The following is a 56,572-nucleotide window of genomic DNA, read 5'->3' on the forward strand; positions in this document are numbered from 1 at the left end:
GTGGTCCGGCAGCTGGAGAACGGCGGGACGTCGCTGGAGGAGTCGCTGGCGCTGTGGGAGCGCGGCGAGCAGCTGGCGAAGGTGTGCCAGCGCTGGCTGGACGGCGCCCGGGCCCGGCTGGACGCGGCGCTGGCCGCCGAGGAGGACGGGGCCGCGGACGGGCAGTGACGCGGCTCACAGCGGGCCGGGGAATCGTTGAATCTTCATCCATGTTGAGATGGTGTGACCGGCCGCGGCCGGTCAATCCGACGAACCCCCCTCCCGCATGAGGTGCAGACAAGCATGACCACCGACGCCCTGGTACTCGACGCCGCCGCTCAGGACCTGCTGTTCCGCGAGGCCCGCACCGCGAACACCTTCACCGACGAGCCGGTGACCGAGGAGCAGGTCCAGGCCATCTACGAGCTGGTCAAGTACGGCCCGACCGCCTTCAACCAGCAGCCGCTGCGCGTCGTCCTGGTCCGCTCGACCGAGGGCCGCGAGCGCCTCGTCCAGCACCTGGCGGACGGCAACAAGGCCAAGACCAGCACCGCCCCGCTGGTCGCCATCCTCGCCGCGGACAACGAGTTCCACGAGGAGCTGCCGACCCAGTTCCCGCACTTCCCGCAGGCCAAGGACGTGTTCTTCTCCGAGCGCACCGTCCGCGAGCGCTCCGCCTCGCTGAACGGCGCGCTGCAGGCCGCCTACTTCATCATCGGCGTGCGCGCCGCCGGCCTGGCCGCCGGCCCGATGACCGGCTACGACGCCGAGGGCATCAACAAGGAGTTCTTCGGCGACGGCGAGCACTCGGTGCTGGCCGTGGTCAACATCGGCAAGCCGGGCGACGAGGCGTGGTTCCCGCGCTCGCCGCGCCTGGAGTACGACCAGGTCGTCACCACGGTCTGATCCGCCGTACGCGAGAGGGCCCGCACCGGTTCGTCCGGTGCGGGCCCTCTCCGTATGCGCACGGGGGCGTTCGGGGTCGTACGGGCGCGTCCGCGGGGCGTTCGCGGGGGCGTACGGAGCCCTTCCCCCCAGGGCCGCCCGGGGGGAAGGGCTACTTGAGCGCCTGGGCCAGCTCGGCCAGTTCCTCATAGGAGGCGGTGCCGGTGAGCACGGTGGTCGCGTCGCCGGTCTGCACGGTCAGGGCGCGGGACTTCTCGCCCTGCACCCGCTCCCAGGTGCGCCCGGCGACCTCCGAGGTGCCGTCCGGCTTGCCGCCCGCGATCTTGTCGGCCAGCAGCGCGTCGCGCGGGACGTCGCTCTGCTCGACCGCCGCGTACTGGCCGGACGGCGTGACGAAGCCCAGGTGCCAGGCGTTGCCCTTGCCCTTGCTGATCGCGGCCGGCTGGTAGCCGACCGAGGTGGCCCGCCACTGGTCGGACAGCCCGTCCGGGGAGAGCAGCGGGTACGGCGCGCCGCGCTTCGCGGAGGCCGCCGCCACCTTGTACTCGACCACGTGCACCGGGTCGCTGTTCGCGTCGTGCGGAAGGAACAGGTACCCGATCCAGACCACGGCGCCGACCGCCAGCATCGACAGGACCATGTCCCGTACGGTCTCCCGGCCCCTCATGCGTTTGCTCTCTCCAGCCACCCCCACATGGTGACTCATCCCTACGGCGGTACGGCCACCCGGGGTGCCCGCGTACGGGTGAAGCGGGACGAACCGACCTTGTCGGGCCCCGGGTGGCGACCCGCGCCACAGACAGTCATCTCATAGGCAGATACGATCGCAGGACCCTCACCACGGCGTTCGACCAGGCAGTAGTCGGGCGCTTACTGGCCGTCGCGTACAGAGAGGTAACGACGATGACCACGCAGTACCCGAACCACCTTCCCAGCGCCCTGGAGGTCGCGCCCGAGGCTCCGGACCGGAACCTCGCGCTCGAACTCGTCCGGGTCACCGAGGCGGCCGCCATGGCCGCCGGCCGGTGGGTCGGCCGTGGCGACAAGAACGGCGCGGACGGCGCCGCCGTCAAGGCGATGCGCACCCTCGTCTCGACCGTCTCGATGAACGGCGTGGTCGTCATCGGGGAGGGCGAGAAGGACGAAGCCCCGATGCTCTACAACGGCGAGCGGGTCGGCGACGGCACCGGCGCCGAGTGCGACGTCGCGGTCGACCCGGTCGACGGCACCACGCTCACCGCCAAGGGCATGAACAACGCCGTCGCCGTCCTGGCCGTCGCCGACCGCGGCACCATGTTCGACCCCAGCGCCGTGTTCTACATGGACAAGCTGGTGGCCGGCCCCGAGGCCGCCGAGTTCGTCGACATCACCGCCCCCGCGGCCGTCAACATCCGCCGGGTCGCCAAGGCCAAGGGCAGCGCCGTCGAGGACGTCACCGTCGTCGTCCTCGACCGCCCGCGCCACGACGGCCTGGTCCGGGAGATCCGCGAAGCGGGCGCCCGGATCAAGTTCATCTCCGACGGCGACGTGGCCGGCGCCATCATGGCCGCCCGCGAGGGCACCGGCGTCGACCTGCTGATGGGCATCGGCGGCACCCCCGAGGGCATCATCGCGGCCTGCGCCATGAAGTGCATGGGCGGCGTCATCCAGGGCCGGCTGTGGCCCAAGGACGACGCCGAGCGGCAGAAGGCCCTCGACGCCGGCCACGACCTGGACCGGGTGCTCACCACCGACGACCTGGTCAGCGGCGAGAACGTGTTCTTCGTCGCCACCGGCATCACCGACGGCGAGCTGCTGCGCGGCGTGCACTACCGCCAGGAGACCGCCACCACCAGTTCGCTGGTGATGCGTTCCAAGAGCGGCACGATCCGCGAGATCAACTCCGTCCACAAGCTGTCGAAGCTGCGGGCCTACAGCGCGATCGACTTCGACCGCGCCAACTGACACCGGGCGACCGCACCCGCGGCCTCGGCGGAATCCCCCTCCGCCGAGGCCGCGGCGCGTCCGGCCCGGGGCACACCCGGAGCCCCGTCAGCCCGCTATCCGCCGCTGCCCCGCGACCACCCGGGTCGCCTCGCGCAGCTCCGACTCCCGGCGGCGGCGACGGGCCAGCACCACCCGCCGCTCGGCGGCCGTCAGCCCGCCCCAGACCCCGTACGGCTCCGGCTGCGCCAGCGCGTGCTCGCGGCACTCCAGCAGCACCGGACACCGGGCGCACACCTGCTTCGCCTGCTCCTCGCGCGACAACCGGGCCGCCGTCGGCTCCTTCGAGGGCGCGAAGAACAGCCCCACCTCGTCCCGCCGGCAGGCCGCGCCGGTGTGCCAGGGGCTGTCCTCGCCCGAGGACGCGCCCTGGGCGGCGGTCTGGGGGCCCTGGCCGCCCGGGGGGTGCGGCTGCGGACTGCGCTCCAGCAACTGCGCGGCGGCGACGGGCGAGGTGGTGCGGGACTCGATCGGATGCAGCACGGCCGTACTCCTGACGAGACTCTCGGACACGGGGAAGCTCGCTCCCCTGCCCGGCTGCGAGCCCCCGCTGTCCAACCCCGAGTCGGCCGCTGGGCCGCCTCCGGTGCGCAGCCGTACAAGAAGCGATGTGCGGAAGGAACTACCCCGCCCGCCCGCGATTCATGCACACTGCACGCAATCGACTACGGAGCGCACCTGAGACAACGCGGAACGCCCGGCCGGGAGTTGACCCCCGACCGGGCGTTCGACCGCCAACCCCGGCTACTCGGTGCCGAGTTGCTTGCGCACCCACTCCTTGAGCTTCTTGCCCCGGCGCGGCTTGGCCTCGCAACCGCCGAACACCGCGACTCCCTTGACCCGGACCACCGGCGCGTACGGGTCCGCCGCCGTCTGCTCCTTGACGTCGAATCCGCCGAAGATGCCGACGCCGCCGCCGTGCAGGCTCACGTTCTCCGGCACCCGGATCTCGACGCCGCCGAACAGCGCCGTCACCTCGATCTCCACCTCGGGCGACTCGAACACGGCGTCGGTCAGGTCGATCTCCACCCCGCCGAACGCCGCGAACGCCTTCAGGTGCGACCCCACCCGCCAGCGGCCCTTGCGGGACGAGCCGCCGAAGATCGCCACCATCGACGGCGACTCCTGGCGCGCGGGCGGCAGCGCGGGCGTCACCGCACGCGGCGCCGGGGCCTCCAGCGGCGGCTTCTCGAACGACAGCGGCCGGTGGCCCGGCAGGTCCCTGGTCAGCGGCACCAGATCGCCGAAGGTCTTGGCGGCGTACGCGGCCCCGATCCGGTCCGCGTGCTCGTCCGCGTCCAGCCGGCCCTCGGCGTAGGCGTCCCGCAGCAGTTCCGCGATCCGCTCGCGGTCGGCGTCCGACACCCGCATCTCCGCCTGCGCCACGGGGGCGTGCGGCGGCTGGGTCTTCGGCTCGGGCAGTGGCCGGAGCTGCGGCTGCGGCTCGGGCCGGGTCTCGGGCTTGGTCATCGGTACGGGCGCCGGCACGGACGGCTGCCCCGGATCGTCCTGCGACGGCGAGTTGTCCACGGCGCAAGACTAGTCGCTCGTACGTGCGGCCGAGTGAGCCCGGTCACGCAGGCTGCCCTGTCCGCGAGCGACGCGGGGCCGGGTCCTACCCTTGAGGGTGCTTCGCCGACGCAGCCGGACCACGGAAACCTAAGGACCGCCCCCATGGCTCCCACGCCAGACTTCGAGTACAGCGACCTGCTCCCCCTGGGCGCTGACCCGACCCCGTACCGCAAGCTGACCTCCGAGGGTGTCTCCACCTTCGAGGCCGGCGGTCGCACCTTCCTCCAGGTCGAGCCCGAGGCGCTGCGGCTGCTCACCGCCGAGGCGATGCACGACATCTCGCACTACCTGCGCCCCGCCCACCTCGCCCAGCTGCGCCGCATCCTGGACGACCCGGAGGCCAGCCCGAACGACCGCTTCGTCGCGCTCGACCTGCTGAAGAACGTCAACATCTCGGCCGGCGGCATCCTGCCGATGTGCCAGGACACCGGCACCGCCATCGTCATGGGCAAGCGCGGCCAGAACGTGCTCACCGAGGGCGGCGACGAGTCGGCCATCGCGCGCGGCGTCTTCGACGCGTACACCAAGCTCAACCTGCGCTACTCCCAGATGGCCCCGGTGACCATGTGGGACGAGAAGAACACCGGCAACAACCTGCCGGCCCAGATCGAGCTGTACGCCACCGACGGCGGCGCGTACAAGTTCCTCTTCATGGCCAAGGGCGGCGGCTCCGCCAACAAGTCGTACCTGTACCAGGAGACCAAGGCCATCCTGAACGAGGCGAGCATGCTCTCGTTCCTGGAGCAGAAGATCCGCTCCCTCGGCACCGCCGCCTGCCCGCCGTACCACCTGGCGATCGTGATCGGCGGCACCAGCGCCGAGTTCGCGCTCAAGACCGCCAAGTACGCGTCCGCGCACTACCTGGACAACCTGCCGACCTCCGGCGACGCCAAGACCGGCCACGGCTTCCGCGACCTGGAGCTGGAGGCGAAGGTCACCGAGCTGACCCAGAAGATCGGCATCGGCGCCCAGTTCGGCGGCAAGTACTTCTGCCACGACGTGCGGGTCGTCCGCCTGCCGCGCCACGGCGCCTCGCTGCCGGTCGCCATGGCCGTCTCCTGCTCGGCCGACCGCCAGGCGCTCGGCAAGATCACCGCCGAGGGCGTCTTCCTGGAGCAGCTGGAGACCGACCCGGCCAAGTACCTGCCGGACACCACCGACGAGCACCTGGACGACGACGTCGTGCGCGTCGACCTCGACCAGCCGATGTCCGCGATCCGCGCCGAGCTGTCCAAGTACCCGGTCAAGACCCGGCTCTCGCTCACCGGCACCCTGGTCGTCGCCCGCGACATCGCCCACGCCAAGATCAAGGAGCGCCTGGACGCCGGCGAGGGCATGCCCAAGTACCTCCAGGACCACCCCGTCTACTACGCCGGCCCGGCCAAGACCCCCGAGGGCTACGCCTCCGGCTCCTTCGGCCCCACCACCGCCGGCCGGATGGACTCCTACGTCGACCAGTTCCAGGCCGCCGGCGGCTCCATGGTCATGCTCGCCAAGGGCAACCGCAGCAAGCAGGTCACCGACGCCTGCGCCGCCCACGGCGGCTTCTACCTCGGCTCCATCGGCGGCCCGGCCGCCCGTCTCGCCCAGGACTGCATCAAGAAGGTCGAGGTCCTGGAGTACGCCGAGCTCGGCATGGAGGCCGTCTGGCGCATCGAGGTCGAGGACTTCCCGGCCTTCATCGTGGTCGACGACAAGGGCAACGACTTCTTCCGCGAGACCACCGAGGGCCCGCTGATCACCAGCCTCCGGGTCCGCTCCAAGGAGTGACCACCCCGGTCTCCCCCCGGCCGCCCCGGCCGCGCCCGTCGCGACCGGGGCGGTTCCGCACGGACGCAATGCGGTGGCAGGTGGTACCCAGGACTCGTACCGTGGCGGTACCGAGAACCGGTACGGACATGGAGGCGCGGCGATGGCGATCAGTGCGAGCGAGGCACGCACCCAGCTCTTCCCGTTGATCAAGAAGGTCAATGACGACCACGCCCCGATAAGGATCACCTCCAGGAGCGGGGACGCGGTCCTCATGTCGGCCGAGGACTACGACGCGTGGCAGGAGACGATCTATCTCCTGCGCTCTCCCGCCAACGCCCAGCGGCTCATGGCGGCCGTCGCCCGCGACAAGGCCGGCCACCCCGGCGTCACCAGGACCCTGGAGGAGTTGAAAGCCCTGGCGGGTGAGGTGTGAGGAGTGTCCACTTCGACCCGGACGCCTGGGAGGACTTCCTGTTCCGGCTCGGATCGAACCGGAAGACGGCTCGGCGGATCACCCGCCTGGTCGGCGAGATCCAGCGCGACCCCTTCAGTGGGATCGGAAAGCCCGAGCCGCTGAAGGGCGACCTGGCCGGCTACTGGTCACGCCGGATGGACGACGAACACCGCCTCGTGTACCGGGCCGACGAGAAGGAAGTGATGATCCTCAAGGCCCGCTACCACTACCAGTAGCGACGCACCCCGCCCCGGCCGCGTTGCGCGCGCTCACGCGTCGAAGTCGTACTCCAGGACGTACGAGGCGGCGTCGAGGATCATCTCGTTGAGCTCGACGACCTGGCCGTCGTCGGCGAAGGCGGTGCGGCAGATCAGGATGACCGGGGTGCCCGCCGACAGCTCCAGGCGGGTGGCCTCCTCCGTGCCGGGCATCCGGGACCGGACCTCCTCGCGGAAGTGGACGGGCTTCGCGCCGATCTCGGCCAGCCGGGCGTAGGTGCCGCCCGGGCCGGTGTCCTCGCGGGTGATGGCCGTGCCGGCGACCAGGCCGGCCGGCAGGTAGGAGGTCGACAGCAGCACCGGCTTGCCGTCCAGCACGAAGCGGCGGTGCCGTACGCACATCGACGCGCCCGGATCCACGCCCAGCACCCGGGCGACGTGCTCCGGCGCGCCCCGTTCGGTGACGGACACCTGGTCGACCACCAGCAGGCGGTTGTCGATGTCCGCCGACCATATGGACCGGCCCGAGCCCCACTGCCCCTGCGCCAGCCGCTGGATCCCGCGCCGGCGCAGCGGCCGGAAGTCCCGGACGAAGACCCCCGCGCCCCGGCGCGCCTCGGCGATGCCCTCGCTCTGCAGCACGCCGAGCGCCTGGCGGGCGGTCATCCGGGCCACGCCGTACTCGTCCATGAGGTCGTTCTCGCCCGGCAGCCGGTCGCCCGCGCGGTAGCGGCCGTCGTCGATGGCCGCCTTCAGCGTGTCGGCGATCCGTTGGTACTTGGGCTGTTTGTCGCCACTGCTGCCGGTCATCGCCGCTCCCTCTCCCTCGGACAAATCGTAGGCGCGACCGCGGCCGACGGTAAGCGGCTACGACTGTTGACATCTCTAGAGATATTAGCTTCTCTAGAGATGCTGGGTAGTCGCCGAGCACCACACACACGGACAGCGACCAGGGCGCGGCCCCCCACGCGGAGCCGCACCCGCACCAGAACAGCGAGGAGCAGTGCGGTGAGCACCCGTCAGCGCGACTCCGCGGCCTACCGGCCGCACGTGGGTGAACTCGTCCTCGACCGGAGGACCGGACGCACCGGCATCTACATGGACACCATCGGCGGGGAGCACTACCTGCGCCCCGAGGGCGGCGGCCGCGAATGGACCGCCGAACCCGGACGGGTCTCGCCCGTTCCCGGGCCCCGAGATTCAGCCGAATACGATCTTCCGCGCTAATTGCGGCAAAAAGCACGCAAACAGCAGCATTCTCACCCGCAATCCCCCCGAGTGAATCCGGAATTCCGGAACGCCCCGCGCCCACCGTCGGGCACGTTACGGATATCACCCGTCACCATGAGTGCACCACGGGCGGGATTCGGCCACCAGGCGGGCACCGGTGCCGAATGGAGCACGCCCAAAACCCACAGCACCCCCGCGCCCGGACCGGGACACGGGGGCACGGGGCCTTCGGCCGGAGCGGCTTACGGGTGGCCGGAGATCATGCCTTCCGGCTCGTACCGCTTGCCCGGCCCGCCCGTGGCCGGCGCGACGGGCTCCACCACGTGCGCGGCCTCGTCCCCGAACAGGTCGTTCTCGATCGCCGCCTTCTGCGCGTCGGACGGCGCGGTGTACTCGGTCGTGTTCGAGGACGCGGCCACCGCGCCCTCGACAGCCTCGCCCGCCTCCACAGCGACGGCCGGGGCATCCGTCGTCGCCGCGTTCTCGGGCGCCGACGCCACCGGGGTCTCGCTCTGGTCATTGGCCATCGGGCGGCCGCCTTTCGGTCATCACATGTGTCTCGCCCGACCTCCGTGGCACGGGCGTGCGGACAGTATCGTAGGGTTGATTAAATGTCCGATAAACATCGTGCGGCTTGCGCTGCCGTCCGGCAGAGTCGGGCGTCCGCCTAAGCTGAAGCACCACGGCGGACCGCCGAGCGCCCTTTCACGGAATCGACACCACAGGCCATCGGGGGACTTTCATGGAGTTTCGGGAGACGCCGCAGACCCCTGCGCTGCGCTTCCAAGTCCTCGGTCCGGTCCAGGCCTGGCTCGACGGCAAGCCCCTTTCCCTCGGGTCCCCTCAGCAACAGGCGGTTCTGACCACCCTTCTGCTGCATTCCGGACGCCCGGTCACCACGCAGGACCTGGTCGACGCACTCTGGGGCGAGCGGCACCCGGCCCAGGCGGTGGCGGCACTGCGCACCTACGTCTCCCGCCTGCGCTCCGTCATCGAGCCCCGGCGGGAGGTGCGCCGGCCCTCCGAACTGCTGATCTCGGTCGCCGACGGCTATGCGCTGCGCATCCCCGGCGAGGCCCTCGACCTGACGGTCTTCGAACGGCTCTGCGCCGAGGCCGCGGCCGCCCGGGCCTCGGGCGACAAGCACGAGGCGCACCGGCTGCTGGCGCGGGCGCTGGACCTGTTCAGCGGCCGGCCGCTCACCGGCATCCCCGGCCCCTACGCCGACACCCAGCGGCTGCGGCTCGCCGAACGGCAGGTGGCCGCCGCCGAGGAGCTGTGCGCCGTCGCCCTCGACATCGGCCTGCACGCCGAGATCGTCGGCGAGCTGAACGGTCTGACGGCCGAACACCCGCTGCGCGAGCGCCTGAGCGAGCTGCTGATGCTGGCGCTGTACCGCTGCGGGCGCCAGGCCGAGGCGCTCGGCGTCTACACCGACACCCGCAAGCTGCTGATCGAGGAGCTCGGGGTCGAACCCGGAGCCGGCCTGTCCGCGATGCACGCCCGCATCCTGGCGGCGGACCCGACGCTCGCCCTCCCGGCCGCACCCGCCCCGGCGAGCCGCGAGGACGGTCCGGCCGCTCCCCCGGCGCCCGCCCAACTCCCGGCCGACGTATCGGACTTCAGCGGCCGCACCGACCTGGTGAGCGACCTCTCGACGGTCCTGATGAACGCCACCGGCCAGGCCGTGGTGGTGACTTCGCTGGCCGGCATCGGCGGGGTCGGGAAGACCACCCTCGCCGTCCACGTCGCCCACCGCGTCCGCGGCGAGTTCCCGGACGGGCAGCTGTACGTCGACCTGCGCGGCGCCGGCACCTCGCCGGCCGACCCGGTGGCCGTCCTGGGCGACTTCCTGCACGCGCTCGGCGTCACCGACAGCCCCGACTCGCTCGAACAGCGCGCCGCCCTCTACCGGTCGCTGCTCGCCAGCCGGCGGATGCTCATCCTGCTCGACAACGCGCGCGACGCCGAGCAGATCCGACCGCTGATCCCCGGCGTCTCCGGCTCCGCCGTGCTCGCCACCAGCCGCTCCCGGCTGGCCGGCATCCCGGGTGCGCAGTTGTTCGACGTCGAGGAACTGACCCCGAACGAAGCGCTGGCGCTGTTCTCGGCCATCGTCGGCGAGCAGCGGGTCGCCGCCGAACCGGAGGCGGCCATGCAGGTGGTCACCGCCTGCGGGTTCCTGCCGCTCGCCGTCCGCATCGCCGCCGCCCGGCTGGCCAGCCGCCCGCGCTGGAGCGTCTCCGACCTGGCCAGACGGTTAGCCGACCAGCGGCGGCGACTGGACGAACTCCAGCTCGGCAACCTCGCCGTGGAGACCACCATCGGACTCGGCTACGGGCAGCTCTCCACGGACGAGGCCCGTGCCTTTCGGCTGCTCGCCCTGATCGACTCCCCGGACATCCCGCTGCCGGCCGCCGCGGCGCTGCTCGGCTCGGACGAGTACACCGCCGAGGACCTCGCCGAGGCACTGGTCGAGGCGAACATGCTGGAGTGCTTCACCCCCGGCCGCTACCGCTACCACGACCTGCTCCGGCTCTACGCCCAGCGGCAGAACGAGCGGATCGGGGACACCACGGAGCAGGAGCGGGCGGTGCTGCGCCTGCTCGACCTGCTGATCCCGACCGTCCGCAACGCGGCCCAGGTGATCGAGCCCGACGACCAGCTCCCGGAACCGCTCAACCCCCTGGGCTCGTCCGGCCTGGATCTGCCGACGAGCCGGGACGCCCGGCAGTGGCTGCGGACGGAGATCACCTTCCTGCTCAGCGCCGTCGAGGCGGCCGTGCGAGGACCGGACTTCGTGCTGCGCCCGGCCGTCGACCTGCTGATCGTCCTGAACAGCCTGGTCAGGGATCCCACGCACGGCTCGCGGATGCGCCGGTTCCTCGTGACCGCCGAGCACAACGCCGCCGCCTACGGAGACGCTGCCGCCCTGGCCCGGGTGCACTTCGCCTTCGGCACGCTGCAGTCGATCACCAATGACTTCCAGGGCGCCGAACAGTCGCTCCGCAAGAGCCTGAGCCTCCAGCGCTCCGACGACATGACGATCCTGCGGTCGGCGGCGAGCAACGACCTGGGGATCATCCTCAGCCTGACGAACCGCCCCGCCGAAGCCATCCCGCTCTTCGAGCAGGCCCTCGGCATCAGCCGGGTGGTCCGCGTTCCGATCAACGAGGCCCGGCTGCTCGGCAACATGGCGCGGGCGCAGCTCAAGCTGGGAGACACCGAGACCGCCGTCCGCTCGGTCATCGAGGCGGTGGCGACGGCCCGGATGTCGAGGAACGGCCCCTGCCTCGCCGACACCCTGTACCAGACCGGTGTGGTGCTCGCCTCCACCGACGAGCCGAGGGCGGCGGTGGACTACCTGCGAGAGGCTCACCAGCTGTTCCAGGCCCAGCAGAATCCACTCTGGGAGGGCTACACCCTCGCCCGCCTGGCCTCCGCGCTGCTCGCCGCCGGACAGCACGCCGAGGCGGCCGAGGCGGCCGACGAGTCGCTCGTGATCGCCCAGGAACTGGACTCCGCCTACTGCCAGGGCCTCGCGAACGCCACCCTCGGCGAGGCGCTGCTCGCGCTGGCGCAGCCCGCGCGCGGGCTCGCCTGCCTGCGCGAGGCGCACGCGATCTTCACGCGGCTCGGTGTGCCGGAGGCCTCCCCCGTGGCGGACCTCATCTCCCAACAGCACACCGAGCCTCCCCCATCTTCCCCAGCGCCGTAGGTCTCCGCCCCCCGGCAGAGCCCCCACCCCCGTTGTGCGCGTCGGCGCCCCCGCAGCCCCCCGGCTGCGGGAGCGCCCTCAACGCTTCCCCGGCGCTGGACTCCACTCTGCACTCCGGCGATTGACGTTCGATAAACGCCCGACGGCCCGCCCTCGCCCCGGCGAAACCGCAGGTCATCCGTTCCGCCACGGCGCGCCAGGCGGCGCGCGGAGCCCGCGCGCACCACCCCAGCCCGCACCGTCGTGCTTCCGCAACCCCGTCCACACCGGCCCAAGCATGACGAGTTGGCTGGAAAGGGACCCCATGGCACAGAGATCACGCATATTCTCAGATGCCAGTACACACACGAGTGTCTGCCGGCAACGTGTGGGCCGGCGAGGCAGGACGGGCGCCGGGGCGGACGGCATCCCGCTCCCGTGCGGCCGCGTGCAGCCGGCCGGAGGCCACGGGTGGAAGGGTGCCTCTCAATCGTGACGACCGGACAGATATCCGACTCGTTCCCCGTCGACGAGGACGCGGGAGACGACGAGCCAGACGTGCGGCGGCGCCGGGCGGCGCGTGCCCTGCAAGCCGTCGCCTTCGACACCATCGGCGCCGGGTACAGCGAGGCGTTCCCCGCCAAGGACGGGCAGCTGGCCTGCGGACGGCAGCTGCTGGCCGAGCTCGAACCCGGCGCGCGGGTGCTGGACGTGGGCTGCGGCACCGGGGACCCGACCGTACGGCAGCTGGTCGCGGGCGGGCTGCGGGTGACCGGGATAGACCTCTCGGACGTGATGCTCTCGCTGGCCCGGCAGGCCCGGTTCCCGGGCGAACACCCGCCGGAGTTCCATCGGATCGACCTGTTCGATCTGGCCACCGAGCGCGCCGGGCAGGTCTGGAACGCCCCCGGGCTGGGGCCGCTGGGCAAGGACGGGTTCGCCGCCGTCACCGCGTTCTTCTCGCTGATCCTGCTGCCGCAGGACGAGATCCCGACCGTGCTCGCGCGGCTGCGCGAACTCCTCCGGCCGGGCGGACTGCTGGCGCTCGGTATGGTCGAGGCGGATCTGGATCACGTTCCGCTTCCGTTCCTTGGCAGAGAGCTGCGGATCAGTGGGTATCTGAGGGAGGATCTGGAGCGGGTTCTCGTCACGGCGGGCTTCGCCGTCGAGGAGTGCTCGGGGCATCCGTACGCGCCGGCCAGCACCACGCTGCCGCCGGAGGAACAGCTGTTCCTGTGCTGTCGACGCGTCGGCTGACCCACCGCACGGCAGCAGGGCCCGCCAGCAGGACACCGCAGACCACCACAGAGACCACACCGAATCCAGGACAGGCAGCCCGTGCGCGACCAGCTCAAGACCGAGGCCGGACAGCCGCCTGCCGTCCCGGGCCAGCGCGCCCTGCCCCTGACACCGGCACCGGCACCGGCGCTCCAACCGACCGCGCGCCCGGAGCGCGAGGACGTGGCGGGCCGGCTCGGCTACCTCGACCTGGCCACCCGGCGGATCAACAGCGCGCTCGACCTGTCCGCGACCCTGCGCAACATCGGCCGGGTGCTCGTCCCCACGCTGGCCGACGCCGCCGTGGTCCACCTGCGCGACCCGCTGCCCAACGTCGAACGCGAACCCGGCTTCCCGGACGAGCTGCGGATCCACCACAGCACCGGCACCCGGATCGGACGGCGCGGCCGGCCCAGCGGCGCGGACGACCGGCACCGCTCCCGGTACGGCTCCCGCTCCACCGCCGACACCGGCCCCGCCACCCCGGTGACCCGCGGCGGGGCGCTCGCGCACGCCCTGCTGAGCCGCCGCCCCGCCGAGTCCGCGGTGCTCGGCGCGCCCGGCGCCGAACGCACCGAGGCACTGCTGCGCGAGCTGTACGGCACCCGCGGGCTGGCCCGGCTGGCCGCGGGCACGTCGGTGCTGGCCCTGCCGCTGCGCGGCCGCAAGGCCGTACTCGGCCTGCTGGTGCTGATCCGCCGCCCTCCTGAACGCACCGGCCGGCCCGCCTTCGACGCCGCCGACACCGCGACCGCCGCGCACCTCGCCACCCAGGCGGGGCTCGCGGTGGACACCGCCCTGCGGTACGCCCGCGAGTGGGAGATAGCCAACGAACTCCAGCGCAGCATGCTGCCGTTGCGCCTGCCGCAGCCGCACGGCGTCCGCCTCGCCCAGCGCTACCTGCCGGGCGAGCGCGGCGCGCAGGTCGGCGGCGACTGGTACGACGCCGTGCCACTGCCCGGCAACCGGGTCGCCCTGATCGTCGGCGACGTGATGGGCCACTCGCTCACCTCGGCCGCCATCATGGGCCAACTGCGCACCAGCGCCCAGACCTTGGCCGCCCTCGACCTGCCGCCGCACGAGGTGCTCTACCACCTGGACGAGCAGGCCCAACGGCTCGGCCGCGAACAGCACCTGGCGACCTGCGTGTACGCGGTGTACGACCCGATCGCCAACCGGGTGGTGCTGGCCAACGCCGGGCACGTCCCGCCCGTCCTGGTCCGGCCGGACGGAACCGCCGAGTTGGTGGAGCTGGACTCCGGGGCCCCGATCGGGGTCGGCGGGGTGGACTTCAACTCGGTCGAACTGCCCGCCCCGCCCGGCTCGGCCCTGCTGCTGTTCACCGACGGCCTGGTGGAGACCCGCAGCCGCCCGATCAGCGACGGCCTGGAGGTGCTCCGCGCCCGGATCGCCGCCGCCCGCTGGCAGTCGCCCGAGCAGCTGTGCCAGGAGGCGCTGCGGATCCTGCCGCCCGGCGACCGCGGCGACGACATCGCCCTGCTGGGCGCGTGCTTCGACGGCATCCCGGCCGGGGACGTCGCGCACTGGTACCTCCAGCCGCGCAACGAGACACCCGGCCGGGCCCGCCGGCTGGCCGCCCACACGCTGCGCCGCTGGGGACTCGGCGAGCTCAGCGAGGCGACCGAGCTGATGATCAGCGAGCTGGTGACCAACGCCGTCCAGCACGCGACCCGCCCGGTCACCCTGAGCCTGGTGCGCACCACCCGGCTGCGCTGCGAGGTCGGCGACGACAGCCCGCTGCTGCCGCGGCCGCGCCGTACCGGGGCGGAGGACGAACGCGGTCGCGGCCTGCAGATAGTGGCCCGGTGCGCGGACCGCTGGGGCGCCACCCGGCTGGGCACCGGCAAGGTGGTCTGGTTCGAGCAGCGACTGCCCCAACCGCCCGTCGAGCCACGGCTGCCATAACCGCCCACGGCTGCCGTAACCGCCCGCGGCCGGCCGTCGAACAGCGGCTCGCCCGTCGAGCCGCGGCTGGTGTGACGCACGGGCGCCCGACGGGAGCGGCCCGCCGAGCGCCCTGGTGGTTCAGACCCCGACCGGCTCCTTCGCCGGCTGCTGCTCCAGCCGCGCGATCAGCTGCTCGCCCTCCATGTCGACCCGCGGCACGACCTTCTCCAGCCGCTTCGGGAACCACCAGGCGGCCTTGCCGAACAGCGCCATCGCGGCCGGCACCAGCGCCATCCGCACCACGAAGGCGTCCACCAGCACGCCCACCGCGAGGGCGAAGCCGATCGGCTGCACGATCGGGTCGTGGCCGAAGACGAACGAGCCGAACACCGACACCATGATCAGCGCCGCCGCCGTGACCACCCGGGCGCCGCCGCGCACCCCGGCCACCACGGCGTCCCTCGGCGCCTTCCCGTGGACGTACTGCTCCTTCATCCCGGAGACCAGGAACAGCTCGTAGTCCATCGCCAGCCCGAACAGCACGCCGATCAGCAGGATCGGCACGAAGCTCACCACCGGCCCGACCTTCGGCACGTCGATCAGGCCGTCCAGCCAGCCCCACTGGTAGACCGCGACCACCGCGCCGAGCGAGGCGGTGATGCTGAGCAGGAAGCCGGCCACCGCCTTGAGCGGGACGAGCACCGAGCGGAACGCCAGCGCCAGCAGCACCACCGCGATGCCGACGATCACCGCGAGGAACGGCGGCAGTGCCTGGCCGAGCTTGGTGGAGACGTCGATGTTGGCGGCGGTGGTGCCGGTGACGGCGATGTCCGCGCCGGTCGAGGCCTTGAGCGGCGCGCGCTGGCCGCGGATCTCGTTGACCAGCGTCCTGGTGCCGGCGTCGTCCGGTCCGGTCTGCGGGATGACGGTGAGCAGGGCGGTGCTTCCGGCCTGGTCGACGGCCGGGGGCAGCAGTGTCCGCACGCCCGGCAGGGTCTGCAGCCCGGCCGCCACCCCCTGCACCGCCTGCTCCGGCTGCGGCGCGCCCCCGGCGTCCACGACGACCACCAGCGGCGCGTTGAAGCCAGGCCCGAAGCTCTCGCCGACCAGGTCGTAGGCCTTGCGCGCATCGGTGCCGGCGGCCTGCGAACCGCCGCCCGGCAGGCCGAGCCGGAGGCTGGCGGCGGGCACCGCGAGCAGGCCCAGTCCGGCCAGTCCGACGAGGAGCACGGCCAGCGGGCGGCGGACCACGAAGCGGCCCCAGCGCTCGCCCAGGGTGGTGCGGCCGCCGGTGCGCAGCGCCCGCTTCCAGACCGGCAGCCGGTCGATGGCGCGGCCGGCGAAGCCGAGCAGCGCGGGCAGCAGCGTGATCGCGACCAGGACGGCCACCACGACGGCGCCGGAGGCGGCCAGGCCCATCACGGTCAGGAAGGGGACGCCGGCGACCGCGAGCCCGGCGAGCGCCACGACGACGGTGAGGCCGGCGAAGACGACGGCGCTGCCGGCGGTGGCAGTGGCGCGGGCGGCGGCCTCGTCCGGCTCCAGGCCCTCGTCCAGGTGGCGGCGGTGCCGGGAGAGGATGAACAGCGCGTAGTCGATGCCGACGGCGAGACCGACCATCAGGGCCAGCACCGGCGCGGTGGTGATGATCTCGAACGAGCCGGACAGCGCCATGATCGCGGCCATCGCCACGCCGACCCCGACCAACGCGGTCAGCAGCGGCAGCCCGGCGGCGACCAGCGAGCCGAGGGTGACCACCAGGACCACCCCGGCCACGGCCAGACCGATCGCCTCGCCGCCGTCGACCTGTGCCATCCGGTTGTACGCGTCGCCGCCGAAGGCGACGTCCAGCCCGGCCGCGCGGGCCGGTTCGGCGGCGGCCTTGACGGCCTCGCGCTGCTGGTCGGTGACGTCGGCGAGCTTGTGGTCGAAGGAGACCAGGGCGATCGCGACCCGGCCGTCCGGTGAGACGGCGTGGGTGGCGTACGGGTCGGGCACGGCGGCCACGCCGGGGACGGCGGTGATCCGGGCGACCGCCTCGCTGACCGCCCGGCCCGCCTCGGGCGTGGTGGCGCCGCCGGGCGCGGGGGCCGCGAAGACGACCTGGGCGGAGCCGTGGCCCTGCTCCGGGAAGGTGTCCTTGATCCGGTCCAGGGTGGTCTGCGCCTCGGTGCCCGGCACCTTGAACTCGTCGCTGGTCTTGCCGGCGAAGGCACCCGCGGCCCCGCCGATCGCGATCAGCACGGCGATCCAGACCGCCAGCACCGCCCGCCGTCTCCGGAAGCAGTAGCGGCCCAGTCGGTAGAGGTACGTGGCCATGGGTGACCCCTCGGTCAGGTCGTCGGGCAGGCAGGTGCCTGAACAGGTCTCGACCCACCGTACGCGCAACCTTGTCAGGTGACAAAGTTGGTCGACAGAATCGAATGACAGAATCGTTCGACGCAGTTATCCGACCATGGCGATACCCTGGCTGGATGGCTCATGTCCCCGCCTCCGAACGCCGACCGCAACTGGTCCAGGCCGCCATCGACCTGATGACCCGGGAGGGGGTCGCCGCCGGCAGCACCCGGGCGATCGCGGCCGAGCTGGGCGTGGCGCAGGCGACGGTGCACTACACCTTCGGCACCAAGAAGGACCTCTACCGGGCCGTCGTCGAGCAGCTGACCGCCGAGTTCATCGGCCACGTCCGCGCCGCCTACCCGGGCGACGGCTCCTTCGGCGAGCAGGTCGCCACCCTGGTCCACGCGCTCTGGGAGAGCTCGACCGGCACGGACGGGCGCTGCGTGCTGCTGAGCGAGTTCGCGGCGCTGGCGACGCGCGACCCGGACCTGCAGGAGATCATGCGGGCGCTCCAGCACGGGATCGAGCGCACGGCGGCGGAGATGCTCACCGCCCTCGCCGAGGCGCACGGCCTCGAACTGGCCACGCCCGCCGAGGAGATCTCCGTCCACTTCCTCACCGGCTTCGACGGCCTCACCGACCGCTACCTGGCCCTGCGCGCGCCCGGCGAGCAGCCCGACCACAACACCCTGCGGGCCCTGAACCTGCTGGTGGCCACCACCGTCGGGCTCTGCCTCGGCGCCCCGGCGAAGCCGTGACCCCATGACTCCGCAAGGCCGCTAGGAGGCGATCCGGACCGGGAGTTCGGCCAGCACCTCGCGCAGCGCGGCCGCGAAGCGCTCGTACTCGGCGCTGCGGGCCGAGCCCGGCCGGGTGGCCAGCCCGATCCGGCGTCCGGGGGCCGGGGCGGCGAAGCGGACGGCGGCCAGCCGGTCGGTGCGGCCGGCCTCGACGTCCAGCGCGGTGGCGGGCAGCAGCGTCACGCCGAGGCCGCCGGCGACCAGTTGGACCAGCGTGGACAGCCCGGCCGCGCGGGTGGTGGAGCCCCCGGGATCGGCGCCGACCTCACGGCAGATGTCGAGGGCCTGGTCGCGCAGGCAGTGGCCCTCCTCTAGCAGCAGCACGTCCAGGTCGAGCAGCACGTCGCGCGGGACGTCGATCCGCCCGGCGAGCGGGTGGTCGGGCGGGGTGACCAGGACGAAGTCCTCGTCGAACAGCGGGATGTCGCGGGTCGGCGAGGTGCCGCCGGCCGGGAGCGCGAGCAACAGGACGTCCAGCCGCCCGGCGGCCAGCCCCTCCAGCAGCGCGGGGGTGCGCTCCTCGTGGACGTGCAGTTCCAGCTCCGGGAAGCGGTCGCGGACCAGCCGCAGCACGGTGGGCAGCAGGTAGGGCGCGACGGTCGGGATGACGCCGAGGTGCAGCGGCCCGGTGAACGGGCGGCGGGCGGCCTCGACCTCCTCGGTGAGGGCTTGCAGCGAGGCGAGCACCCGGCGTGCGTGCTCGCGCACGCGCTCACCCAGGGGGGTGATAATCACTCTGCGCGTCGTACGCTCGACCAGCTGCGCGCCCAGCGACTCCTCCAGCGCCGCGACCGCCCCGGACAGGGCCGGCTGGCTGGTCCCGGTGGCGGCGGCGGCCTCCCGGAAGTGCCGGTGCTCGGCGACCGCGAGGAAGGCCTTGAGCTGGGCGACGGTCGGCGCCCGGGGGCTGCGGACTGTGGCGCTCGCCACAGTGGTCTCGGGTTTGGCGGCGGCGGCCCTGCGGGGGCGGGGCCGCGACGTGGGCGGTTCGGTACTGATAGCCATCTCCGATCAGACACATCAAGTGTAGCTATTTCCCTGATCAGTCCACGATGTGGAAACGTAGGGCGTGTCCGGAATCCGGACAAAACTCCCCTCAGTCTCACTTCAGGAGAAGCGAACGTGCTCACGATCGGTGACAAGTTCCCCGAGTTCGAACTCAACGCCTGCGTCGACCTGGACGCCGCGAACGCCTTCGCCGAGATCAACCACAAGTCCTACGAGGGCAAGTGGAAGATCGTCTTCTTCTGGCCGATGGACTTCACCTTCGTCTGCCCGACCGAGATCGCCGCGTTCGGCAAGCTGAACGACGAGTTCGCGGACCGCGACGCCCAGATCCTCGGCGTCTCCGGCGACTCCGAGTTCGTGCACCACGCCTGGCGCAAGGACCACAAGGACCTGCGCGACCTGCCCTTCCCGATGCTGGCCGACGTCAAGCACGACCTGATGCGCGCCTGCGGCGTCGAGGGCGCCGACGGCACCGCCCAGCGCGCGGTGTTCATCGTCGACCCGAACAACGAGATCCAGTTCGTCATGGTGACCGCCGGCTCCGTCGGCCGTAACCCCAAGGAGGTCCTGCGGGTGCTGGACGCCCTGCAGACCGACGAGCTGTGCCCGTGCAACTGGACCAAGGGCGAGGACACCCTCGACGCCCAGGCCCTGCTGGCGGGCTGACCCATGGCCCTCGACGACCTGAAGGCCGCCCTCCCGGACTACGCCAAGGACCTCAAGCTCAACCTGGGCTCGGTCATCGGCAACTCCGACCTCCCCGCCCAGCAGCTCTGGGGCACCGTGCTGTCCTGCGCGATGGCCACCCGCAGCGCCGCCGTGCTGCGTGAGCTGGAGCCCGAGGCCAAGGCCAACCTCTCCCCGGAGGCGTACACCGCCGCCAAGGGCGCGGCCGCGATCATGGGGATGAACAACGTCTACTACCGGACGCTGCACCTGCTCTCCGACAAGGAGTACAGCACGATGCGGGCCGGTCTGCGGATGAACATCATCGGCACCCCGGGCGTCGAGAAGGTCGACTTCGAGCTCTGGTGCTTCGCCGTCTCGGCCATCAACGGCTGCGGCCAGTGCCTCGACTCGCACGAGGCCGTGCTGCGCAAGGCCGGTGTCGAGCGCGAGGTCGTCCAGGCCTCGATGAAGATCGCCGCCGTCCTCCAGGCCGTGGCGGGTGTCCTCGACTCCGAGGCCGCCCTCGCCGCCGCCGGCGCCTGACGGACCCCGCACCAACGCCGACGGGCCCTCCCGGACACCACGTCCGGGAGGGCCCGTTGGCGTTGCGCTTCGGCCTCAGCCGTCCGCGGCCGGGGCGGCGGAGGTCCGGCCCGCGGCCTCGCGGGCGGCCTCCATGGCGGTGAAGACGGCCTGGCCGGCCTCGTTGCGCCGGCGCAGGTGGGTGATCACGGTGTTGGTGACGGCGATCAGCGGGACGGCCACCACCGCACCGCCGATGCCGCCGATGATGCCGCCGGCCGCGACGCCGAGGACGACGCCCAGCGGGTGCACCCGCACGGCCCGGCCGAGGATCAGCGGCTGCAGGATGTGGCTCTCGATCTGCATCACCGCGACCAGCACGATCAGCACCATCAGCGCCGTCCACGGCCCCTCGGTGACCAGGGCGATCAGCATCGCGACCGTGCCGGTGACGAGTGCGCCGACCAGCGGGACGAAGGCGCCCAGGAAGATGATCACGGCCAGCGGCATCGCCATCGGCACGCCCAGCAGATCGATGCCGATGCCGATGCAGACCGCGTCGATGAAGGCCACGCAGACGGTGCCGCGCACGTACGCGGTGAGCGTCGCCCAGGCCTTCGGACCGGCGCCGGCCATGGCGAAGCGGGAGTGCCGGGGCAGTCCGCGCAACGCCCAGTTCCAGATCCGCGAGCCGTCGTAGAGGAAGAAGAAGGTGGTGAAGAAGGCCAGCGCCACGGCGGTCAGCACCTCGACGGCGATCTGCGCGCCGGTCAGGCTGGCCGAGGTGATCTGGTCGGTGTTGGTGGTGATCGCCTTGCCGATCTGGTCGGCGTAGTCGTTGATCTGCTGCTGGGTCAGGTGCAGCGGCCCGGTGCTCAGCCAGTCCCGCAGCTGGTCGACGCCGTCCTTCACCTTGCTGGTGACCGTCGACAGGTTGGTGGACACCTGCCAGACCACGAACCAGCCGACCAGCCCGATTCCGGCCAGACCGCTCAGGAACACCCCGCCCGCCGCCAGCGAGCGCGGCACCCCGTGCCGGCGCAGCCAGGAGACCGTCGGCTCCAGCAGTGCGGAGATCAGCAGCGAGGCCAGCACCGCGAAGGCGACCAGCCGCAGCATGTCGACGATGTAGAAGACGACGTAGAGCGCGCCGCCGAGCAGCAGCAGCCGCCAGGTCGACTCGGCGGCCACCCGCAGCCCCCAGGGCACGGCCTCGGCCGGGGTGGCGGGCCGACCGGGGTGGTACTCCCGCGCCAGGCCGGGCGGCGCGGCCGGCGCGGGGGCCGCCGGGGCGACGGCCGGCACCGCGGCGGGTTCGACCCGCGGGGCCGGCACCGGATCGGGTGCCTCGGCCAGTGCGGGGACGGCGAGCTCGTGCGGGTCGGCCGCCATCGCGGCACGCCGGCGCCGTTCGATCACGGCGGCCGCGCTCGCCACCACGGCCATGCCCTTGGCCACGGCCTTGAAGGCCTTTCCGCCCCGCGCCATCCTCGCTACCACCGCTCCCCTGCTGAGCCGCCGTGCCCGGCGGTACGCCGTGGGTCCCGCCACGGCCGTCAGGGATGACGCTACCCGGCGGCGGGGCGGCGAGTCCGGCCCCCGCCGGGTTCGGCTCGAACAACCTCGTCATCAAACCGGGGCAAAACGCCAGGTTTCAGATGGTTTCGGACCGGAACCGCTGGGGAGGAGTCGAAACGGGGCGCCCGGGGAGAGCGTGGCCTCGGACCACGGACCAACTGTCGGCGGACCGGCCGGCGCGGGAAGCAACCAGGACCCCTTCCCGCGCCCCGCGTCCGCACCGGGCCCGCACCGCCCGCAGGCGCACTGGTCAGCGCAGCCCGGGCGGCGCGGCCCGACCCGGCTCCCGGTGGGCGGGAACGCGACGGCCCCCGGTCGCTCGTCGGGCGAGACGAGCGGCCGGGGGCCGTACCGGAGTCCACCGCCGGGCGGTGGCGGCTCCTAGTACCAGTTGTGCGACTGCCAGAACGACCAGGCGCCACAGGGGCTGCCGTAGCGGCTGTTCATGTAGCCCAGGCCCCACTTGATCTGGGTGGCCGGGTTGGTGCGCCAGTCGGCGCCGGCCGAGGCCATCTTGGTGCCGGGCAGCGCCTGGACCAGGCCGTACGCGCCGGAGCTCCGGTTGGTCGCGGTGTAGTCCCAGCCGCTCTCGCGCTTCACGATCTGGCTGAAGCACTGGAACTGGGCGTCGTCACCGACGACCTGCCGGGCGATGTCCTGGACGGATCCGGGGCTGACCGAGACCGGCGGGGCACTGTTGTCGGTGGCGGCCATCGCCGAACGCGCCTTGGAACGGTTGGCAGCGGCCTCGTCGGCCTTGCGCTTGTCCTCGGCGGCCTTGGCGGCCTTGTCCGCGTCGGCCTTGGCCTGGGCATCGGCCTTCGCCTGGGCGTCCGCGGCGGCCTTCTGGCGCGCGGCCTCCTCGGCGGCCTTCTGCTCGGCGGCGGCCTTGGCCGCGGCGTCGGCGGAGGCCTGCTGGGCGGATGCCTGCTGGCCGATGTTGTCACTGATGGTCTGCGCCTGGGCGCCAGAGGGGACTTCGGCAAGCAGGGTCGCGCCCGCGACGTCGACCGTCTGCGTCGTCTTGCCCTCGCTGCCCGAGGCCACACCCACGACGGCACCGACAGCGGTGACGGCGGTGGCGGAGGCCACAGCGACTCCCCGGACCGAGATCCGAGTCACATGGATTCCTTCCAGCATGCCCACGCGTGACCGTGCGGGCGCAACATACCCCTTGGCACTGACCTCCGCAGGTGCTCTGGTCACGGGAGGTGCTGGCCCGGCGTCCGGCCGAGGTGAGGCGACCGGGCGTTGGAATCGGGCGGCGTACGGCTCATCGGTCTTCAATTGTGCGCCCACCGACCGGAGTTGGTGGACCATCCGGGGCCGGACTCGTGGAGTCCGGAAGCCCTGCCACGCCGTACGCGGGGCCTGACAGAACCCTCACCATGCCGCACCGGACGCTGTCGACGCAATTCCCGTTCGCGTGGCGCACGTCACATTCACCGCACGGGAGTTCTTCGGACGGAAAGCACTCGATGTGATGAAAGGGATGAGGGCCCGCCCCGTCAGGAGCGGGCCCCGCATCAAGAGTTGACCGTATTGTCCGACTATGTCCTGGTCAGGGACGGATCACGGGTGGATGTCCTCCAGCATCTCCGTGACCAGCGCCGCGATCGGCGAACGCTCCGAGCGGGTGAGCGTGATGTGCGCGAAGAGCGGATGCCCCTTCAGCTTCTCCACCACCGCCACCACGCCGTCGTACCGGCCCACCCGGAGGTTGTCGCGCTGCGCCACGTCGTGGGTGAGCACCACCCGCGAACCCTGGCCGATCCGGGACAGCACCGTCAGCAGGACGTTCCGCTCCAGCGACTGGGCCTCGTCCACGATCACGAAGGCGTCGTGCAGCGAGCGGCCCCGGATGTGGGTCAGCGGCAGCACCTCCAGCATCCCGCGCGAGATCACCTCCTCGATCACGTCCGGGGTGGTGACGGCGGAGAGGGTGTCGAAGACCGCCTGCGCCCAGGGGCTCATCTTCTCCGTCTCGGAGCCCGGCAGGTAGCCGAGCTCCTGCCCGCCGACCGCGTACAGCGGCCGGAAGACCATCACCTTGCGGTGCTGCCCCCGCTCCAGCACCGCCTCCAGCCCCGCGCACAGCGCCAGCGCGGACTTGCCGGTGCCCGCCCGGCCGCCCATCGAGACGATGCCGACGTCCGGATCGAGCAGCAGGTCCAGCGCCACCCGCTGCTCGGCGCTGCGCCCGCGCAGTCCGAACGCCTCGCGCTCGCCGCGCACCAGCTGGACCCGGCCGTCGCCGGTCACCCGGCCGAGCGCCCGGCCGCGCTCCGAGGTGAGCACCAGCCCGGTGTGCACGGGCAGCTCGTCCGCCCCCTCGACGTCCACGGCGGCGTCGTGGCCGGCCGCGAACAGCGCGTCCACCTGCTCCGCCGGGACGTGCAGCTCGGACATCCCCGTCCAGCCGGAGGTGATGGCGAGCTCGGCCCGGTACTCCTCGGCGAGCAGGCCCACCGAGCTGGCCTTGATCCGCAGCGGCAGGTCCTTGGAGACGACCGTGACGTCGTACCCCTCGGCCTGGAGGTTGCGGGCGACCGCGAGGATCCGCGAGTCCGCCTCGCCGCCGCCGACCCGGTAGCCGGCCGGCAGTATCGACAGGTCGGAGTGGTTGAGCTCGACCCTGATGGTGCCGCCGAGCTCGCCGACCGGGATCGGCTCGTCGAGCCGTCCGTGGCGGATGCGGTAGTCGTCGAGCAGTCGCAGCGCCTGGCGGGCGAAGTAGCCCAGCTCCGGGTGGTGCCGCTTGGCCTCCAGCTCGGTGACGACCACCACCGGCAGGACGACCTCGTGCTCCTCGAAGCGGGTCATGGCGAGCGGGTCCGCCAGGAGCACGCTGGTGTCGAGAACGTACGTGCGCCGGTCTGGCGTCCGGCGGCTCTTGGAACTGACCACTAGGCCTCCAGAGCGGATGACCCTGCGTCATCCGCGGCAAGCCGGCCCCCGCTGCCCCGGTGGCCTCGGGACCGGACTGCCTGGAGTATTCCCAGGCGAGGGGCGGTGCATTCGCGCCCCCGGCGAACTGACGGATCATTGCCGGTGAACGTTTGGCCTCACGAGGGCTCCGGGTAGGCCAGCCCTACGGCGGTCACTTCACCCGTTCAGAGGCCCAGTCGCCGGTTGCGCTGCTCGAACGCCCGCAGCGCCCGCAGGAAGTCGACCTTGCGGAAGGCCGGCCAGTACGCCTCGCAGAAGTAGAACTCGCTGTGCGCGCTCTGCCAGAGCAGGAAACCGGACAGGCGCTGCTCGCCCGAGGTGCGGATGATCAGGTCCGGGTCGGGCTGGTTGCGGGTGTAGAGGTGCTCGGCGATGTGCTCGACGTCGAGGATCTCGGCCAGTTCCTCGATCGAGGTGCCGCGCCCGGCGTGCTCCTGGAGCAGCGAGCGGACGGCGTCGGCGATCTCGTGCCGGCCCCCGTAGCCGACCGCGACGTTGACCGTGATGCCGTCGATGTCGGCGGTCTCGTCGGCGGCCCGCTTGAGCACGTCGGCGGTGTGCTGCGGGAGCAGGTCCAGTGCGCCGACCGGGTGGACCTTCCAGCGGCGGGCGGCGGCCAGCCCGGTCACGGCGTCCTCGATGATGCCCAGCAGCGGGACGAGCTCGTCGGCGGGGCGGTCGAGGTTGTCGGTGGAGAGCATCCAGAGGGTGACGACCTTGACGTGGGTCTCGTCGCACCAGCCGAGGAACTCGCTGATCTTGTCGGCGCCGCGCTGGTGGCCGTACACGGTGGTGCCCCCGGCGGCCTTCGCCCAGCGGCGGTTCCCGTCCAGGATCACGCCGATGTGGTGCGGGGTGCGGGCGAGGTGGACCTCGACCCGGCGGCCGTAGAGCCCGTACATCCCGCCCAGCAGGGTACGCAGACCCGGCGTCCGTTCGGCGACATCGCGCAGACCCATGATTCCCGGCCCCTCCGTGCTCGTTTCAGCTGGTGCGTCAACGCCCCGGCGCAGCCTACTCCGGCGGGCAGGCACACGGTAAAGCCGCAGGTAGCGGTCTGGTCACGGTCCTGTACGGAGTCCGTCCCGGCGGGCGTGTCGCGGGCCTTCCCCGGCCGCTCCGACGGCGGACACGGAACGGTCTCCGAATCCTTAAAGAATCCGTAAGCCGACTGTCCAATGCTTGACGACCGGCAATGGTCTAGTCCAGCTTTTGATCCAAGGCGGAACGAACCCCACGGCCCCGCCCCACCCCCACGCACCACCGTGCACTCCCATGCGCCACCGCGGTCGCCCACCCCCACGTACGACGACCCCACGCACCACGACGGACCTCCCCTCCCCCACACGCGGCCGCCGCGCCCCCCACCGCGGCGGCCGCTCCCTCCCCAGGAGCGTCACCCCATGGCCCGTACGCTGAACCAGCCCGCGCACAAGCGCCGGCGCAGCCCCCTCCCGGCCGTCGCGGCCGGCGCCACCGCCCTCGCCCTGGCCGGCGGCGGCCTGGCCCTCTTCGCCGGCGGCGCCAGCGCGGCCGTCGGCAACCTGGTCACCAACGGCGGCTTCGACAGCGGGCTGGGCGGCTGGAACTGCGCCGGCGCGGCGACCACCGTCTCCTCCCCGGTCCACTCCGGCACCGGCGCACTGCAGGCCACCCCGGGCGCCGGCGACACCGCCGAGTGCACCCAGACCATCAGCGTGCTGCCCAACACCAGCTACACGCTGAGCGCCTGGGTCCAGGGCCCGTACGTCTACCTCGGTGCGCGCGGCACCGGCGGCACCGACCCGTCCACCTGGTCGAACCAGAACAGCTGGAACCAGCTGTCCTCCACCTTCACCACCGGCGCGAACGCCACCAGCGTCACCGTCTACCTGCACGGCTGGTACGGCCAGAGCGCCTACCTCGCCGACGACGTGAGCCTGATCGGCCCCGGCGGCCCGTCCACCCCGAGCCCGACCGCCACCGCCACCCCGTCGCCGACCGCCACGGCCACCGCGACCTCCTCCCCCACCGCGACCGGCACTCCGACGGCCACCGCGACCCCGACCGCGACGCCCACCCGGACCGCCACGCCGACCCCCACGGCCACCGCGACCGCCACCACCCCGCCCACCGGCCTGCCCGCGCACGCCGTCACCGGCTACTGGCAGAACTTCGACAACGGCTCGACCCCGCAGCGCCTCGGCGACGTGCAGAGCGCCTACGACATCATCGCGGTGTCCTTCGCCGACGCCGTGCCCACCCAGACCGGCGCGATCAGCTTCACCCTCGACCCCGGCCTGTCCAAGGCCCTCGGCGGCTACAGCGACGCGCAGTTCCGCGCCGACATCAAGGCCAAGCAGGCGGCCGGCAAGAAGGTCGTCCTCTCCATCGGCGGCCAGAACGGCGCGATCACCGTCGGCGACGCCACCGCCGGCAACAACTTCGCCAACAGCGCCTACGCGATCATCAAGGACTACGGCTTCGACGGTATCGACGTCGACCTGGAGAACGGCGTCCAGGCCGGCCCGCTCGGCAACGCGCTGCACACCCTCCAGGCCAAGGTCGGCCCCGGCTTCATCCTGACCATGGCGCCCGAGACGATCGGGATGTACAGCACCGCCGGCGCCTACTTCCAGCTGGCGCTGAACACCAAGGACATCCTCACCGTCGTCAACACCCAGTTCTACAACTCGGGCGGCATGAACGGCTGCGACGGCAAGGTCTACAACCAGGGCACCATCGACTTCATCACCTCGCAGGTCTGCACCCACATCCAGGGCGGCCTGCGGCCCGACCAGGTCGGCATCGGCGTCCCCGCCTCGGCCAAGGCGGCCGGCGGCGGCTACGTCTCGCCGACCGTGGTGAACAACGCGCTGGACTGCCTGGCCACCGGCAACAACTGCGGCAGCTTCGTCCCGCCGGCCAAGTGGCCGACCATCCGCGGCGCGATGACCTGGTCCACCAACTGGGACGCCAACAACGGCAACGCGTTCTCCAACGCGGTCGGCCCGTTCGTCCACAAGATGCCGTAACCCCCACCGCCACATCCCCCACCGGCGCGCCGCTCCTTGAGGGTGGGGCCCGCGCGCCGGCGGCGGGGCCCGCCGTACCCGACCCGGTACGGCGGGCCCTCCCGCGTCCGGGCCCGGTAGCGCCCCGTCCGGTCCGGCCTCCCGGGCCCGGACGCTACCGGGCCAGCACCGCCAGCAGCGCGCCGAGCAGCAGGAACGGTCCGACCGGGACGTCGAGCCCGCGCACCGGGCGCCGGCGGGCCAGCGCGACGGCGGCCCGCAGGATCGCCCAGAGCCCGGCGAGCACCACCGCGGCGAACAGCCCGCCGACCGCCACCGGCCAGCCGTACCAGCCGAGCAGCCCGCCCAGGGCGAACCCCAGCGGGGAGTCACCCGGCCCCAACGCGCCGATCCAGACCGCCAGTTCGAGCAGGGCCCCGACCGCGAGGGCCACCAGCAGGCAGCGCAGCAGCACCCCCGGGCGCCCCGCGGCCAGCGCCGCCACCGCCAGCAGGGCCGCCACCCCGCCGGCCAGCGGCAGGGTCAGCCGGTACGGCAGCCGGCGCACCCGGGCGTCGACGAAGCCGAGCACCACGCCGAGCCCGGCCGCCCAGCCCAGCGCCGCGGCCGACGGCCCGTCCGCCGCGTACGCCAGCCCGGCAGCGACCACGGCCGCCACCAGCTCCACCGACCAGGCGCCCGCGCCCAGCCGCTCCCGGCAGCCCGGACAGCGCCCGGTGGGCGGCAGCAGCCGCACCTCGCGCCCGCACAACGGGCAGGCACCGCACCAGGGTTCGCCCTCCGGCACGGCGAACCTGGCGACCAGCCCGCGCAGCAGCGGAGCCACCAGAAATGCGGCCAGCACCGCGCCGACTGCGGCTACCATCACCGGCGCACCCCCTTTCGATCAACGCCCGCACGCCCGCACGTCCGTGCGAAACCCGGGGACCGGGCGGGGCGCACCGAGCACATCATCCAACGGGGGAACGACCATGACGAAGACCCAGTCCATCCGGAGAATCGCGGCCGGCCTGCCGGCGGCGGCGCTCGTCCTGGCGCTGTCGGCCTGCGGGCCGGACAACGCCGACCCGGCGGCCGGCCCGAGCGCCCTGGGCGCCCCGGCCGGACCGGCGATCCCGCGGTGCGACACCCGGTCGCTGGTCACGCTCGCGGACGGGCAGTCCGTCAAGCTGTGTGCCGTCTATCTCGTCCCGAACGAGACCCCGCCCGGCTTCCTCACGTACGGGAACATCATGGACACCGCGCCCCTGGTTTGGAAGGTCGGCTGACACCCCCGCCTGCCGATCCAAGGAGGCCACTCCGGGCACTTCGGTGCGCGTCCCGGGACGCGCACCGAAGTGCCCGGAGGTGCCCCTAAAGTAGGCAGGCATGCAGGTCATCCAGTCCAGCAAGCTCGCCAATGTCTGCTACGACATCCGCGGCCCGGTACTCGACGAGGCGATGCGGCTGGAGGAACAGGGCCACCGCATCCTCAAACTCAACACCGGCAACCCCGCCGTCTTCGGCTTCGAGGCGCCGCCGGAGATCCTCCAGGACATCCTGCGCAACCTCTCGACCGCGCACGGGTACGGCGACTCCAAGGGCCTGCTCGCCGCCCGCCGCGCGGTGGTCATGCACTACGAGGACCGCGGCCTGCACGGGCTGAGCGTCGAGGACGTCTTCCTCGGCAACGGCGTCTCCGAGCTGATCCAGCTGGCCATGACCGCGCTGCTGGACGACGGCGACGAGGTGCTCGTCCCGGCGCCCGACTACCCGCTGTGGACCGCCTCGGTCTCGCTGGCCGGCGGCACCGCGGTGCACTACCGCTGCGACGAGCAGGCCGAGTGGTACCCGGACCTCGCCGACATCGAGGCCAAGGTCACCGACCGGACCCGGGCCATCGTGGTGATCAACCCGAACAACCCGACCGGCGCGGTCTACCCGCGCGAGGTGCTGGAGGGCATCGTCGAGATCGCCCGCCGGCACCGGCTGGTGGTCTACGCGGACGAGATCTACGACAAGATCCTCTACGACGACGCCGAGCACGTCCCGCTGGCCACCCTGGCGCCCGACCTCTTCTGCGTCACCTTCAACGGGCTGTCCAAGGCGTACCGGGTCGCGGGCTTCCGCTCCGGCTGGATGGTGCTCTCCGGCGACCGGCAGCGGGCCCACAGCTACATCGAGGGCCTGGCCGTGCTGGCCTCGATGCGGCTGTGCGCCAACATGCCCGCCCAGCACGCGGTGGCCGCCGCGCTCGGCGGCCGGCAGTCGATCCGCGACCTGGTGCTGCCCGGCGGGCGGCTGCTCGCCTCGCGCGACGCGGCGTACCGGCTGCTCAACGAGATTCCGGGAGTCAGCTGCGTCAAGCCCAAGGGCGCGCTGTACGCGTTCCCGCGGCTGGACCCGAAGGTCTACAAGATCAAGGACGACGCCCAGATGGTGCTGGACCTGCTGCGCTCCCAGCGCATCCTGCTGGTCCAGGGCACCGGCTTCAACTGGCCCGAGCCGGACCACTTCCGGCTGGTCACGCTGCCCCGGGCGGAGGAGATCACCGACGCGGTGACCAGGATCGGCGACTTCCTGAGCGGCTACACCCAGCCGTAGCCCCGGAACGGCCGCACCCGGCCGCAGCCCCGCGCGCCCAGCCGTGGCCCCCGCGCCCGGCGCGCGCGGGGAAAACACTACGGCCGGAGTCCCGGCCCGGGCGGTCTCCTTGGTCGGGGAAAGACCGCCCGGGGGAACTCCGGCCGTCCTGTCACTCGGCGGGCGCGCGGTTCGTGCCGCGCGGCCGCCTCTCGCTCTGCCGAGGCTCAGGCTCAGCCGAGACGCGCGACGAGGCTCCGGTACTCGTCCCACAGCTCCTTCGGGGTGTGGTCGCCGAACAGCTCCAGGTGGGCCGGCACCAGCGCGGCCTCCTGGCGCCAGATGTCGGCGTCCACGGTGAAGAGCAGGTCGAGGTCCTCCTTGGACAGCTTCAGGTCGCCGAGGTCGAAGCCGTCGACCGTCGGCAGCACGCCGATCGGGGTCTCGACGCCCTCGCCGGTGCCCTCCAGGCGCTCGACGATCCACTTGAGGACGCGGCTGTTCTCGCCGTAGCCCGGCCAGACGAACGCGCCCTCGGCGTTCTTGCGGAACCAGTTGACGTAGTAGATCTTCGGCAGCTTCGCGGCGTCCGCCTGGGCGCCGACCTTCAGCCAGTGGGCGAAGTAGTCGCCCATGTTGTAGCCGCAGAACGGCAGCATCGCGAACGGGTCGCGGCGCAGCTCGCCGACGGTGCCCTCGGCGGCGGCGGTCTTCTCGGACGCGATGTTGGCGCCGAGGAAGACGCCGTGCTGCCAGGTGAACGACTCGGTCACCAGCGGGACGGCGGTGGCACGGCGGCCGCCGAACAGGATCGCCGAGATCGGCACGCCCGACTGGTCCTCCCACTCGGGGGCGATGGTCGGGCACTGCGCGGCCGGGACGGCGAAGCGGGCGTTCGGGTGGGCGGCCGGGGTGCCGGACTCGGGGGTCCAGTCGTTGCCGCGCCAGTCGGTGAGGTGCGCCGGGGGCTCCTCGGTCAGGCCCTCCCACCACACGTCGCCGTCGTCGGTCAGCGCGACGTTGGTGAAGACCGTGTTGCCCCACAGGGTGTCGATGGCGTTGGCGTTGGTGTCCACGCCGGTGCCGGGGGCGACGCCGAAGAAACCGGCCTCGGGGTTGATCGCGTAGAGCTGGCCGTCGGCGCCGAAGCGCATCCAGGCGATGTCGTCGCCGATCGTCTCGACCTTCCAGCCCGGGACGGTCGGCTGGAGCATGGCCAGGTTGGTCTTGCCGCAGGCCGACGGGAAGGCGGCGGCGACGTACTTGACCTCGCCGGACGGCGGGGTGAGCTTCAGGATCAGCATGTGCTCGGCCAGCCAGCCCTCGTCACGGGCCATGGTCGAGGCGATGCGCAGCGCGTAGCACTTCTTGCCGAGCAGGGCGTTGCCGCCGTAGCCGGAGCCGAAGGACCAGATCTCCCGGGTCTCCGGGAAGTGCGAGATGTACTTGGTGCTGTTGCACGGCCACGGCACGTCCGCCTGGCCCTCGGCCAGCGGGGCGCCGACGGTGTGCACGGCCTTGACGAAGTCGCCGTCCTCGCCGAGCTGGTCCAGCACCGCCTTGCCCATGCGGGTCATCACGCGCATCGACACGGCGACGTAGGCGGAGTCGGTGATCTCGACGCCGTACGCGGCCAGCGGGGAACCGACCGGGCCCATCGAGAAGGGCACGACGTACATCGTGCGGCCCTTCATCGCGCCGCGGAACAGTCCCTTCTCGCCCTGGAAGACCTCCCGCATCTCGGCCGGGGCCTTCCAGTTGTTGGTCGGACCGGCGTCCTTCTCCTGCTCGGAGCAGATGTAGGTGCGGTCCTCCACACGCGCCACGTCCGTCGGGTCCGAGGCGGCGTAGTAGGAGTTGGGGCGCTTTTCCTCGTTGAGCTTCTTGAAGGTGCCCTGAGCCACCAGCAGGTCCGCGAGGCGCTGGTACTCCTCGTCGGAGCCGTCGCACCACTCGACGCGGTCCGGCTGGGTGAGCTCGGCGATCTCGTTCACCCACGCGAGCAGGCGCTGGTGGCGGGTGGGCGCGGAGGCGCTGAGAGCAGAGATCTCGTACGACACGATCGCTCCGTTTCACACCATCTCGGCGAGGAGGTGGCGTAGCGGGGGTCTGAGGGTGCTTGCAGCGTAGCTCCGGCCTCAACGCCAAACTGCGGCACAGCGGCGAAATTGACTCATCTTTTACTACAGTAAGTACGATTACCGGCCAGTAATAGGTCGTCCACATCCCGGCCCGGACGCCTCCGCGGACGCCCCGAACACTCCAAAACGTCCAAGAGTGATGATCGCCACTTTCCTACGCGTCAGTAACCTACGGCCCCGTAGGTAGCGGGTAGCATGCTGCGCATGACTGCTGAGCTCGTCGAGAGCACGGAGAACGAGGGCGCGGAGAACGAGGCCTCGGGACGCAAGCCGAAGTGGCGCGGCTGGCTGCACGCCGGGATGTTCCCCGCCACCGTCGCCGCCGGGATCGTGCTGATCTGCCTGGCCGACTCCACCCCCGCCAAGATCGCCTGCGCGATCTACTCGATCAGCGCCTGGCTGCTGTTCGGGGTCAGCGCGGTCTACCACCGCTTCGACTGGGGCCCGCGCGGGGACGCCGTGCTGCGGCGGCTGGACCACGCGAACATCTTCCTGATCATCGCGGGCACCTACACGCCGTTCACGATCCTGCTGCTCAAGGGCGCCGACCAGCAGGTGCTGCTCTGGGTGGCCTGGGGCGGCGCGCTGGCCGGAATAGCGTTCCGGGTGTTCTGGGTCGGCGCGCCGCGCTGGCTGTACACGCCGGTGTACATCGCGCTCGGCTGGGCCGCCGCCTTCTTCCTGCCGGACTTCCTGCACGCCGGCGGCGTCGCCGTCCTGGTGCTGATGATCGTCGGCGGCGTGCTCTACAGCATCGGCGGTGTGGTGTACGGGCTCAAGCGGCCCAATCCGTCACCGCGCTGGTTCGGCTTCCACGAGGTGTTCCACGCCTTCACCCTGGGCGCGTTCATCGTGCAGTACGTCGGGGTCTCACTGGTGGCGTACAGCGCGGCCGGCTGAACCCGGCGCGCCACGGCGGGCGGCCGCGCGGTCCACGGACCGGGCGACCGCCCGCTCCGCTGTCCAAGGACGCTCGTACGGCGCCCGGCCCTGCGGGCGGCGCGGATACGGCGGGTGGTCCGCCGCGCCGGCCTCCGGCCACGACTCCACCACCGGCCCGGCGGTGCGGCCGCGCACCTGCCGGGCGTCCAGCGCCTCGCGGGCCCGGCGGCAGCGCTCGCAGTGCGCGGCGTCCGGGGTGACGGCCGACGGCCGGTGCCCCCGCGGGGCGGCCGGCCGGTGGAGCGCCCGCCAGCGGCGGCCCACGTAGACCATGAGCAGCAGCACCTCGACCCCGGCGACGACCAGCACCAGCATCGCCCCGTTGATCAGGTAGGCCGCGACCACGGCGAGCGCGGACGCCACCACCACCGCCGCACCCCACACCTGGGCGCTCGACTCCCTGCCGGCCATTCGACTCCCCTTTCCCGGCGCCGGGCTCGTGGTCGGCTCCGGCCGCCCCACCCCTTCTCCGCTCTCGGCACGCGTCAGTCAGCACTGACCGATTGCCACATGGTATCTACCGTCCGTCACCCGGAGCCGCCCCCGGGCGGCGAACGACAGATCAACGTTGCGTCAATTCCTTGTGCGGAAGCATTACTTCCAGGACACATCACGCAGCGCGCCCGCTCGGCTACAGGTCGACGCGCCGGGGCCGCACACAGCACGGCGGGGCCCGGCTGTGTCAGCCGGACCCCGCCGCATCCCACGTGGCGCGTATGTCGTGCCCGAGAGGCCCTACCCCCGTCGGACACCCGCCCTGCGCCGCACGGCCGCACCCGCGCCCACGAGCGCGGTCACGCCCAGGGCCGCGACCGCCGTCACGGCCGGCAGCGCCGAACCGCCGCCCGCCGCCCGTTCCCGGTCGGCCGCCAGCTGGTAGCCGCCGCCCTTGCCCTCCCGGTCGTACGCCGAGCCGGGCAGCTTGTCCCCGTACCGCTGGTGCACCAGCTTCTGGTACGCGGCCAGCGACACCCCGCCCGCGCCCACCGAGCGCCGGGCCTCGTCGTCCAGCGGCAGCACCCGGCCGTCGCGCAGCACGTACCAGGCGTTCACCTGCGGCTCGCGGAACGCCGTACCGCCACCGCCGCCGGCCGCCTTCGCCGCGTAGTCGTTCTCGTCACCGCCGGAGGCGATGTTGACCACCTGCCAGGAGTCGCCCTGCCGGATCGTCCACACCGAGGCCGTCTGCCCGTCCGCCGCGACCACCTTGCTCGCGGTGAACTCGGCCTTCGCCACCGGCGCACCCGGGGCGCCGGCCACGAAACCCGCGTCCAGGGTGTACACCGGCACGGTGTCGCCGGCCAGCCGCGGCGCGGCCGCGCTCGCCGCCTGCGCCTCCTGCGCCGCACCGATGGTCAGCTGCTGGGTCGGCGGGACGCCCTTGCGGGCGAAGAAGTGGCCCACCTTGTCGAGGACGGCCCGGTCCTGGACCACGCCACGGGCCTTCGCCAGATCCGCGGCGGGCACCGGCACCGGGGCGCCGGCCGGCCCGTCCGCGTGCGCGGCCGGGGCCAGCGCCAGCCCGAGGCCGGCGGCGAGCAGGGCGGTGACGGCGGCCCGACAGGCCTTTCCGAGGTCGGTCATGGTCGCCCTCACGCGCCGATCCGGTACAGGGAGTGGGTCCACGAGAACGTGTTGTTGTTCACGTAGTAGTTGTAGTCCGCCCAGTTGTAGCGGTAGTTGGACGGCCACGGGTCGCCCCAGTACACCCAGTTGCTGCTGGTGTCGTAGCCGTAGACGACGTGCATGTGGCCGCCGCCGGAACTCCACTGGATCCGGGTCTCGATCGGCCGGTTCGCGTCCACCTCGGTCTGCACGGTGTTGTAGCGCAGGTAGCCGGTGACGTACGAACCCGGGTTGATGCCGACCCAGTCCAGCCCGTTCTGCACATCGGCCAGCGAGGCCTGGCTGTTGGGGCAGCTGGAGTTGACCGAACGGCCGAACGCGGCGTTGCAGAACTGGTTCTGGCTGTAGTTGTAGCCGAACCAGGTGGCGATGGTGTTCCCGCTCGCCGCCCAGCACCAGTTGGTCTGCTGTTGCTGCTGCATGGTGATGTTGAGCTTCTTGAACGTGCCGGCCAGATCGGCCGTGCTGCCGGGCGCGGCGGCCTGGCGGACCTGCGCCGGGGCGCGGTCCTGGACGGGAGCGAGATCCTGGGCGGGGGCGGCGAGCGCCGGAGTGGCCGCCACCGCGGTCAGCGCCGGGCCCAGCACGCCGAGGGCGAGCAGCGAGACCGCGCGGCGCAGCCGTATCCGTGGAACTGGCATGGGGGAAATGCCTCCTTGCACAAGCGGAGCGAGGTGCTGTGTGGGGGCGCGGTCCGGATCGCGCCATGAGCATCCCGCCGCCCCCGGAGGCCGGTCAACGGCCCCCAGGACCATCACAGTTCAGGTGTGAACGACTGGTCACGGGTGTGAACGCCACCCCGAAAACCCCCGCGTGGCACGCCAGGACCGGTGACAAACCGCCGCCCTGATGTGAATATTCACGGTCAAACACGGTCTGCCCGCGCCCGTCCCCCAGGAGGCCGTCATCCACCGCACCGACCAGGCCGACCTCACCGCCGCCCTCCGCACCGGCCCCTTCCACCTCGCCCTGCGCACCGCCATCGCCACCCGCGGCCTCGCCCTCCACCGCATCCGACGCCACCTCGCCCTGCGCGGCGTCCACGTCGGCCTCACCAGCCTCAGCTACTGGCAACAAGGCCGCCGCCGCCCCGAACGCCCCGAATCCCTCCGTGCCGTCGCCGCCCTCGAAGACGTCCTCGACCTTCCCGAACACTCCCTCACCCGCCTGCTCGGCCCCCGCCGCGCCGCCGACACCACCCCCGCCGGCCCACCCGTACGCCCCTACCGCGACCTCATCTCCCCCGCCACCGCCGTCGACGACCTGCTCGCCACCATCGCCGGCCCCCGCGACACCGGCCTGCACACCATCACCCACATCGAACGCATCCGCCTCGGCCCCGACCGCCAACTCGCCCGCCGCGACTCCCAACACGCCCTCCGCGCCCACCGCGACGGCATCGACCGCTACCTCGCCCTCTACCAGGGCGACCCCGGCAGCGACATCACCCGCGTCGGCGTCCGCGCCGAAGAGAACTGCCGCCCCGGCCGCATCCGCCGCGACCAGACCCACCACCTGCTCGTCGCCGAACTCCTCCTCGACCGCCGCCTACGCGCCGGCGACACCCACCTCCTCGGCTACGGCTTCGACGACGCCCCCTCCCCCGACCCCAGCTGCGAATACGTCCGCGGCTTCAACTCCGGCGCCGGCCAGTACGTCCTCCAGATCACCTTCCACCCCGCCGCCCTCCCCGTCCGCTGCCACCGCTTCGCCCTCCGCTCCCCGGGCGAAGCCCCCTACGAGACGGAGGAACTGACCCTGGACGGCCACCACTGCGTCCACCTGGTCGCGACGGCACTGCGGCCGTGCCTGCTGGGGATCCGGTGGGACTGGGAGTGACGGGCGCGGCGTCAGCGTCAGTGCGACCAGTACGGGTCGTCGACCACATCGACCTTGGCGTCGAGCGATGTTCGGACGAGCGGAGGCACGGGCTTGTACTCATGGGCGGGCTGGTACAGCACCCCAATAGCCTCTGCCCTGAACGTCACCAGGTAGGTCGAGTCTTGCTGGGCCCTCGCGTAGAACGTCAGGAACGTCTCCCCACCCACGTCTCCCATACCCCGCAGGGCCTGAATCTCATCGGCGGGGTCCGATCGATCGACCACCCGGCTCCCAAGTGCCTTCCAGGCTTGGGTCACCTGATCCATCAAGGTCGGCAGTTTTGCCCGCGAGACCGCGGTCCGCACGGTGACGATCTCGGTGACGGCCGAACCCATACTCCGCTCGCCGTCCCAGAGATCGCCCTCCCTCCGCACCTCGAACTCGGCCCCCGCATAGGTGAATGAAGGCGAAACCCCATCCATGGTGGCGCGCAGGGCGTGGTCGATCCAGCCCTTCCCCTCGTCTGTCCTCACCCGGCCCGATCGATCGGCCAACGCCAATGGCCCGTACCCGTTGGCGAACAGCACCGCACCGAGAGCCACCGTGACGACGGACGACAGCACGATCGAGCCGATCACCTTCCAGCGGGTCGTCATCGCCCCTCCGTCAGGTGAACGTCGTCGGCCTTGCCCGTCACGATCGAGGCGATGTTGCCCAGCGAGGGGCCGCCCGTCTCCGGGGCCAGGTACTTGGTGTGCATCCCGAAGTCCTCCCAGCTCCACGACTTGCTCCAACCGTCGACGGTGAAGCGCTTGGCCCCGAACGACTCGCTCGCCGGGTCTCTCCCGTACCAGAGGTCGTGCGGGTCGACACCGACCAAGCCGCCGAAGGGCCAGGACACCGTCGCGGCGTTGGCTGAGGGGATTTGGGTGACCGGGTCGTTGCCGGCCGCGCCCGCCCACACATGCCCGGCGGGCATCCCCAGGTCCGAGGCATGCGTCACGCCGACACCGGGACTGCCGATGATCACCACGTCGTCCGGCAGCGTGTAGTTCCCCTGGTGGGCGGCCATCTTCGTGGCCTGTCCGACGAGGAGCGAACCGTAACTGTGCCCCATCGAGGTGATGTGCGGGCTCTGGCCGCTCGTATTGGTCGCCCGGAGCCCGGTGACGAACCTCGCGTAATCGGGCGCACCCTTGACCGCCCGCTCGGGCGTGGCCGCTTTGATGTCGATGTCCGGCGGGTCGTAGCCGAGCCAGATGATGGAGGCCGCCGATCCACCAGGCTTGATCTTCTTGTTGGCCTCTCGCCAGACGTTCAAGGCGTTCTCAGCCTCGTTGGTACCGGGCGTGGTACCTGGCTTCGCCGCGCCGAGCGAATCGGGGGTGGTCGTGATCCCCGGCACGTAGGAGGAGATGTCGGTGGCGGTGTCAGGGTTTCCGAAGGACAGGATCGCGCGGCCTTGGCCTTCGGTGCCGACGCCGATCAGGTAGGTGGGTGGCCGACCGTCCTTCGCCAGGGCATCCTGGGCGAGGCGCTCTTGGATGGGCCTGAGCTTCTGGTACTCCGCCTCTTCGTCCTTCGTCCGGTTCCTGCCTTCGAGTTCCCTCATCCGCTTGTCCAGGTACGCCCGGTTGACCCGGTTTCGCACCTCCGCCGGGACCCCGTCCAGGTTTCCGACGTTCTCCGGGTGGTGGTCGATGTACCACTGCCGGCCCGCCGGGTCGAGGCCGTTCCACCAGTTGTTGACCTCCGTCGGGGGCGCCCCCACCGCGGGCATGTCCCTGAGGTAGGGGGAGCCCGAGCTGTTCACCGCTTTCTGGTCGGCCTCGGCGACGGCGAGGGTCAGCCCCGACTTGCTGCTGGCGTGCTGGGTGAAGCCCTTGAGCAGTCCCGCCAGGGTCTGGTCGGCCGCACTCGCCTCCGTGATGGCGGCATTGATCCGCTTGGCGACGTCCTCGGCCGCCGTCTTCTGTTTCGTCTCCCAGGTGGCGTCCACGGGGCCGGTCGCCGGGGGCCAGCTCACCGTCCCCGTGTCGCTGACCGTCAGTCCCTTGGCGGTGGCGTCGACGAGGGCCTGCCGGAGTTTCGACTGGGCTAGCCCGAAGAGGTCGGCGTGGTCCCGTAGGGTCTGGCCAATGGCGGCCAGTTCGGTTTCGGCGGCGTGCAGTTGGCTGGTGGTGCTGTCCAGTGAGTGGAAGGCGGCGTCGGCCGCCGGGCCGGTCCAGCCGGATCCGTGGACCCGGTCCGCGGTACCGCTCTTCCAGTCGGCCGTGTGCTGCGTGTACGCCTTGTGCAGCGCGTCGTAGGCGTCCGCCGCCGTGTGCAGGTCCTCCGGCTTGGCGTTCTTCAGGCTCGCGAGATCGAGGCGGTTCTCTCCCGCTCGCCGATCCGTGTCAACCATGAGTGCACCCCCCAGTACTCGCCGCTACCATAGCCCACGACCGACATCGGACGTCCGGGGGGACATCGTGCCGAGCGACCCAGGATTCACCGTCAAACCGGGCGAGTTGACCGTGGCTGGGAACAACGCGCTGACCGTCGCCGGGAAAGTGCCCGACGAGACCGCAAAGTTGGCCGAGCCGAGCGCCAAGGCGGCCGGGGGGCTGGCGGGTTGGCAGAGCGGGGCGGCGTTGCAGGGGTGCGGGGCGGCCTGGAAGGCGCTGTTGGACGGCCTGGCCGGTGACATGAAGTCGGCCGGCGGCAATCTGCTGACCTGCGCGCAGACGTACGTGAACGCGGACCACCTGCCGGCACCCGCCGCGACTGCGGCCGTCGACCCCTTCAACACGAAGGTGGTCGGCGGCCGCCCGGTCGACTACGCGTAGGTTCCGCCCTGCGTCGTGAAGTCCAGCGTCAGGCAGTCCTCGACCGGCCGGTAGCCGATCTGCTGGTAGATGGAGTTGCTGGTCGGGTTGGCGAGGTCGGTGTAGAGCAGGACCTCGGCCGCCCCCTGGGCGAGGGCGTGGGCGGAGGCGGCGGCGGTGACGGCGCTGGCGTAGCCGCGTCCGCGCTGGTCGGTCGGGGTGTAGACGGGGCCGATGCGGGACATGCCGGCGATCACCGGGCTACTGCCGGCCAGGGCGACGGGGCGGCCGCCGTCCTCCCACAGGTGGAGGCCGCCGGTGGCGATCCGGTCGTCGACGGCCTGGGGGACGTTGGGCAGGTCGACCCCGGCTTCGACGAGGAACTCCTCGTACCAGCAGATCGCCAGTTCGCGGTCGGCCGGGGCGGCGGGTCGGTGGTGGCCGGCGGGCGGGCGGGGCGGGTCGGTCAACTCGCCGAGCCGGTAGAGACGTTCGTTGAAGCGGACGGACTGGCCGGCGCCGGTGGCGGCGGTCCAGGCCGCGGCGAAGGCCCGGACCGCGTCCGCACCTCCGCCGACGCCGGACACCTCGGTGAACTCGTTCCCGGCGGCAGCCAGTTCGACCGCCAGCTCGGCTGCCGCCGCCGGTGTGCAGGAGAGCCGGGGGCCGAACGGCGGCGTCTGGAGGAAGGCTCCTTCGACCGGGCCGCCGGCCAACGGGCGCCACCAGCCGAAGACCGGTGGCCGCTGGCCGAACACGTCCAGGCCGCGTTCGGCCAGCCGGTGTACGACCGTGAGCAGGACGGTGCTCTCGGCCGGGCGGGCGGCGAGGAACTCTTCCGCGTGGCGCCGGAAGTCGTCGAACGAACTGCTCAAGGTCCAGGTCATGGCCCATTCTGGCCCGGCCGCACCCCCTCCCACCAGCGTTTTATTCGACGGCGACGCCCAGCCGCTCGCCGAGGACCGCCGGGTCGGTGGTCGGTGCTTCGCAGGCGAAGTGCCGGCAGACGTAGGCGGCGGGCGCTCCGCCGACCAGCGGCCGGCCCGCCAGCAGCGGCACCTCCGCGCCGCCGTCCTCCGCCGAACCCTCCACCGAACCGTCCGCCGACCCATCCGCCGGGCCCGCCGGCGCGCCCACCGCGACGACCGCCCCGGGCGCGGTCCCGAGCAGCGCGGCCCGGCGCAGTGCGGCGGTGGCCGGGTCGTCGGCCGGGCCGACGACGGCGACTTCGCGCGGCCCATCGAGCAGCGCCTCGGCGACGGCGAGGCCCCAGCCGATGAATCGGGGGGCGCGGGACGCGAGCGCGCCGACGATGCCGAGGGCCCGTTCGGCGGCCGTCCGGTGCCGGTCGGATCCGGTGTAGGCGGCGTAGGTGAGCAGGGCGCCGGCGGCGGCGGTCCAGCCGGACGGGGTGGCGTTGTCGGTGGGGTCCTGGGGGCGCCGGATGAGTTCCTCAGCGTCGTCGGCGGTGTCGTAGAGCGCGCCGGAGGCCTCGTCGGTGAAGTGCTTGAGCACGGTGTCGAGGAGTCCGCCGGCCAGTTGCAGCCAGGCGGCGTCGCCGGTGACGGCGTACAGGGACAGGAAGCCCTCGGCGGTGTCGGCGTAGTCCTCCAGGACGCCCGCATTGGTGCCGGCCCGGCCGTCGCGGGAGGTGCGCAGCAGCCGGCCGTCGGGGGTGAGGTGGACGGCGAGCAGCAGGTCGGCGGCGCGTTCGGCGGCCTCGACGAGGTCAGGGCGTTCCAGGAGGGCGCCGGTCTCGGCGAGGGCGGCGATGGCGAGGCCGTTCCAGGCGGCGACGACCTTGTCGTCGCGGGCGGGGGCGGGCCGCCGGGTGCGGGCTTCGAACAGCCGGGCACGGATGGTCTCGTACTCGGCGAAGTCCTCGGGATCGGCGAGGAGTTGGAGGACGGAGGTGCCGTGTTCGAAGGTGCCGCCGGCGGTGACGGTGAACAGCCGGGCGGCGGTGGCCGCGTCGGCGGGGCCGAGCAGGTCGACCAACTGGCCGGGTTCCCACACGTAGTAGGCGCCTTCGGTGGACTGCCCGGTCTCCTCGTCGAGGCTGTCGGCGTCCAGCGCGGACGCGAACGCGCCTTCGGGGGTGCGCAGTTCGCGCAGCAGGAAGTCTGCGGTGGTCAGCGCGGTCCGGCGCGCCAGCGGGGAGCCGGTGGCCCGCCACAGGTGCACGTAGGCACGCAGCAGCAGGGCGTTGTCGTACAGCATCTTCTCGAAGTGCGGCACGACCCAGCCGGCGTCGACCGCGTACCGGGCGAAGCCGCCGCCGAGCTGGTCGTGGATGCCGCCACGGGCCATCGCCTCGCCGGTGCGGACGGCCATCTCCAGGGCCGCCTCGGAGCCGGTGCGGGCGTGGTGGCGCAGCAGGAACTCGACGACCATCGCCGGTGGGAACTTGGGCGCGCCCCCGAAGCCGCCGTGCCGGTCGTCGAACTCCCGGCTGAGGGCGACCAGCGCCTGGTGCAGATCGGCACCGGCGGGCGGGTGGTGGGCGCCGGCCGAGTAGACGGCGGCGCGCTCGGCGAGGTCGGCCCGGATCCGCCCGGCGACCTCCGCGACCTCCTGCCGCCGCCCCCGCCAGGCGGCGTCGACGCCTTCCAGCACCTGCCGGAAGGACGGCATGCCGTGCCGGGGCTCCGGCGGGAAGTAGGTGCCGAAGTAGAACGGCTCCTTGTCGGGCGTGAGGAACACCGTCATCGGCCAGCCGCCCTGCCCGGTGGCGGCCTGCACGGCCTCCATGTAGACGGCATCGACGTCGGGCCGCTCCTCCCGGTCCACCTTGACGGCGACGAACCGCTCGTTCAGGTAGCCGGCGACCCCGGCGTCTTCGAAGCTCTCGTGAGCCATCACGTGACACCAGTGGCACGCCGCGTACCCGACGCTGAGCAACACCGGGACCCCGCGCCGCTCCGCCTCCGCGAACGCCTCGGGGCCCCAGGGCCACCAGTCGACCGGGTTCTCGGCATGCTGCAGCAGGTACGGCGAGGTCGCGTCCGCGAGACGGTTCGGCATGCCCCCCATCCTCGCGCATCGGGGGCCGGGCGCCGGGACGCCGGCTGCGGCGAGCCGGGCCCCGCGCGCGCCCGCGCGCTACTCCTTGGGGGCTTCCGGCTCCTCCGCGAAGTCGACCTTCTTGAACTGCCGGTTCATGGACTTGGCCAGGAACCAGGTGGCCACGCCGAGGGCGGCGAAGACGACGAAGCCGAGGAGTCCGGGGGTGACCTTGGCGTCGTCGACGGCGAGGTCGGCGGCGAGGTTGACGAGGTTCACGGGGGCGCTCATATCTCTATGGTGGCCCGGCTCACGGGGAGCCGGGCCATCGGGGGGTGGTTCAGTCGCGCGTGTCGGCGGCCTCGACGGCCAGGGTGGGGGTGCGCAGGCCGGCGAACAGGTCGTCCTCCGGCAGGTCCACGTCGATCAGGGTACGGGCGAGTTCGTAGTCCTCGGTGGGCCAGACCTCGCGCTGGACGTCCAGCGGGACGCGGAACCACGGCCCGTCGGGGTCGATCTGGGTGGCGTGGGCGATCAGGGCGCGGTCGCGGGTCTCGAACCAGTCGCCGCAGCTCACCCGGGTGGTGATCTCACGCTCCTGGCGGCCGCTCTTCTCCCAGCCCGCGATCCACTCGCCGTACGGCGAGTCGTGGCCGTGCTCGGTGAGGTACTGGTGCAGAGCGCGGATGCGGCCCATCGGGAAGCCGTGGTTGTAGTAGACCTTCAGCGGCTGCCAGGGCTCGCCGGCCTCCGGGTAGGCGTCCGGGTCACCGGCGGCGTCGAAGGCCAGCATGGTGATCTTGTGGGTCATGATGTGGTCGGGGTGCGGGTAGCCGCCGTTCTCGTCGTAGGTCGTGATGACCTGCGGCTTGAACTCCCGGATCAGCCGGACCAGCGGTTCGGCCGCCTCCTTCACGTCCTCCAGGGCGAAGCAGCCCTCGGGCAGCGGGGGCAGCGGGTCGCCTTCGGGCAGGCCTGAGTCGACGAAGCCGAGCCAGGCCTGCTTGACGCCCAGGATCGCCCGGGCCTCGTCCATCTCCTTGCGGCGCACCTCGTGGATGTTCTCCTCGATGTACGGGTCCCCCTGGAGCTTGGGGTTGAGAACCGACCCGCGTTCGCCCCCGGTGCAGGTGGCCACGAGCACGTCCACTCCCTGGTCGACGTACATGGCCATGGTGGCCGCGCCCTTGCTGGACTCGTCGTCCGGGTGGGCGTGCACCGCCATCAGTCGCAACTGCTCAGTCAACGCCTTGCGTTCCTTCCACATATCGGGCGTTCCGCGAAGTCCGGTCCGCCCACCGTACGAGCCGCTCACGTCGGGGCCGCGTCGCCGCGGGACCGGCCGCGGACGAACCCCGGCCCGGTCGAGCCCCGCCCCCGCCGGACCGGCCGCGGGCGTGCCCCTCCTATAGTGACGGACTGGAGGAGCGTCGCATTCCCCCGCACCACCCGCGCGGCCCCTCCCGTCAGGAGAGGACTGGGTCCGATGAACGCGAGCACCACCACCGCGCAGCTGCCCGAGGGGCGCTACGGCCGGCGCGGCGACCGCGATTCGGACCGCCGCCTGAAGGTGGTCGGCGCGGTCTGCGGCGTGCTGGGCCTGGGCCTGGTGGCCTGGCTGGGCGGCTCCTACCTGCTGCGCGAGACCACGATCAACGGTTCGGTGCCGACCTTCCAGGCGGTCTCGGACTCCGAGGTCGAGCTGCACCTGGCGGTGCGCAAGAGCGGCGGGATGGCCGGCAGCTGCACGGTCCGCTCGCAGGGGTCGGACGGCTCGGTGGTCGGGGTGGCCGACTTCCCGGTGCCGGCCGGCGGCTCCAGCTACGACGCCGTGGTCACGCTGCGGACCACCGCCCGCGGCACCACCGCCGAACTGCTGGGCTGCACGCCGGCGAAGAAGTAAGCCCCGAAGAAGCAGGCCGAAGAAGTACGCCCGCGAAGAGGCGTGGAGGAGGGTCCCGCCCGCCGAGTCGCACCGGCGGCGCGCCCCGCTCACCGGTACTCTGCCGGGCACCACCGGTACTCTGCCGGACACCGGCGCATAACCGATCGGGAGAACGGGCATCCGTAGGAAGTCCCGCACCCGGCCCGGCAGGCACCGCCCCCGTACACCGTGGCACATTCGCTGTACACCGTGGCGCAACGCCAACGTCAATGGCGCGCCAACGACCCTTCTGCTTGTCGGCAGGACTTGTTAGGCTCGTGGTTTCGCCCCTTCCGCACCGGATGGTACGGGAGCGGGCGTTGCTTTGTAGTTACGACCGATATCACCACCAACCCTGCTGACGACTCACACCCTCAGCACAGCCCCAGCACCTACGAGGAGCACCCGTGACCCAGACCAGTGAGAACGTGACCTGGCTCACTCAGGCCGGCTACGACCAGCTGAAGGCCGAGCTGGATCACCTGACCGGGCCCTGGCGCATCGAGATCGCCCAGAAGATCGAGGCGGCGCGCGAGGAGGGGGACCTCAAGGAGAACGCCGGCTATCACGCGGCCAAGGAGGAGCAGGGCAAGTACGAGCTGCGCATCCGCCAGCTGACCCAGCTGCTGGAGCGTGCCAAGGTCGGCGAGGCTCCGGCCGACTCGGGTGTGGTGGCCCCGGGCATGGTCGTCACGGTCGCCTTCGACGGCGACGAGGACGACACCATGGAGTTCCTGCTCGCCTCGCGCGAGGTCGCCGGCTCCGACACCATGGACGTCTACTCTCCGCAGTCGCCGCTGGGCCGCGCGATCGACGGCAAGCAGATCGGCGACGAGGCGACCTACGAGCTGCCGAACGGCAAGCCCGCCATGGTGAAGATCGTCAAGGTCGTGCCGCACGCCGGCTGACCAGGCCTGATCCGACCTGATCCGGCCTGGCCAGGCCGGACCGGGCCGGACCGACCGACGAGGGCGGCCGCGGAGTCCAGGGACTCCGCGGCCGCCCTCGCGGCGTACCGGGCGCGGTTCAGCCCACGGCCGAGCGGTACTTGCGCACCGACAGCCAGGAGAACACCGCGGTGATCAGCACCGACCAGAGCACCGACACCAGCGCGGCGTGCTGCATCGGCCAGGCGGCGTCCACCGGGCCGACCTGGTTGCCGAACAGGTCCCGGCAGGCCTGGACGGTGGCGCTGAACGGGTTCCAGTACGCGACCGTCTGCAGCCAGCCCGGCATCGAGCTGACCGGCACGAAGGCGTTGGAGACGAAGGTCAGCGGGAACAGCCAGATCAGACCGGCCGAGGTGGCCGCCTCGGGGCTGCGCACCGAGAGGCCGATCAGCGCGCCGATCCAGGAGAACGCGTAGCCGAGCAGGAGCAGCAGGCCGAAGGCGCCGAGCGCGTTGAGCACGCCGTCGTGGATGCGCCAGCCGACCAGCAGCGCGACCAGGGCCAGCACGACCACGGTGAACGCGGTCTGGCACAGGTCGGCCAGGGTGCGGCCGACCAGCACCGCCGAGCGGGCCATCGGCAGCGAGCGGAAGCGGTCCACCAGGCCCTTGGTCATGTCCTCCGCGATCCCGGCGGAGGCGCCGGCGACGGCGAAGGTCACGGTCTGGGCGAAGATGCCGGCCATCAGGAACTGGATGTACGAGTCGGAGCTGGAGCTCGCCCCGGGGATCTTGATCGCCCCGCCCATCACGTACGAGAACAGCAGCACGAACATGACCGGCTGCATCAGCCCGAAGACCACGATCTCGGGGATCCTGGTCATCCGGCGCAGGTTGCGCTTGGCGACCACCCAGGAGTCGTGCAGGGTGGCGGCGACGCCGCGGCGCTGCCTGGGCATCGCCTCGCCGATGGCGTGCTCGGTGGCGGTGCTCATCTCAGCGCTCCGTTCCGGCCGCGACGGCCTGCTTGTCCGGCCCCTGGCCGTCGGAGCCGTCCGGCGGCCCCCCGGCGGCCAACCCCTCGGCGGCCGACCCCTCGGCGGCCGGCCCACCCTTACCCCGGCCGCCCCGGCCGCGCCCGCCGGAGCCGTTCTCCTCCTCCACCGCCTCGGCGACGTGGCCGGTGAGGGTGAGGAACACGTCGTCCAGGGTCGGGCGACGCAGGCCGATGTCGTCGATCTCGATGCCGCGCGCGTCCAGTTCGCGGATGACGTCGGCGAGCACCCGGGCGCCGCCGCTGACCGGCACGGTGATCCGGCGGGTGTTCTTCTCCACCGCCGGCTCGCCCAGCGCGTACCCGGACAGCGCCGCGACCGCGTCGGTGACCAGGCCCGGCTCGTGCACCACGACCTCTATCCGCTCGCCGCCGATCTGGGCCTTGAGCTGGTCGGCGGTGCCGCGGGCGATCACCCGGCCGTGGTCGACGACGGCGATGTCGTGCGCCAGCCGGTCGGCCTCCTCCAGGTACTGGGTGGTGAGCAGCAGCGTGGTGCCCTGCTCGACCAGGGTCTCGATGACCTCCCAGAGCGCGAGCCGGTTGCGCGGGTCGAGGCCGGTGGTCGGCTCGTCGAGGAACATCACCGGCGGCCGGACGACCAGCGCGGCGGCGAGGTCGAGGCGGCGGCGCATGCCGCCGGAGTAGGTCTTGGCGGTGCGGTCCTTGGCCTCGGTGAGGTTGAACCACTCCAGCAGCTCCAGCGCCCGGGCCTTCGCCTGACGGGCGCTCATCTGGTAGAGCTCGCCGACCATCTGGAGGTTCTCGAAGCCGGTGAGGTACTCGTCGACCGCCGCGTACTGGCCGGACAGGCCGATCAGGCTGCGGACCTTGTTGGGGTGCTTGAGCACGTCGACTCCGGCGACCACCGCGCGGCCCGAGTCGGGGCGCAGCAGGGTGGTGAGGACCCGCACGGTGGTGGTCTTGCCGGCCCCGTTCGGGCCGAGCAGCCCGAGCACCGTGCCCTCGGGGACGTCGAGGCTCACGCCGTCCAGGGCTCGTACGTCGCCGAAGGTCTTGACCAGGTTCTCGGCTTGGATGGCTGGCGCCATGGCCTGCCTCATCTCCTCGGACGAATATGGGCGATCTGTCACACTCTGCCCCTTTTTTGGGCATGCGGGCGACTCGGTTTTCGCCTACCGGCGCACAGAACGCGATGTATCGCGAGTCTGGCAGCACGCGATATATCGCGTCAAGGCATAGGGCTCCGCCATCGTGACAGGGACCACTGACATCCACCGAGATCCGCCGAGGCCCGCCCCACACCATCCGGCGCCCGAGACACCAAGCCCCCCGAGCGCCCAAGCGCCCCGACAAGCACCCCGAGCGCCTCAGGCGCCTTCGGAACTCAGCCGGAAACGACGTACCCCGCGTCCCGCAGCTCGCCGACCACGGCCGCGCAGTGCTCCGGCCCCTTGGTCTCCAGGTGCAGGTCCACCTCGACCTCGGTCAGCCCCAGCCGCGGGTCGATCCGCACGTGCGCGACGTCCAGCACGTTGGCGTCCAGCCTGGTCAGCACCCCCAGCAGGTCGGCCAGCGAGCCCGGCTTGTCCGCCAGCCGCACCCGCAGCGACAGGTACCGGCCGGCCGCCGCCAGCCCGTGCCGCAGCACCCGCTGCATCAGCTGCGGGTCGATGTTGCCGCCGGACAGCACGGCCACCACCGGCCCCTCGAAGGAGTCCGGCTGCTCCAGCAGCGCCGCGATCGGGGCCGCCCCGGCCGGTTCGACCACCAGTTTCAAACGCTCCAGGCCGAGCAGCAGGGCCCGCGACAGCGCGTCCTCGGAGACCGTCCGGACGCCGTCCGCCAGCGAGTTGACCACCTCGAACGGGATGTCCCCGGGCCGGCCGACCATGATCCCGTCGGCCATCGTGGCGTAGTGCTCCAGCGACACCGGCCGCCCGGCCGCCAGCGAGGGCGGGTACGCGGCCGCGCCCGCCGCCTGCACCCCCACCACCCGGACGTCCGGCCGCAACGGCTTGACCGCCGCCGCGATCCCGGCCAGCAGGCCGCCGCCGCCCACCCCGACCAGGATGGTCCGCGCCTCGGGGCACTGCTCCAGGATCTCCAGCCCGACGGTCGCCTGGCCGGTGACCACGTCCCAGTGGTCGAAGGGGTGGATGAACACCGCGCCGGTCGCCTCCGAGTACCGCTGCGCGGCCTGCAACGCCTCGTCCACCGTCGCGCCGTGCAGCCGGACCTGCGCGCCGTACTCCCGGGTCGCCGCGACCTTGGGCAGCGGCGCCGCGACCGGCATGAACACGGTCGAGTGCACCCCCAGCAGCGCGGCCGCCAGCGCCACCCCCTGCGCGTGGTTGCCCGCGCTCGCCGCCACCACCCCGCCGGCCCGCTGCACAGGCGAGAGCCCGGCGATCCGCACGTACGCGCCGCGCAGCTTGAACGAACCGGTGCGCTGGAGGTTCTCGCACTTCAGATGGACCGGCGCGCCGATCAGCCCGGACAGGTACCGGCTGCCCTCCATCGGCGTCACCCGGGCGATTCCGGCGAGCATCTTCTGGGCGCCGCGGACGTCGTCGAGGGTGACCGGCCAGTTGTGCATAACGCCAGCCTACGGTGGTCGACACCGGCAATCCGGGATGCCGGGGCTGTTCCCGGGCCCGCTCCGCCCGCGTACGCTGCTGCTTCTGAGCCTCCCTCACCGCACGACGATCGTGAGCCGCGATGACGACGACCTCGCCCCAGGCCACCGACCGCACCGACCCCGTGCACGCCCGACTCCAGTACCAGCTGGCGGTGTTCGCCCGCCGGATGGACCAGGTCCGGACCACCGGCGGCGGTCTCGGCGCGCTGGACCGGGCCGCCTACCTGCTGCTCGACCGCCTGGAGCGGCACGGGCCCGCCAACGTCAAGGCGCTGGCCGAGTCGCTCGGCGTCGACTCCTCCACGGTGACCCGGCAGGTCGCCCCGCTGGTCGCGGGCGGGCTGGTCGGCAGGGTCCAGGACCCGGCCGACCGCCGCGCCGTACGCCTCGCGCTGACCCCGGTCGGCTCCGGCCGGCTGGCCGAAGTCCGCGACGGGCGGGCCGAGTTGACCCGCCGTCTGACGGCCGACTGGCCGCCCGAGGAACAGCAGGCGTTCTGCGCCCTGCTGGCCCGCTTCAACCACGCGATGGAGTCGTACACCGCGGACCAGCAGGGCCAGTGACCGCCGACGGCCGGAAGCCGTCCCCCGCGCCCGGACCGATCAGTCGTCGACACACAGCCGAACGAGTGCATTAACACGATTTTCAGATGACAACACCAGTGAGTCGTGATGCTCGGCCCTCCAGCCCGGAACACTCCGAGGGCCCATTGTGTCCACATGGTGAGAGGACTGAGGTGAAGCCCAGTCAGAACCCGGTGACCACCGTCACCTGGAGACGCCGACTCGGCAGGACGGTGGGTTCCGTCCTGGCCCTGACGCTCGTGCCCTTCGGCATGTCGCTCGTCGCACCACAGGCCGCGTACGCGGCCGGTCTCCCGGGCGGCCTCGGGCCGTGCCTCGGTGCGGACTGTCCCGCGACGTTCCCCCCGGTCAACAACGGTCCCTTCGCAGGCCGCGACGCCGGCATCAACATCTTCGTCGGCGGCGACTTCAACGTCGGCGGTTCCGCCGCCGAGGCCGAGGGGCACGTGGTGACCCTCGGCAACTTCGACCTGAACAAAGCCCCGGGAGCCAGCTCCGTCTACAACATCGGCATCGTCGGCGTCGGCTCACGGGTCCCCCCGCCGAACGGCGCCGACTTCCTCACCGCCGGAGGCAACGTCACGGTGGCCCCGGGGCAGCGGCTCCTGGCGGAGGGCGGCGTCGTCCGCTACGCGGGCACGGCCACGGGCACCATCCTCGGTACGAAGGTCCAGGAAGCTCAGGCCGTGGCCGCCTACACACCGCTGCGCGGCCAGCTGCAGACCGCGAGCGAGTGCTACGCCGGGGTCGGCACACCCCGCCCCGCCACCGGAACCGCGGTCAACCAGGGGTTCCAGACCCTGTTCACCGGTGACGGCACCTCCGCACTCCAGGTCTTCAACGTCGACTTCGACATCGCCGGGAGGGGAGGCTCCACCCAGGGCATCGCGTTCGCCGGCATCCCCGCGAACGCGACGGTACTCGTCAACCTCGTGGGCGGCACCCGCACCATCAACACCTACAGCGGGAGCCTCCAGGACACCGACCCCTGGAACCGGCTGCGCGAGCGCCTCCTGTGGAACTTCCCCGCCGCGACGTCCGTCACGCTCACGGGATCGGGGCAGTTCCAGGGCAGTGTGCTGGTCGGCAACCCGGCCAGCACCGCCACCATGAGCCTGCCCGGTCTGAACGGACGGTTCTTCACCACCGGTTCGCTGCTGCAGAACTCCGGCTCGGGGATGACCGGGACCGAGTTCCACGCCTATCCCTTCAACGGCGACCTTCCGGCGTGCGGAAGTCCCACTCCCACCGCCTCGACCAGCGTGACGAAGGTCGACTCCGTCACGGGGCAGCCCCTGGCGGGGGCCACCTTCCAGCTGTGGCGTGAAACCAACGGCGTCCCCGGCCTCCAGACCTCGGGGGTCACCCCGGACACCGAGGTGGGCGCCCCCTGCACGACCGGGGCGAACGGCGTCTGCTCCACGGCCGACCTCCCGCTGGGCACCTACTACTGGCAGGAGACCGCCGCTCCCCCCGGCTACGACCTGCCGGAACTCAACGTCACCACCGTCGTCCTCGACACCAACGGACAGAACGTCCCGATCACCGTCCAGGACACCAAAGCCACCGCCCCGACCGCGTCAACGAGCGTGACCAAGGTCGACTCCGCCACGGGCCAACCACTGGCCGGCGCCACCTTCCAGCTGTGGCACGAGACCAACGGCGTCCCCGGCCTCCAGACCACCGGCCCCAACCCCGACACCCCCGTCGGCTCCCCCTGCACCACCGGAGCGAACGGCACCTGCTCAGCCAGCGGTCTCCCCCTCGGCACCTACTACTGGCAGGAGGTGTCGGCGCCCAACGGCTACGACCTGCCGGAACTCAACGTCACCACCGTCGTCCTCGACACCAACGGGCAGAACGTCCCGATCACCGTCCAGGACACCAAGACCATCGCCCCGACCGGCTCCACCGCGGTCACCAAGGTCGACTCCGCCACGGGCCAACCACTGTCCGGCGCCACCTTCCAGCTGTGGCACGAGACCAACGGCGTCCCCGGCCTCCAGACCACCGGCCCCAACCCCGACACCCCCGTCGGCTCCCCCTGCACCACCGGAGCGAACGGCACCTGCTCCGCCAGCGGCCTCCCCCTCGGCACCTACTACTGGCAGGAGACCGCCGCTCCCCCCGGCTACGACCTGCCCCAGCCCGCGGTGACGACCGTGGTCCTCGACACGAACGGACAGAGCATCCCCGTCACCGTCCAGGACACCAAGACCACCACCCCGACCGGCTCCACCACGGTCACCAAGGTCGACTCCGACACCGGACAGCCTCTGGCCGGCGCCACCTTCCAGCTGTGGCACGAGACCAACGGCGTCCCCGGCCTCCAAACCACCGGGACCAACCCCGACACCCCCGTCGGCTCCCCCTGCACCACCGGGGCGGACGGCGTCTGCTCCGCGGACAACCTTCCGCTGGGCACCTACTACTGGCAGGAGGTGTCGGCGCCCCCCGGCTACGAACTGCCCCGGACCGCGGTGACCACGGTCGAACTGACTGCGGACTGCCCGTGTGTGACGATCACGGTCGAGGACAGGAAGTGCCCGCCGAAGCCGTGTCCGCGCCCCCCTCACCCGCCGCACTCATGGGCCTCGGCGGACTCATGGACCCTGCGGGGCGGGTGGAACCTCTGGGACCTGGTGCGCGGTGAGTCCGGTCCGAACGAGGACTGCACTTCCGCGTCCCTCACTTCCTGGAAGCGCTCCTGAAGGACCGCTCCGGCGCGAGCGCGTGAGGGCATGAAGTGATGGACCGGCCGGAGGAGCCCGCAGGGGCTCCTCCGGCCGAGTGCGTCGACAGCGCGTCAGGTGACCATCGCGGTCCCCGGACTGCTCACCGAGGCCGGAGATCCTCGACAGACTCCGGGCCTCTGAACGCGTCCTAGCCCAGCGCCTGCTTGAGGTCGGCGAGCAGGTCGTCGATCGACTCGATGCCGACCGAGACGCGCACCAGGTCGGCGGGCACCTCCAGCGCCGAACCGGCCACCGAGGCGTGGGTCATCCGGCCCGGGTGCTCGATCAGCGACTCCACACCGCCGAGCGACTCACCGAGGGTGAACAGCTGCGCGCGGTTGCAGACCTCGACCGCCGCCTCCTCACCGCCCTGGACCCGGAACGAGACCATGCCGCCGAAGGCCTTCATCTGCTTGGCCGCGATCTCGTGGCCGGGGTGCTCGGGCAGGCCCGGGTACAGCACCTGGCTGACCTTCGGGTGGCTCGCCAGCAGCTCGGCGACCTTCTCCGCGTTGGCGCTGTGCCGGTCCATCCGGACACCCAGCGTCTTGATGCCGCGCAGCACCAGCCAGGCGTCGAACGGCCCGGAGACGGCGCCCATCGCGTTCTGGTGGTACGCCACCTCCTCGCCCAGGCTCGCGTCGGCCAGCACCAGCGCACCGCCGACCACGTCCGAGTGGCCGCCCATGTACTTGGTCGTGGAGTGCACGACCGCGTCCGCGCCGAGCGCGATCGGCTGCTGCAGGTACGGGCTGGCGAAGGTGTTGTCGACCACCAGCAGCGCGCCGGCGCCGTGCGCGACCTCGGCGAGCGCGGCCAGGTCGGTGATGCCCAGCAGCGGGTTGGACGGGGTCTCCACCCAGACCGCGCGGGTGTTGGGGCGCAGCGCGGCCCGGACGGTGGCCAGGTCCTGGGTGTTGGCGACGGAGAACTCGACGCCCCAGCGGGTCAGCACCTTGGCGAACAGCCGGAAGGTGCCGCCGTAGGCGTCGTTGGGGATCACGATGTGGTCGCCCGGCTTGAGGATGGTGCGCAGCAGGGTGTCCTCGGCGGCCAGGCCGGAGGCGAAGGCGAGGCCGCGGGCGCCGCCCTCCAGCGCCGCGAGGCACTCCTCCAGCGCGGTGCGGGTCGGGTTGGCGCTGCGGCTGTACTCGTAGCCGCCCCGCAGGCCGCCCACCCCGTCCTGCTTGTAGGTGGACACCTGGTAGATCGGCGTGACGACGGCCCCGGTCTGGGGGTCTGCTTCCTGACCCGCGTGGATGGCGAGGGTCTCGAAGCCCTGGGGAAGCTGGTGCTCGGTCATGGGTCGAGCCTAGTGGCCGTACGGCCCGGCGCCCTCCGGAACGTCGCAGCCCGCCGTGAACCGGGCCGACCGTGAACCGGGCCGACTGCGAACCGGGGCCGCGGCGGAATCCGGGCGGCGCCGGAATCCGGGGGCGGCCCGCCGCGTTGAACCCTGCGCAACCCTCCCTACCCCGCAGGAGCAGGCCGTGCTGTTCAACCGCCACAAGACCTCGCTCGTTCCCGCCGACCAGGCGCTGCCCGGCCGGGAGTCGCCGGGCTTCGCTCTGCGCGAGCCGCACACCGTGCTCGGCCACCCGCTCACCGGGCCGTACCCGGACGGCCTGGAGGTGGCCGACTTCGGGCTGGGCTGCTTCTGGGGCGCCGAGCGGACGTTCTGGCGCCTGCCCGGCGTCTGGACGACGCTGGTCGGCTACCAGGGCGGCTACACCCCCCACCCGACGTACGAGGAGGTGTGCAGCGGGCTGACCGGGCACACCGAGGCGGTCCGGGTGGTGTACGACCCCTCGGTGATCTCCTACGAGCGGCTGCTGAAGACCTTCTGGGAGGCGCACGACCCGACCCAGGGCAACCGCCAGGGCAACGACGTCGGCACCCAGTACCGCTCCGCCGTCTACACCCACTCCCCCGCCCAGGCCGCCGCCGCGGCCGCCGGCCGGGACGCCTTCCAGCCGGCCCTGACCGCGCTCGGCTACGGCCCGATCACCACCGAGATCGCCCCGGCCGGCCCGTTCTACCCGGCCGAGCCGTACCACCAGCAGTACCTGTCCGACGCCAAGAACCCGAACGGCTACTGCGGCCTCGGCGGCACCGGCGCCTCCTGCCCGATCGGCGTGGCCCGCACGCAGGGCTGACCGTCCGTGACCGTTCCGGCGGGCCGGCCACCCGAGGTGACCGCCCGCCGGCCGGGGCGCAGACTGGAAGGGCCAGCAGACGGGCCTGCCTCCTCTCCGCGCGGGCGGCCGGGCCGTCCGCGCGGAGAGGAGTGCGCCATGTCCGGTCTCGTCCGCATGAACTTCGACGCCCCCGAGGAGGTCCGCCCCTTCGAGGAGGGCACGGGGGAGCTGCGCCTGGTCAACCTGGACGCCGGCCCGGTGGGCCGGGCCGTGTTCCACCCGGGTTGGCAGTGGTCCAAGCACGTGAAGCCGATCGCCAGGACCGACAGCTGCCGGGCCGCCCACACGGGGTACGTGGTCTCGGGCCGGATGAGGATCGTCATGGACGACGGTCAGGAGACCGAGTTCGGCCCCGGCGACCTGATGATCTGCCCGCCCGGGCACGACGCCTGGATCGTCGGCGACGAGCCCTGCGTCATCGTCGACTGGCAGGGCTTCGCCGACTACGCCAAGCGCTGACCGGCGGCTCCCGGCGTCAGACCGCGCTGCCGGCCTTCCAGGCGGCCCAGCCGAGGTTCCAGCCGTTCAGGCCGTTGTCCGGCGCGACGGTCTTGTCGCCGGAGTTCACGACCTCGACCACGTCGCCGACCATGGAGCTCTTGTAGAACTTGTAGCCGTCCGTGCTGCCGTCCTGCGCGCCCTTGGCGTCCTGGAGGCCGATGCAGCCGTGGCTGGTGTTCTGGCCGCCGAAGATCGACGACGAGGACCAGTAGTTGCCGTGGATGAAGGTGCCCGAGGTGGTGAGCCGCTGGGCGTGCGGCACGTCCGCGATGTCGTACTCGCTGCCGAGGTTGACGGTCTGCGAGTTCATCCGGGTCTGCTGGAACTGCTCGGAGATCACCATCTTGCCGCCCCAGGTGCGGTGCTCGGGGGACCCGCCGGAGATCTTGTAGACGGCGCTGACCTGGCCGTCGGTGGTGACGGTGAGCTTCTTGGCGCCGAGGTCGGCGACGCTGGTCTGGGCCCGGCCGATGGTGAAGCGGACGTCCTTGGACTGGGTGCCGTAGACGCCCTTGGCGCCCTCGACGTCCTTGAGCCGGAGCTTGAGGGTGACCTTGGTGCCCTTGGCCCAGTACTCCTGCGGCCGGAAGTCGAGGCGGGTGCTGGAGAACCAGTACCCGACGATCTCGACGCCCGGCTCGGCTATCACGGTGATCGCCTGCTGGACGGCCTTGCGGTCGGTGATCGGCTTGCTGAACGTGATCGAGACGGGCATGCCGACGCCGACGACCGAGCCGTCCTCGGGCGTGAAGTAGCCGACGAAGGTGTTGGCCGGGGTGGCCGTGGTGAAGGTGGCGTTGGCGTCCGCCTCCAGCTTGTCCTTGTCGAGGGCGGTGGCGGCCACGGTGTACTTGGTGCCGCTGGCGGGGGCGGCGGCCGAGGTCCAGCTGGCGCCGTCGGAGGCGAGCTGGCCGGCCAGTTCCTTGCCCGTGGAGTCGGTGACCTTGACGGTGCCCAGGGTGCCGTTGCTGACGGTGACCTTGACCGGCTCGCTGAAGCTGGCGGAGGCGGCCCCGTCCGCGGGAGTGACGGTGATGACGGCGGTCGAGGTCTTCGGCGCGCTGCTGGTCCCGCCGGAGCCGCTGCCGGTACCCGGGGTCCCACCGGAACCACCCGAGCCACCCGAGCCGTTGGCGTCGGCGCTCTTGGTGTCGTTGCAGGCCGCGAGCAGCAGGACCGGCGCCCCGATCAGGCCCGCGAGCACTCCGCGCCGGCTCCAGTTGCCTCCGCCTGCCCGCCCCTGACCGTCCCGTGCCGTCACGTCGCGTCTCCCTGCTGATCATCCCGGGCATTTACGGATACAGAAACGCAATCCGGCCGTGCACG

At 72.0% G+C, this 56,572-nt stretch carries 52 protein-coding genes (1 of these 52 running past the window's edge); 25 read left to right on the forward strand and 27 right to left on the reverse strand.

From position 1 onward, the window contains the following. Positions 1-168, forward strand: partial view of an exodeoxyribonuclease VII small subunit gene (locus ABT015_RS17690; RefSeq protein WP_350879947.1) — the 3' portion only. The gene continues 90 nt to the left of window position 1, outside the view; only the last 168 of its 258 coding nucleotides appear in the window; its start codon lies off the left edge, out of view; the stop codon is at positions 166-168. Between the two features lie 114 nt (positions 169-282). Further along, a complete protein-coding gene (locus ABT015_RS17695) occupies positions 283-885 on the forward strand; it encodes a malonic semialdehyde reductase (RefSeq protein ID WP_350879948.1) in 603 nt (200 codons plus the stop codon). A 151-nt stretch (positions 886-1,036) separates the two neighbouring features. Here ABT015_RS17695 and ABT015_RS17700 read toward each other — a convergent pair whose 3' ends face one another. Further along, the gene (locus tag ABT015_RS17700) at positions 1,037-1,552 is read right to left on the reverse strand and encodes a DUF4245 domain-containing protein (RefSeq protein ID WP_063347978.1); all 516 of its coding nucleotides are present in this window, start codon (positions 1,550-1,552) and stop codon (positions 1,037-1,039) included. Between the two features lie 236 nt (positions 1,553-1,788). Between ABT015_RS17700 and glpX the strand changes: the two genes are divergently transcribed. Continuing rightward, positions 1,789-2,829: a class II fructose-bisphosphatase gene (gene glpX, locus ABT015_RS17705; protein WP_063347979.1), complete on the forward strand. Its 1,041-nt coding sequence runs from the start codon at positions 1,789-1,791 to the stop codon at positions 2,827-2,829. Between the two features lie 87 nt (positions 2,830-2,916). Here the strand turns inward: glpX and ABT015_RS17710 are convergent, their stop codons facing one another. Continuing rightward, positions 2,917-3,300, reverse strand: a complete 384-nt coding sequence (locus ABT015_RS17710; RefSeq protein ID WP_371522692.1) for a WhiB family transcriptional regulator — start codon at positions 3,298-3,300, stop codon at positions 2,917-2,919. 312 nt (positions 3,301-3,612) lie between these two features. Next, a complete protein-coding gene (locus tag ABT015_RS17715) occupies positions 3,613-4,398 on the reverse strand; it encodes a DUF1707 SHOCT-like domain-containing protein (protein ID WP_350879950.1) in 786 nt (261 codons plus the stop codon). A 144-nt stretch (positions 4,399-4,542) separates the two neighbouring features. On the opposite strand from ABT015_RS17715, the gene ABT015_RS17720 reads away from it, so the two are divergent. The 3 genes from ABT015_RS17720 (at position 4,543) to ABT015_RS17730 (ending at position 6,882) form a co-directional block, all read left to right on the forward strand. After that, positions 4,543-6,210, forward strand: a complete 1,668-nt coding sequence (locus tag ABT015_RS17720; RefSeq protein WP_063347981.1) for a fumarate hydratase — start codon at positions 4,543-4,545, stop codon at positions 6,208-6,210. 142 nt (positions 6,211-6,352) lie between these two features. Continuing rightward, positions 6,353-6,625, forward strand: a complete 273-nt coding sequence (locus ABT015_RS17725; RefSeq protein WP_350879951.1) for a type II toxin-antitoxin system Phd/YefM family antitoxin — start codon at positions 6,353-6,355, stop codon at positions 6,623-6,625. After that, entirely contained in the window at positions 6,622-6,882 is a 261-nt protein-coding gene (locus ABT015_RS17730; protein ID WP_350879952.1) for a Txe/YoeB family addiction module toxin, read from the forward strand. The genes ABT015_RS17725 and ABT015_RS17730 overlap by 4 nt, the downstream gene beginning before the upstream one ends. Before the next feature lie 33 nt (positions 6,883-6,915). On the opposite strand, the gene ABT015_RS17735 is transcribed toward ABT015_RS17730, so the two are convergent. Then, positions 6,916-7,674, reverse strand: a complete 759-nt coding sequence (locus ABT015_RS17735) for a GntR family transcriptional regulator (RefSeq protein ID WP_350879953.1) — start codon at positions 7,672-7,674, stop codon at positions 6,916-6,918. Between the two features lie 198 nt (positions 7,675-7,872). Here ABT015_RS17735 and ABT015_RS17740 point away from each other — a divergent pair, with 198 nt between their 5' ends. Further along, positions 7,873-8,091, forward strand: coding sequence for a hypothetical protein (locus ABT015_RS17740; protein WP_350879954.1), 219 nt, complete (start codon positions 7,873-7,875; stop codon positions 8,089-8,091). Between the two features lie 245 nt (positions 8,092-8,336). Here the strand turns inward: ABT015_RS17740 and ABT015_RS17745 are convergent, their stop codons facing one another. Further along, on the reverse strand, positions 8,337-8,621 hold the full coding sequence (locus ABT015_RS17745; protein WP_350879955.1) for a hypothetical protein: 285 nt from the start codon (positions 8,619-8,621) through the stop codon (positions 8,337-8,339). A gap of 215 nt (positions 8,622-8,836) precedes the next feature. Between ABT015_RS17745 and ABT015_RS17750 the strand changes: the two genes are divergently transcribed. The 3 genes from ABT015_RS17750 (at position 8,837) to ABT015_RS17760 (ending at position 14,995) form a co-directional block, all read left to right on the forward strand. Next, positions 8,837-11,812, forward strand: coding sequence for an AfsR/SARP family transcriptional regulator (locus tag ABT015_RS17750; RefSeq protein ID WP_350879956.1), 2,976 nt, complete (start codon positions 8,837-8,839; stop codon positions 11,810-11,812). Between the two features lie 471 nt (positions 11,813-12,283). Then, entirely contained in the window at positions 12,284-13,048 is a 765-nt protein-coding gene (locus ABT015_RS17755) for a class I SAM-dependent methyltransferase (protein WP_350879957.1), read from the forward strand. A gap of 81 nt (positions 13,049-13,129) precedes the next feature. Beyond that, positions 13,130-14,995, forward strand: coding sequence for an ATP-binding SpoIIE family protein phosphatase (locus ABT015_RS17760; RefSeq protein WP_350879958.1), 1,866 nt, complete (start codon positions 13,130-13,132; stop codon positions 14,993-14,995). A gap of 120 nt (positions 14,996-15,115) precedes the next feature. Here the strand turns inward: ABT015_RS17760 and ABT015_RS17765 are convergent, their stop codons facing one another. Further along, positions 15,116-17,296: an MMPL family transporter gene (locus ABT015_RS17765; RefSeq protein WP_350879959.1), complete on the reverse strand. Its 2,181-nt coding sequence runs from the start codon at positions 17,294-17,296 to the stop codon at positions 15,116-15,118. Between the two features lie 155 nt (positions 17,297-17,451). On the opposite strand from ABT015_RS17765, the gene ABT015_RS17770 reads away from it, so the two are divergent. Continuing rightward, a complete protein-coding gene (locus tag ABT015_RS17770) occupies positions 17,452-18,075 on the forward strand; it encodes a TetR/AcrR family transcriptional regulator (protein WP_350879960.1) in 624 nt (207 codons plus the stop codon). A gap of 21 nt (positions 18,076-18,096) precedes the next feature. Here the strand turns inward: ABT015_RS17770 and ABT015_RS17775 are convergent, their stop codons facing one another. Beyond that, entirely contained in the window at positions 18,097-19,047 is a 951-nt protein-coding gene (locus ABT015_RS17775; RefSeq protein ID WP_350879961.1) for a LysR substrate-binding domain-containing protein, read from the reverse strand. A gap of 192 nt (positions 19,048-19,239) precedes the next feature. Here ABT015_RS17775 and ABT015_RS17780 point away from each other — a divergent pair, with 192 nt between their 5' ends. Together ABT015_RS17780 and ABT015_RS17785 are read left to right on the forward strand one after the other, a co-directional pair. Continuing rightward, entirely contained in the window at positions 19,240-19,791 is a 552-nt protein-coding gene (locus ABT015_RS17780) for a peroxiredoxin (protein WP_063347991.1), read from the forward strand. A 3-nt stretch (positions 19,792-19,794) separates the two neighbouring features. After that, positions 19,795-20,337 (forward strand): alkyl hydroperoxide reductase, encoded by a 543-nt coding sequence (locus ABT015_RS17785; protein WP_063347992.1) that lies wholly within the window; start codon positions 19,795-19,797, stop codon positions 20,335-20,337. Positions 20,338-20,412: 75 nt separating this feature from the next. Here the strand turns inward: ABT015_RS17785 and ABT015_RS17790 are convergent, their stop codons facing one another. From ABT015_RS17790 to ABT015_RS17805, 4 genes are all read right to left on the reverse strand, one after another. Next, positions 20,413-21,804: an AI-2E family transporter gene (locus ABT015_RS17790; RefSeq protein WP_350879963.1), complete on the reverse strand. Its 1,392-nt coding sequence runs from the start codon at positions 21,802-21,804 to the stop codon at positions 20,413-20,415. Between the two features lie 471 nt (positions 21,805-22,275). After that, entirely contained in the window at positions 22,276-23,016 is a 741-nt protein-coding gene (locus ABT015_RS17795; protein ID WP_400328322.1) for an aggregation-promoting factor C-terminal-like domain-containing protein, read from the reverse strand. 450 nt (positions 23,017-23,466) lie between these two features. Then, positions 23,467-24,801 carry an RNA 5'-3' helicase PhoH2 gene (gene phoH2, locus ABT015_RS17800; protein WP_350879967.1) on the reverse strand — a complete coding sequence of 445 codons (1,335 nt, stop codon included), beginning with the start codon at positions 24,799-24,801 and terminating at the stop codon, positions 23,467-23,469. A gap of 206 nt (positions 24,802-25,007) precedes the next feature. Continuing rightward, positions 25,008-25,802, reverse strand: coding sequence for an isoprenyl transferase (locus ABT015_RS17805; RefSeq protein ID WP_350879969.1), 795 nt, complete (start codon positions 25,800-25,802; stop codon positions 25,008-25,010). A gap of 444 nt (positions 25,803-26,246) precedes the next feature. On the opposite strand from ABT015_RS17805, the gene ABT015_RS17810 reads away from it, so the two are divergent. Continuing rightward, complete coding sequence (locus ABT015_RS17810) at positions 26,247-27,857, forward strand: chitinase (protein WP_350879971.1); 1,611 nt, start codon at positions 26,247-26,249, stop codon at positions 27,855-27,857. Positions 27,858-28,011: 154 nt separating this feature from the next. Here the strand turns inward: ABT015_RS17810 and ABT015_RS17815 are convergent, their stop codons facing one another. Next, positions 28,012-28,725: a prepilin peptidase gene (locus ABT015_RS17815; protein ID WP_350879973.1), complete on the reverse strand. Its 714-nt coding sequence runs from the start codon at positions 28,723-28,725 to the stop codon at positions 28,012-28,014. 103 nt (positions 28,726-28,828) lie between these two features. Between ABT015_RS17815 and ABT015_RS17820 the strand changes: the two genes are divergently transcribed. Continuing rightward, positions 28,829-29,125, forward strand: coding sequence for a hypothetical protein (locus ABT015_RS17820; protein WP_350879975.1), 297 nt, complete (start codon positions 28,829-28,831; stop codon positions 29,123-29,125). Between the two features lie 100 nt (positions 29,126-29,225). Continuing rightward, the gene (locus ABT015_RS17825; protein WP_350879977.1) at positions 29,226-30,440 is read left to right on the forward strand and encodes a pyridoxal phosphate-dependent aminotransferase; all 1,215 of its coding nucleotides are present in this window, start codon (positions 29,226-29,228) and stop codon (positions 30,438-30,440) included. Positions 30,441-30,652: 212 nt separating this feature from the next. On the opposite strand, the gene ABT015_RS17830 is transcribed toward ABT015_RS17825, so the two are convergent. Beyond that, entirely contained in the window at positions 30,653-32,479 is a 1,827-nt protein-coding gene (locus tag ABT015_RS17830) for a phosphoenolpyruvate carboxykinase (GTP) (protein WP_350879979.1), read from the reverse strand. 276 nt (positions 32,480-32,755) lie between these two features. Here ABT015_RS17830 and trhA point away from each other — a divergent pair, with 276 nt between their 5' ends. Then, positions 32,756-33,460: a PAQR family membrane homeostasis protein TrhA gene (trhA, locus tag ABT015_RS17835; protein ID WP_380345602.1), complete on the forward strand. Its 705-nt coding sequence runs from the start codon at positions 32,756-32,758 to the stop codon at positions 33,458-33,460. Here trhA and ABT015_RS17840 read toward each other — a convergent pair. The 3 genes from ABT015_RS17840 to ABT015_RS17850 form a co-directional block, all read right to left on the reverse strand. Further along, complete coding sequence (locus ABT015_RS17840; protein WP_350879981.1) at positions 33,431-33,913, reverse strand: hypothetical protein; 483 nt, start codon at positions 33,911-33,913, stop codon at positions 33,431-33,433. The two genes, trhA and ABT015_RS17840, sit on opposite strands and share 30 nt — an antisense overlap. A gap of 324 nt (positions 33,914-34,237) precedes the next feature. Continuing rightward, a complete protein-coding gene (locus tag ABT015_RS17845) occupies positions 34,238-35,086 on the reverse strand; it encodes a hypothetical protein (protein WP_350879983.1) in 849 nt (282 codons plus the stop codon). A gap of 8 nt (positions 35,087-35,094) precedes the next feature. Continuing rightward, a complete protein-coding gene (locus ABT015_RS17850; protein ID WP_350879985.1) occupies positions 35,095-35,769 on the reverse strand; it encodes a papain-like cysteine protease family protein in 675 nt (224 codons plus the stop codon). 265 nt (positions 35,770-36,034) lie between these two features. Here ABT015_RS17850 and ABT015_RS17855 point away from each other — a divergent pair, with 265 nt between their 5' ends. After that, positions 36,035-36,967 (forward strand): hypothetical protein, encoded by a 933-nt coding sequence (locus ABT015_RS17855; protein WP_350880042.1) that lies wholly within the window; start codon positions 36,035-36,037, stop codon positions 36,965-36,967. A gap of 17 nt (positions 36,968-36,984) precedes the next feature. On the opposite strand, the gene ABT015_RS17860 is transcribed toward ABT015_RS17855, so the two are convergent. Both ABT015_RS17860 and ABT015_RS17865 read right to left on the reverse strand, forming a co-directional pair. Further along, a complete protein-coding gene (locus ABT015_RS17860; protein WP_350879987.1) occupies positions 36,985-37,605 on the reverse strand; it encodes a hypothetical protein in 621 nt (206 codons plus the stop codon). Continuing rightward, positions 37,602-39,353, reverse strand: a complete 1,752-nt coding sequence (locus tag ABT015_RS17865) for an alpha/beta hydrolase (RefSeq protein WP_350879989.1) — start codon at positions 39,351-39,353, stop codon at positions 37,602-37,604. Before ABT015_RS17865 ends, ABT015_RS17860 begins: the two co-directional genes overlap by 4 nt. A 106-nt stretch (positions 39,354-39,459) precedes the next feature. Here ABT015_RS17865 and ABT015_RS17870 point away from each other — a divergent pair, with 106 nt between their 5' ends. Next, positions 39,460-39,777: a hypothetical protein gene (locus ABT015_RS17870; protein WP_350879991.1), complete on the forward strand. Its 318-nt coding sequence runs from the start codon at positions 39,460-39,462 to the stop codon at positions 39,775-39,777. Here ABT015_RS17870 and ABT015_RS17875 read toward each other — a convergent pair. From ABT015_RS17875 to mca, 4 genes are all read right to left on the reverse strand, one after another. Next, the gene (locus tag ABT015_RS17875; RefSeq protein ID WP_350879993.1) at positions 39,768-40,643 is read right to left on the reverse strand and encodes a GNAT family N-acetyltransferase; all 876 of its coding nucleotides are present in this window, start codon (positions 40,641-40,643) and stop codon (positions 39,768-39,770) included. The two genes, ABT015_RS17870 and ABT015_RS17875, sit on opposite strands and share 10 nt — an antisense overlap. A gap of 40 nt (positions 40,644-40,683) precedes the next feature. Beyond that, entirely contained in the window at positions 40,684-42,780 is a 2,097-nt protein-coding gene (locus tag ABT015_RS17880; protein WP_350879995.1) for a thioredoxin domain-containing protein, read from the reverse strand. 78 nt (positions 42,781-42,858) lie between these two features. After that, positions 42,859-43,050 carry a hypothetical protein gene (locus ABT015_RS17885; protein ID WP_063348010.1) on the reverse strand — a complete coding sequence of 64 codons (192 nt, stop codon included), beginning with the start codon at positions 43,048-43,050 and terminating at the stop codon, positions 42,859-42,861. 49 nt (positions 43,051-43,099) lie between these two features. After that, on the reverse strand, positions 43,100-44,005 hold the full coding sequence (gene mca / locus ABT015_RS17890; RefSeq protein ID WP_350879998.1) for a mycothiol conjugate amidase Mca: 906 nt from the start codon (positions 44,003-44,005) through the stop codon (positions 43,100-43,102). A 240-nt stretch (positions 44,006-44,245) separates the two neighbouring features. Here mca and ABT015_RS17895 point away from each other — a divergent pair, with 240 nt between their 5' ends. Both ABT015_RS17895 and greA read left to right on the forward strand, forming a co-directional pair. After that, positions 44,246-44,662, forward strand: coding sequence for a DUF4307 domain-containing protein (locus ABT015_RS17895; protein WP_350880000.1), 417 nt, complete (start codon positions 44,246-44,248; stop codon positions 44,660-44,662). 428 nt (positions 44,663-45,090) lie between these two features. Next, positions 45,091-45,591, forward strand: coding sequence for a transcription elongation factor GreA (gene greA, locus ABT015_RS17900; RefSeq protein WP_063348012.1), 501 nt, complete (start codon positions 45,091-45,093; stop codon positions 45,589-45,591). A 118-nt stretch (positions 45,592-45,709) separates the two neighbouring features. On the opposite strand, the gene ABT015_RS17905 is transcribed toward greA, so the two are convergent. The 3 genes from ABT015_RS17905 to ilvA all read right to left on the reverse strand — a co-directional run bounded on the left by ABT015_RS17905 (position 45,710) and on the right by ilvA (position 49,186). Beyond that, the gene (locus ABT015_RS17905; protein WP_350880002.1) at positions 45,710-46,567 is read right to left on the reverse strand and encodes an ABC transporter permease; all 858 of its coding nucleotides are present in this window, start codon (positions 46,565-46,567) and stop codon (positions 45,710-45,712) included. Position 46,568: 1 nt separating this feature from the next. Beyond that, on the reverse strand, positions 46,569-47,678 hold the full coding sequence (locus ABT015_RS17910) for an ATP-binding cassette domain-containing protein (RefSeq protein WP_350880004.1): 1,110 nt from the start codon (positions 47,676-47,678) through the stop codon (positions 46,569-46,571). Positions 47,679-47,974: 296 nt separating this feature from the next. Further along, entirely contained in the window at positions 47,975-49,186 is a 1,212-nt protein-coding gene (ilvA, locus tag ABT015_RS17915) for a threonine ammonia-lyase (protein WP_350880006.1), read from the reverse strand. A 122-nt stretch (positions 49,187-49,308) separates the two neighbouring features. Between ilvA and ABT015_RS17920 the strand changes: the two genes are divergently transcribed. Continuing rightward, positions 49,309-49,791, forward strand: coding sequence for a MarR family winged helix-turn-helix transcriptional regulator (locus ABT015_RS17920; protein WP_063348015.1), 483 nt, complete (start codon positions 49,309-49,311; stop codon positions 49,789-49,791). A gap of 173 nt (positions 49,792-49,964) precedes the next feature. Continuing rightward, a complete protein-coding gene (locus ABT015_RS17925; protein WP_350880008.1) occupies positions 49,965-52,523 on the forward strand; it encodes a SpaA isopeptide-forming pilin-related protein in 2,559 nt (852 codons plus the stop codon). 172 nt (positions 52,524-52,695) lie between these two features. Here ABT015_RS17925 and ABT015_RS17930 read toward each other — a convergent pair whose 3' ends face one another. Beyond that, positions 52,696-53,850 carry a cystathionine gamma-synthase gene (locus tag ABT015_RS17930; RefSeq protein WP_063348017.1) on the reverse strand — a complete coding sequence of 385 codons (1,155 nt, stop codon included), beginning with the start codon at positions 53,848-53,850 and terminating at the stop codon, positions 52,696-52,698. 187 nt (positions 53,851-54,037) lie between these two features. Here ABT015_RS17930 and msrA point away from each other — a divergent pair, with 187 nt between their 5' ends. Then, positions 54,038-54,703 carry a peptide-methionine (S)-S-oxide reductase MsrA gene (msrA, locus tag ABT015_RS17935; RefSeq protein ID WP_350880011.1) on the forward strand — a complete coding sequence of 222 codons (666 nt, stop codon included), beginning with the start codon at positions 54,038-54,040 and terminating at the stop codon, positions 54,701-54,703. A gap of 138 nt (positions 54,704-54,841) precedes the next feature. After that, entirely contained in the window at positions 54,842-55,204 is a 363-nt protein-coding gene (locus ABT015_RS17940) for a cupin domain-containing protein (protein ID WP_350880013.1), read from the forward strand. Between the two features lie 16 nt (positions 55,205-55,220). On the opposite strand, the gene ABT015_RS17945 is transcribed toward ABT015_RS17940, so the two are convergent. Continuing rightward, a complete protein-coding gene (locus ABT015_RS17945) occupies positions 55,221-56,507 on the reverse strand; it encodes a L,D-transpeptidase (protein ID WP_350880015.1) in 1,287 nt (428 codons plus the stop codon). Positions 56,508-56,572: the final 65 nt, after the last annotated feature.

It is taken from the genome of Kitasatospora sp. NPDC094016 (assembly GCF_040304045.1).
Classification (GTDB): Bacteria; Actinomycetota; Actinomycetes; order Streptomycetales; family Streptomycetaceae; genus Kitasatospora.

Excerpts from the sequence above, each read along its gene's own strand:
- ABT015_RS17790 (WP_350879963.1), bottom strand. The coding sequence starts at position 21,804 with ATGGCGCGGGGCGGAAAGGCCTTCAAGGCCGTGGCCAAGGGCATGGCC.
- ABT015_RS17805 (WP_350879969.1), bottom strand. The coding sequence starts at position 25,802 with ATGGGTCTGCGCGATGTCGCCGAACGGACGCCGGGTCTGCGTACCCTG.
- ABT015_RS17875 (WP_350879993.1), bottom strand. The coding sequence starts at position 40,643 with ATGACCTGGACCTTGAGCAGTTCGTTCGACGACTTCCGGCGCCACGCG.
- ABT015_RS17820 (WP_350879975.1), top strand. The coding sequence starts at position 28,829 with ATGACGAAGACCCAGTCCATCCGGAGAATCGCGGCCGGCCTGCCGGCG.
- ABT015_RS17770 (WP_350879960.1), top strand. The coding sequence starts at position 17,452 with ATGGCTCATGTCCCCGCCTCCGAACGCCGACCGCAACTGGTCCAGGCC.
- ABT015_RS17810 (WP_350879971.1), top strand. The coding sequence starts at position 26,247 with ATGGCCCGTACGCTGAACCAGCCCGCGCACAAGCGCCGGCGCAGCCCC.
- ABT015_RS17765 (WP_350879959.1), bottom strand. The coding sequence starts at position 17,296 with ATGGCCACGTACCTCTACCGACTGGGCCGCTACTGCTTCCGGAGACGG.
- ABT015_RS17840 (WP_350879981.1), bottom strand. The coding sequence starts at position 33,913 with ATGGCCGGCAGGGAGTCGAGCGCCCAGGTGTGGGGTGCGGCGGTGGTG.
- ABT015_RS17700 (WP_063347978.1), bottom strand. The coding sequence starts at position 1,552 with ATGAGGGGCCGGGAGACCGTACGGGACATGGTCCTGTCGATGCTGGCG.
- ABT015_RS17750 (WP_350879956.1), top strand. The coding sequence starts at position 8,837 with ATGGAGTTTCGGGAGACGCCGCAGACCCCTGCGCTGCGCTTCCAAGTC.
- ABT015_RS17860 (WP_350879987.1), bottom strand. The coding sequence starts at position 37,605 with ATGACGACCCGCTGGAAGGTGATCGGCTCGATCGTGCTGTCGTCCGTC.
- ABT015_RS17725 (WP_350879951.1), top strand. The coding sequence starts at position 6,353 with ATGGCGATCAGTGCGAGCGAGGCACGCACCCAGCTCTTCCCGTTGATC.
- ABT015_RS17720 (WP_063347981.1), top strand. The coding sequence starts at position 4,543 with ATGGCTCCCACGCCAGACTTCGAGTACAGCGACCTGCTCCCCCTGGGC.
- ABT015_RS17745 (WP_350879955.1), bottom strand. The coding sequence starts at position 8,621 with ATGGCCAATGACCAGAGCGAGACCCCGGTGGCGTCGGCGCCCGAGAAC.
- ilvA (WP_350880006.1), bottom strand. The coding sequence starts at position 49,186 with ATGCACAACTGGCCGGTCACCCTCGACGACGTCCGCGGCGCCCAGAAG.
- ABT015_RS17880 (WP_350879995.1), bottom strand. The coding sequence starts at position 42,780 with ATGCCGAACCGTCTCGCGGACGCGACCTCGCCGTACCTGCTGCAGCAT.
- glpX (WP_063347979.1), top strand. The coding sequence starts at position 1,789 with ATGACCACGCAGTACCCGAACCACCTTCCCAGCGCCCTGGAGGTCGCG.
- ABT015_RS17930 (WP_063348017.1), bottom strand. The coding sequence starts at position 53,850 with ATGACCGAGCACCAGCTTCCCCAGGGCTTCGAGACCCTCGCCATCCAC.
- ABT015_RS17910 (WP_350880004.1), bottom strand. The coding sequence starts at position 47,678 with ATGGCGCCAGCCATCCAAGCCGAGAACCTGGTCAAGACCTTCGGCGAC.
- trhA (WP_380345602.1), top strand. The coding sequence starts at position 32,756 with ATGCTGCGCATGACTGCTGAGCTCGTCGAGAGCACGGAGAACGAGGGC.
- ABT015_RS17895 (WP_350880000.1), top strand. The coding sequence starts at position 44,246 with ATGAACGCGAGCACCACCACCGCGCAGCTGCCCGAGGGGCGCTACGGC.
- ABT015_RS17940 (WP_350880013.1), top strand. The coding sequence starts at position 54,842 with ATGTCCGGTCTCGTCCGCATGAACTTCGACGCCCCCGAGGAGGTCCGC.
- ABT015_RS17865 (WP_350879989.1), bottom strand. The coding sequence starts at position 39,353 with ATGGTTGACACGGATCGGCGAGCGGGAGAGAACCGCCTCGATCTCGCG.
- ABT015_RS17785 (WP_063347992.1), top strand. The coding sequence starts at position 19,795 with ATGGCCCTCGACGACCTGAAGGCCGCCCTCCCGGACTACGCCAAGGAC.
- ABT015_RS17825 (WP_350879977.1), top strand. The coding sequence starts at position 29,226 with ATGCAGGTCATCCAGTCCAGCAAGCTCGCCAATGTCTGCTACGACATC.
- ABT015_RS17905 (WP_350880002.1), bottom strand. The coding sequence starts at position 46,567 with ATGAGCACCGCCACCGAGCACGCCATCGGCGAGGCGATGCCCAGGCAG.
- ABT015_RS17695 (WP_350879948.1), top strand. The coding sequence starts at position 283 with ATGACCACCGACGCCCTGGTACTCGACGCCGCCGCTCAGGACCTGCTG.
- ABT015_RS17850 (WP_350879985.1), bottom strand. The coding sequence starts at position 35,769 with ATGCCAGTTCCACGGATACGGCTGCGCCGCGCGGTCTCGCTGCTCGCC.
- ABT015_RS17845 (WP_350879983.1), bottom strand. The coding sequence starts at position 35,086 with ATGACCGACCTCGGAAAGGCCTGTCGGGCCGCCGTCACCGCCCTGCTC.
- ABT015_RS17920 (WP_063348015.1), top strand. The coding sequence starts at position 49,309 with ATGACGACGACCTCGCCCCAGGCCACCGACCGCACCGACCCCGTGCAC.
- ABT015_RS17735 (WP_350879953.1), bottom strand. The coding sequence starts at position 7,674 with ATGACCGGCAGCAGTGGCGACAAACAGCCCAAGTACCAACGGATCGCC.
- ABT015_RS17885 (WP_063348010.1), bottom strand. The coding sequence starts at position 43,050 with ATGAGCGCCCCCGTGAACCTCGTCAACCTCGCCGCCGACCTCGCCGTC.